General features: G+C 66.0%; 55 protein-coding genes and 1 pseudogene (2 of these 56 running past the window's edge). 27 read left to right on the top strand and 29 right to left on the bottom strand.

The genetic code is table 11. The annotated features are described in order from the left end of the window. Positions 1-141 carry the 3' portion of a MurR/RpiR family transcriptional regulator gene (locus ACV7NQ_RS04515; RefSeq protein WP_463358460.1) on the top strand. 864 nt of this gene lie to the left of the window's left edge, so the window shows 141 of its 1,005 coding nt (coding positions 865-1,005); its start codon lies off the left edge, out of view; its stop codon occupies positions 139-141. Here ACV7NQ_RS04515 and ACV7NQ_RS04510 read toward each other — a convergent pair. After that, entirely contained in the window at positions 59-1,444 is a 1,386-nt protein-coding gene (locus ACV7NQ_RS04510; protein WP_463358459.1) for an amino acid permease, read from the bottom strand. The two genes, ACV7NQ_RS04515 and ACV7NQ_RS04510, sit on opposite strands and share 83 nt — an antisense overlap. Positions 1,445-1,468: 24 nt before the next feature. On the opposite strand from ACV7NQ_RS04510, the gene ACV7NQ_RS04505 reads away from it, so the two are divergent. The 3 genes from ACV7NQ_RS04505 to ACV7NQ_RS04495 are packed head-to-tail and all read left to right on the top strand — an operon-like array spanning position 1,469 to position 3,993. Then, entirely contained in the window at positions 1,469-3,043 is a 1,575-nt protein-coding gene (locus tag ACV7NQ_RS04505) for an acetate--CoA ligase family protein (RefSeq protein WP_463365537.1), read from the top strand. Next, entirely contained in the window at positions 3,036-3,836 is an 801-nt protein-coding gene (locus ACV7NQ_RS04500) for a crotonase/enoyl-CoA hydratase family protein (protein WP_463358458.1), read from the top strand. Before ACV7NQ_RS04505 ends, ACV7NQ_RS04500 begins: the two co-directional genes overlap by 8 nt. A gap of 28 nt (positions 3,837-3,864) precedes the next feature. Then, positions 3,865-3,993, top strand: coding sequence for a hypothetical protein (locus ACV7NQ_RS04495; protein WP_463358457.1), 129 nt, complete (start codon positions 3,865-3,867; stop codon positions 3,991-3,993). Positions 3,994-4,129: 136 nt separating this feature from the next. Here ACV7NQ_RS04495 and ACV7NQ_RS04490 read toward each other — a convergent pair. After that, a pseudogene (locus tag ACV7NQ_RS04490) lies at positions 4,130-4,396 on the bottom strand (integrase core domain-containing protein); the annotation flags it as partial. Positions 4,397-4,475: 79 nt separating this feature from the next. Then, positions 4,476-5,966: an IS66 family transposase gene (gene tnpC / locus ACV7NQ_RS04485; RefSeq protein ID WP_463365536.1), complete on the bottom strand. Its 1,491-nt coding sequence runs from the start codon at positions 5,964-5,966 to the stop codon at positions 4,476-4,478. Positions 5,967-6,365: 399 nt separating this feature from the next. On the opposite strand from tnpC, the gene ACV7NQ_RS04480 reads away from it, so the two are divergent. The 3 genes from ACV7NQ_RS04480 to ACV7NQ_RS04470 all read left to right on the top strand — a co-directional run bounded on the left by ACV7NQ_RS04480 (position 6,366) and on the right by ACV7NQ_RS04470 (position 10,120). Further along, a complete protein-coding gene (locus tag ACV7NQ_RS04480; RefSeq protein WP_463358456.1) occupies positions 6,366-7,292 on the top strand; it encodes a C40 family peptidase in 927 nt (308 codons plus the stop codon). 336 nt (positions 7,293-7,628) lie between these two features. Further along, positions 7,629-8,273: a DedA family protein gene (locus tag ACV7NQ_RS04475; protein WP_463358455.1), complete on the top strand. Its 645-nt coding sequence runs from the start codon at positions 7,629-7,631 to the stop codon at positions 8,271-8,273. A gap of 530 nt (positions 8,274-8,803) precedes the next feature. After that, a complete protein-coding gene (locus tag ACV7NQ_RS04470) occupies positions 8,804-10,120 on the top strand; it encodes an IS256 family transposase (protein WP_463358454.1) in 1,317 nt (438 codons plus the stop codon). Between the two features lie 77 nt (positions 10,121-10,197). On the opposite strand, the gene ACV7NQ_RS04465 is transcribed toward ACV7NQ_RS04470, so the two are convergent. The 8 genes from ACV7NQ_RS04465 to ACV7NQ_RS04430 all read right to left on the bottom strand — a co-directional run bounded on the left by ACV7NQ_RS04465 (position 10,198) and on the right by ACV7NQ_RS04430 (position 17,678). Continuing rightward, a complete protein-coding gene (locus ACV7NQ_RS04465; protein ID WP_463358453.1) occupies positions 10,198-11,157 on the bottom strand; it encodes an endonuclease/exonuclease/phosphatase family protein in 960 nt (319 codons plus the stop codon). Between the two features lie 182 nt (positions 11,158-11,339). Beyond that, complete coding sequence (locus ACV7NQ_RS04460) at positions 11,340-11,696, bottom strand: hypothetical protein (protein WP_463358452.1); 357 nt, start codon at positions 11,694-11,696, stop codon at positions 11,340-11,342. 125 nt (positions 11,697-11,821) lie between these two features. Further along, entirely contained in the window at positions 11,822-12,178 is a 357-nt protein-coding gene (locus ACV7NQ_RS04455; RefSeq protein WP_463358451.1) for a hypothetical protein, read from the bottom strand. A 653-nt stretch (positions 12,179-12,831) separates the two neighbouring features. Beyond that, positions 12,832-14,253 carry a hypothetical protein gene (locus ACV7NQ_RS04450; RefSeq protein WP_463358450.1) on the bottom strand — a complete coding sequence of 474 codons (1,422 nt, stop codon included), beginning with the start codon at positions 14,251-14,253 and terminating at the stop codon, positions 12,832-12,834. A gap of 161 nt (positions 14,254-14,414) precedes the next feature. Beyond that, positions 14,415-14,741 carry a helix-turn-helix domain-containing protein gene (locus ACV7NQ_RS04445; RefSeq protein ID WP_463358449.1) on the bottom strand — a complete coding sequence of 109 codons (327 nt, stop codon included), beginning with the start codon at positions 14,739-14,741 and terminating at the stop codon, positions 14,415-14,417. Then, on the bottom strand, positions 14,738-15,814 hold the full coding sequence (locus tag ACV7NQ_RS04440) for a tyrosine-type recombinase/integrase (protein ID WP_463358448.1): 1,077 nt from the start codon (positions 15,812-15,814) through the stop codon (positions 14,738-14,740). The genes ACV7NQ_RS04445 and ACV7NQ_RS04440 overlap by 4 nt, the downstream gene beginning before the upstream one ends. Before the next feature lie 186 nt (positions 15,815-16,000). After that, positions 16,001-16,567: a cytochrome b gene (locus ACV7NQ_RS04435; protein ID WP_463358447.1), complete on the bottom strand. Its 567-nt coding sequence runs from the start codon at positions 16,565-16,567 to the stop codon at positions 16,001-16,003. Continuing rightward, complete coding sequence (locus tag ACV7NQ_RS04430; RefSeq protein ID WP_463358446.1) at positions 16,557-17,678, bottom strand: catalase family peroxidase; 1,122 nt, start codon at positions 17,676-17,678, stop codon at positions 16,557-16,559. The genes ACV7NQ_RS04435 and ACV7NQ_RS04430 overlap by 11 nt, the downstream gene beginning before the upstream one ends. Positions 17,679-18,933: 1,255 nt before the next feature. Here ACV7NQ_RS04430 and ACV7NQ_RS04425 point away from each other — a divergent pair. The 3 genes from ACV7NQ_RS04425 (at position 18,934) to ACV7NQ_RS04415 (ending at position 21,231) form a co-directional block, all read left to right on the top strand. After that, positions 18,934-19,443: a hypothetical protein gene (locus ACV7NQ_RS04425; protein WP_463358445.1), complete on the top strand. Its 510-nt coding sequence runs from the start codon at positions 18,934-18,936 to the stop codon at positions 19,441-19,443. Between the two features lie 99 nt (positions 19,444-19,542). Continuing rightward, positions 19,543-19,866 (top strand): hypothetical protein, encoded by a 324-nt coding sequence (locus tag ACV7NQ_RS04420; protein ID WP_463358444.1) that lies wholly within the window; start codon positions 19,543-19,545, stop codon positions 19,864-19,866. Between the two features lie 534 nt (positions 19,867-20,400). Beyond that, positions 20,401-21,231 (top strand): IS5 family transposase, encoded by an 831-nt coding sequence (locus ACV7NQ_RS04415; protein WP_463365535.1) that lies wholly within the window; start codon positions 20,401-20,403, stop codon positions 21,229-21,231. A 210-nt stretch (positions 21,232-21,441) separates the two neighbouring features. Here ACV7NQ_RS04415 and ACV7NQ_RS04410 read toward each other — a convergent pair whose 3' ends face one another. Both ACV7NQ_RS04410 and ACV7NQ_RS04405 read right to left on the bottom strand, forming a co-directional pair. Beyond that, positions 21,442-22,422, bottom strand: coding sequence for an NAD(P)/FAD-dependent oxidoreductase (locus ACV7NQ_RS04410; protein ID WP_463358443.1), 981 nt, complete (start codon positions 22,420-22,422; stop codon positions 21,442-21,444). A 225-nt stretch (positions 22,423-22,647) separates the two neighbouring features. Next, on the bottom strand, positions 22,648-23,034 hold the full coding sequence (locus ACV7NQ_RS04405) for a DoxX family protein (RefSeq protein ID WP_463358442.1): 387 nt from the start codon (positions 23,032-23,034) through the stop codon (positions 22,648-22,650). 57 nt (positions 23,035-23,091) lie between these two features. Here ACV7NQ_RS04405 and ACV7NQ_RS04400 point away from each other — a divergent pair, with 57 nt between their 5' ends. Beyond that, the gene (locus ACV7NQ_RS04400) at positions 23,092-23,556 is read left to right on the top strand and encodes a hypothetical protein (protein ID WP_463358441.1); all 465 of its coding nucleotides are present in this window, start codon (positions 23,092-23,094) and stop codon (positions 23,554-23,556) included. Positions 23,557-23,744: 188 nt separating this feature from the next. On the opposite strand, the gene ACV7NQ_RS04395 is transcribed toward ACV7NQ_RS04400, so the two are convergent. Further along, positions 23,745-24,371, bottom strand: a complete 627-nt coding sequence (locus ACV7NQ_RS04395) for a winged helix-turn-helix transcriptional regulator (RefSeq protein ID WP_463358440.1) — start codon at positions 24,369-24,371, stop codon at positions 23,745-23,747. 80 nt (positions 24,372-24,451) lie between these two features. On the opposite strand from ACV7NQ_RS04395, the gene ACV7NQ_RS04390 reads away from it, so the two are divergent. After that, positions 24,452-25,372 carry an alpha/beta fold hydrolase gene (locus tag ACV7NQ_RS04390; protein WP_463358439.1) on the top strand — a complete coding sequence of 307 codons (921 nt, stop codon included), beginning with the start codon at positions 24,452-24,454 and terminating at the stop codon, positions 25,370-25,372. A gap of 375 nt (positions 25,373-25,747) precedes the next feature. Here ACV7NQ_RS04390 and ACV7NQ_RS04385 read toward each other — a convergent pair whose 3' ends face one another. Beyond that, positions 25,748-25,849 (bottom strand): ATP-dependent DNA ligase, encoded by a 102-nt coding sequence (locus tag ACV7NQ_RS04385; protein WP_463365534.1) that lies wholly within the window; start codon positions 25,847-25,849, stop codon positions 25,748-25,750. 804 nt (positions 25,850-26,653) lie between these two features. On the opposite strand from ACV7NQ_RS04385, the gene ACV7NQ_RS04380 reads away from it, so the two are divergent. Next, a complete protein-coding gene (locus ACV7NQ_RS04380; protein ID WP_463358438.1) occupies positions 26,654-26,863 on the top strand; it encodes a hypothetical protein in 210 nt (69 codons plus the stop codon). A 688-nt stretch (positions 26,864-27,551) separates the two neighbouring features. Here the strand turns inward: ACV7NQ_RS04380 and ACV7NQ_RS04375 are convergent. Beyond that, complete coding sequence (locus ACV7NQ_RS04375) at positions 27,552-28,760, bottom strand: ISAs1 family transposase (protein ID WP_463358437.1); 1,209 nt, start codon at positions 28,758-28,760, stop codon at positions 27,552-27,554. A gap of 1,034 nt (positions 28,761-29,794) precedes the next feature. Between ACV7NQ_RS04375 and ACV7NQ_RS04370 the strand changes: the two genes are divergently transcribed. Further along, a complete protein-coding gene (locus tag ACV7NQ_RS04370; RefSeq protein ID WP_463358436.1) occupies positions 29,795-31,159 on the top strand; it encodes a CYTH and CHAD domain-containing protein in 1,365 nt (454 codons plus the stop codon). Between the two features lie 288 nt (positions 31,160-31,447). On the opposite strand, the gene ACV7NQ_RS04365 is transcribed toward ACV7NQ_RS04370, so the two are convergent. The 3 genes from ACV7NQ_RS04365 to ACV7NQ_RS04355 form a co-directional block, all read right to left on the bottom strand. Next, positions 31,448-33,004, bottom strand: a complete 1,557-nt coding sequence (locus ACV7NQ_RS04365) for an amino acid permease (RefSeq protein ID WP_463358435.1) — start codon at positions 33,002-33,004, stop codon at positions 31,448-31,450. A gap of 92 nt (positions 33,005-33,096) precedes the next feature. Beyond that, positions 33,097-33,612, bottom strand: coding sequence for an arginase family protein (locus ACV7NQ_RS04360; RefSeq protein WP_463358434.1), 516 nt, complete (start codon positions 33,610-33,612; stop codon positions 33,097-33,099). Positions 33,613-33,691: 79 nt separating this feature from the next. Next, the gene (locus ACV7NQ_RS04355; RefSeq protein WP_463358433.1) at positions 33,692-35,041 is read right to left on the bottom strand and encodes an aspartate aminotransferase family protein; all 1,350 of its coding nucleotides are present in this window, start codon (positions 35,039-35,041) and stop codon (positions 33,692-33,694) included. An 87-nt stretch (positions 35,042-35,128) separates the two neighbouring features. On the opposite strand from ACV7NQ_RS04355, the gene ACV7NQ_RS04350 reads away from it, so the two are divergent. After that, positions 35,129-36,043: a LysR family transcriptional regulator gene (locus tag ACV7NQ_RS04350; RefSeq protein WP_463358432.1), complete on the top strand. Its 915-nt coding sequence runs from the start codon at positions 35,129-35,131 to the stop codon at positions 36,041-36,043. A 67-nt stretch (positions 36,044-36,110) separates the two neighbouring features. Continuing rightward, positions 36,111-36,677: a GNAT family N-acetyltransferase gene (locus ACV7NQ_RS04345; protein ID WP_463358431.1), complete on the top strand. Its 567-nt coding sequence runs from the start codon at positions 36,111-36,113 to the stop codon at positions 36,675-36,677. A gap of 63 nt (positions 36,678-36,740) precedes the next feature. Here ACV7NQ_RS04345 and ACV7NQ_RS04340 read toward each other — a convergent pair whose 3' ends face one another. Beyond that, positions 36,741-36,944, bottom strand: a complete 204-nt coding sequence (locus ACV7NQ_RS04340; RefSeq protein WP_463365533.1) for a cold-shock protein — start codon at positions 36,942-36,944, stop codon at positions 36,741-36,743. Positions 36,945-37,250: 306 nt separating this feature from the next. On the opposite strand from ACV7NQ_RS04340, the gene ACV7NQ_RS04335 reads away from it, so the two are divergent. Continuing rightward, entirely contained in the window at positions 37,251-37,655 is a 405-nt protein-coding gene (locus ACV7NQ_RS04335) for a hypothetical protein (protein WP_463358430.1), read from the top strand. 145 nt (positions 37,656-37,800) lie between these two features. Here the strand turns inward: ACV7NQ_RS04335 and ACV7NQ_RS04330 are convergent, their stop codons facing one another. The 3 genes from ACV7NQ_RS04330 to ACV7NQ_RS04320 form a co-directional block, all read right to left on the bottom strand. Further along, positions 37,801-37,929 (bottom strand): hypothetical protein, encoded by a 129-nt coding sequence (locus ACV7NQ_RS04330; protein WP_463358429.1) that lies wholly within the window; start codon positions 37,927-37,929, stop codon positions 37,801-37,803. Positions 37,930-38,025: 96 nt separating this feature from the next. Continuing rightward, the gene (locus ACV7NQ_RS04325) at positions 38,026-38,226 is read right to left on the bottom strand and encodes a hypothetical protein (protein WP_463358428.1); all 201 of its coding nucleotides are present in this window, start codon (positions 38,224-38,226) and stop codon (positions 38,026-38,028) included. Between the two features lie 17 nt (positions 38,227-38,243). Next, entirely contained in the window at positions 38,244-39,416 is a 1,173-nt protein-coding gene (locus ACV7NQ_RS04320) for an ROK family protein (protein WP_463358427.1), read from the bottom strand. Positions 39,417-39,512: 96 nt separating this feature from the next. On the opposite strand from ACV7NQ_RS04320, the gene ACV7NQ_RS04315 reads away from it, so the two are divergent. The 4 genes from ACV7NQ_RS04315 to ACV7NQ_RS04300 are packed head-to-tail and all read left to right on the top strand — an operon-like array spanning position 39,513 to position 43,638. After that, positions 39,513-40,808, top strand: coding sequence for an ABC transporter substrate-binding protein (locus tag ACV7NQ_RS04315; protein ID WP_463358426.1), 1,296 nt, complete (start codon positions 39,513-39,515; stop codon positions 40,806-40,808). Between the two features lie 2 nt (positions 40,809-40,810). Next, positions 40,811-41,656, top strand: coding sequence for a carbohydrate ABC transporter permease (locus ACV7NQ_RS04310; protein ID WP_463358425.1), 846 nt, complete (start codon positions 40,811-40,813; stop codon positions 41,654-41,656). Continuing rightward, positions 41,653-42,531, top strand: a complete 879-nt coding sequence (locus ACV7NQ_RS04305; protein WP_463358424.1) for a carbohydrate ABC transporter permease — start codon at positions 41,653-41,655, stop codon at positions 42,529-42,531. The genes ACV7NQ_RS04310 and ACV7NQ_RS04305 overlap by 4 nt, the downstream gene beginning before the upstream one ends. A 12-nt stretch (positions 42,532-42,543) precedes the next feature. Beyond that, entirely contained in the window at positions 42,544-43,638 is a 1,095-nt protein-coding gene (locus ACV7NQ_RS04300; protein ID WP_463358423.1) for an ABC transporter ATP-binding protein, read from the top strand. Between the two features lie 131 nt (positions 43,639-43,769). On the opposite strand, the gene ACV7NQ_RS04295 is transcribed toward ACV7NQ_RS04300, so the two are convergent. Then, on the bottom strand, positions 43,770-44,711 hold the full coding sequence (locus ACV7NQ_RS04295) for an RNA polymerase sigma-70 factor (RefSeq protein ID WP_463358422.1): 942 nt from the start codon (positions 44,709-44,711) through the stop codon (positions 43,770-43,772). 267 nt (positions 44,712-44,978) lie between these two features. On the opposite strand from ACV7NQ_RS04295, the gene ACV7NQ_RS04290 reads away from it, so the two are divergent. Beyond that, on the top strand, positions 44,979-45,464 hold the full coding sequence (locus tag ACV7NQ_RS04290) for a carboxymuconolactone decarboxylase family protein (RefSeq protein WP_463358421.1): 486 nt from the start codon (positions 44,979-44,981) through the stop codon (positions 45,462-45,464). A gap of 335 nt (positions 45,465-45,799) precedes the next feature. Beyond that, complete coding sequence (locus ACV7NQ_RS04285; RefSeq protein ID WP_463358420.1) at positions 45,800-46,078, top strand: hypothetical protein; 279 nt, start codon at positions 45,800-45,802, stop codon at positions 46,076-46,078. A gap of 106 nt (positions 46,079-46,184) precedes the next feature. On the opposite strand, the gene ACV7NQ_RS04280 is transcribed toward ACV7NQ_RS04285, so the two are convergent. From ACV7NQ_RS04280 to ACV7NQ_RS04265, 4 genes are all read right to left on the bottom strand, one after another. After that, positions 46,185-47,783 (bottom strand): serine hydrolase, encoded by a 1,599-nt coding sequence (locus ACV7NQ_RS04280; RefSeq protein WP_463358419.1) that lies wholly within the window; start codon positions 47,781-47,783, stop codon positions 46,185-46,187. A gap of 714 nt (positions 47,784-48,497) precedes the next feature. Further along, entirely contained in the window at positions 48,498-49,574 is a 1,077-nt protein-coding gene (gene eltD / locus ACV7NQ_RS04275; protein WP_463358418.1) for an erythritol/L-threitol dehyrogenase, read from the bottom strand. Positions 49,575-49,630: 56 nt separating this feature from the next. After that, positions 49,631-51,109 (bottom strand): FGGY-family carbohydrate kinase, encoded by a 1,479-nt coding sequence (locus ACV7NQ_RS04270; RefSeq protein WP_463358417.1) that lies wholly within the window; start codon positions 51,107-51,109, stop codon positions 49,631-49,633. 162 nt (positions 51,110-51,271) lie between these two features. Then, entirely contained in the window at positions 51,272-51,805 is a 534-nt protein-coding gene (locus tag ACV7NQ_RS04265; RefSeq protein WP_463358416.1) for a phenolic acid decarboxylase, read from the bottom strand. Positions 51,806-52,493: 688 nt separating this feature from the next. Between ACV7NQ_RS04265 and ACV7NQ_RS04260 the strand changes: the two genes are divergently transcribed. After that, a complete protein-coding gene (locus ACV7NQ_RS04260) occupies positions 52,494-52,781 on the top strand; it encodes a hypothetical protein (RefSeq protein WP_463358415.1) in 288 nt (95 codons plus the stop codon). Between the two features lie 186 nt (positions 52,782-52,967). On the opposite strand, the gene ACV7NQ_RS04255 is transcribed toward ACV7NQ_RS04260, so the two are convergent. Further along, positions 52,968-53,486, bottom strand: coding sequence for a L,D-transpeptidase (locus ACV7NQ_RS04255; protein WP_463358414.1), 519 nt, complete (start codon positions 53,484-53,486; stop codon positions 52,968-52,970). 825 nt (positions 53,487-54,311) lie between these two features. Between ACV7NQ_RS04255 and ACV7NQ_RS04250 the strand changes: the two genes are divergently transcribed. The 3 genes in view from ACV7NQ_RS04250 to ACV7NQ_RS04240 are tightly spaced (each overlapping or abutting the next) and all read left to right on the top strand, a layout consistent with a single transcriptional unit that may run on beyond the window. Beyond that, positions 54,312-54,635: a hypothetical protein gene (locus tag ACV7NQ_RS04250; RefSeq protein ID WP_463358413.1), complete on the top strand. Its 324-nt coding sequence runs from the start codon at positions 54,312-54,314 to the stop codon at positions 54,633-54,635. Then, complete coding sequence (locus ACV7NQ_RS04245) at positions 54,632-55,975, top strand: hypothetical protein (RefSeq protein ID WP_463358412.1); 1,344 nt, start codon at positions 54,632-54,634, stop codon at positions 55,973-55,975. Before ACV7NQ_RS04250 ends, ACV7NQ_RS04245 begins: the two co-directional genes overlap by 4 nt. Beyond that, positions 55,962-56,016, top strand: the 5' end (the start) of a protein-coding gene (locus ACV7NQ_RS04240) for a hypothetical protein (protein ID WP_463358411.1). The gene runs 959 nt beyond the window's last position; the window shows 55 of its 1,014 coding nt (coding positions 1-55); it begins with the start codon at positions 55,962-55,964; its stop codon lies beyond the right edge, outside the window. Before ACV7NQ_RS04245 ends, ACV7NQ_RS04240 begins: the two co-directional genes overlap by 14 nt.

Here is a 56,016-nt window from a genome sequence, read left to right as displayed (position 1 = left end):
GGCGAGTTCGGCGTCTACGCCACCGATACCGCCGGGCCGATAACGCAGGCGCGCCCGCCTACTCCGCCGCGGCCGTCGCCAGCTGGGCCGCGACCGTCCGGTGCTGATGAATCAGGCCTGCGGCGACGGCCGCGGCGGTGACCATCAGGGTCAGCGCGAGCGGAGTCCGGGTGGCCGAGGTCAGCGCCATCCCGCCGACGATTGCCAGCAGGATGACTCCGACCGCATAGGACAGGTATGAGGCGCCCCACATTTTTACCGGCAGGGCGGCAATCTGCACCGTGCTCTTGTTGCGACGTCCGACGATCTGGGTGACGCAGATACACAGGTAGACCATGACCGCGATCGCGCCAGAGGAGCTGAGCAGGAAGGTGAAAACTGCCCCGGTGGGCAGGAAGTAGTTCGCCACCACCGCAAGGAATCCGGCACTCGAGGCGGCGAGAACGCCGGCGTCGGGCACCCCGGAGCGGGCGGTCCTGCCAAGCAGGCGGGGGCCTTCGCCGCGTTGCGACAGTGAGAACAGCATCCGTGAGGACGAGTAGAGACCCGAGTTCAGACACGACAACACCGCGGTGAGCACGACCAGATTCATGATGGTATGCGCACCGGGAACTCCCAGCAGGTTCAGCACCGCGGTGTAGGGGCTCTCGGTGACTTGCGTTGCGTTCCAAGGCAATAGCGTGACGACAACGAGTATGGAGCCGACGTAGAAGATCAGGATGCGTCCGGCGACGCTGCGCATGCTCGCGCGCACCGCGCTGACCGGATCTTTCGCCTCGCCTGCGGCGATCGTCACCAGTTCGGTGCCGAAGTAGGAGAAGAACACCGTCAACGAAGCCACGAGCAATGGCGTGAATCCATTCGGGAGCAGGCCGCCGTGCCGGAGCAGGTTCGCCGTTCCTGGCGCGTGGTAGTGCGGGAACAGGCCGCAGACCGCCGCGATACCGATTCCGATGAAGGCCACGATCGCAATCACTTTGATCATGGCGAACCAGAACTCGAAACGCGCGAAGGAGGTCACTGCTGCCAGGTTCACGCCGGTCAGGGTGCTCATAAAGATCAGGGAGTACAGCCAGGTCGGCACCGACGGGAGGAGTTGGTTGGCGATCGCCGCACCGGCGATGGCTTCGAAAGCGACTGTGACACACCAGTGGTAGGCGTAGACCCAGCCGACCGACAGCCCGGCCCAGGAACCCAGTTCTCGGGAGGCGTAGCTCGAAAACGATCCCGTCTCGGGGCTGGCCGTGGCCAGTTCGGCGAGCATGCGCATCACCAGGATGATTAGGAGGCCGGTGAGTAGGTAGACGAAGACGATGCCCGGCCCGGCCGCGGAGATCGCCTTACCGCTGCCGACGAACAATCCGGCGCCGATGACTCCGCCGATACCGATCATCGTCAGCTGACGAGTGTTGATGCTGTGCTTCAGATTCCCTGAGGTGGGCACGATGCCTTCTTCCATGACCGTGGGCTGCTGGGCAACCAGGCCGATGTCCGCTACGACGAGTGCCTCACCGAATTAGCCCGCCATCCGGGCACCGGCGCCGTGGCGATCCATTCCGAGGGATTCGTCGACGGACGGGCGTTCCTGGTCGCCGCCGCTCGTGCCGTGGCGGACAAGCCGGTTGCCGTGCTGCGGGGCGGGCGATCGGAAGTGGGCCGCCGCGCCGCGCGATCGCACACCGGCTCGATCGCCGGATCGGACGCCGTGTCGTCGGCAGTGCTGCGGCAGGTCGGGGTCGAGTTGGTAGACCGCTCCGACGAGCTCGCCGTCGTCGCCGGCGCCCTTGCCACCTGCGCCCCGATTGCCCAGGGCCGCAAGGTTGCGATCCTCAGCGATGGCGGTGGCCACGCCACGCTGGCCGCCGATGCCCTGGCTGCCAGTGGCATCGAACTGGCCCGGCTCGGCGAGCAGACCCAGCAGCAGCTGCGGCAACTGCTCGGCAGCGCCGCCGCGGTGTCCGATCCGGTCGACGTGGCCGGCGCAACCGACGCCGACCCGATGGTGTTCGCCGAGGCTGCCGATATCCTCATGCGCGATCCCGAGGTCGGCCTCGTGATGATCATCGGCCTCTACGGCGGTTACCACCTCCGATTCGACTCCGGGCTGCGCGCGATCGAGGACGCCGCCGCTGACCGCTTGCTCGCGCTCGTCGCCGAACACGGTGTCCCCCTGCTGGTCCAGAGCTGCTACGCCGGTTCCGAGGTAACCAACCACGACCGCCTTCGGGCCGGTGGTGTACCGGTGCTCAGCTCCATCGATCACGCCGCGCGGGTAGTGGCGGCCCTGGAGCGGCGTGGCCGGAGGCTGGCCGATACCGCGCAACGCTCCTCGCTCGTACTGCCGCCCCAGGCCCCGGCCATTCAAGGCTCGGGACTTCTCGACGAGCCGACTGCACGGCGGGTGGTCGCGGCTGCCGGAGTCGACGTCGGCGCCTGGATCTTCGCTCGTACTGTCGAGGAAGTGGTCGCGGCTGTCGCCGGTTTTCAGCGACCGTGTGCGCTCAAGGTCGTTTCTCCGCAGGTGATCCACAAATCCGAGGTCGGCGGGGTCTGGCTCGGGACCGTGGCCTCCGATGCGGCCCTGCACGCCCAGGCGATCATCGACTCGGTCCACGCCCACGTGCCCGACGCCCGCATCGACGGTGTGATCGTCACCCCCATGGCCGATGCCGGGGTCGAACTGCTCGTCGGCGCCACCCGCGATCCGATCTTCGGACCGGTGGTGGCCTTCGGCAGCGGTGGGGTGATGGTCGAGGCGATGCGGGATGTCGCATTCCGGGCCGCCCCGTTCACCGAGCTCGAGGCCCGCGAAATGATCGACGATACGATCGCCTCCCGCGTGCTCGACGGCTACCGCAATCTCCCGGCGGTCGACCGGCACCAGCTGGCCCGATTCCTGGTCCGCATCGGCGATTTCGTTGCCGCGCACCCGGAGATATCCGAACTCGATCTCAATCCGGTCATCGCCTCAGGTTCCGATACAGTCCCGGTCGATGTCCGAATCATATTGTCAGACACGGCATCCGGAGACGGTAATGAGTGAACCGATCCTGATCGAACGCATTGGCGACGTTGTCGTCTGGACGCTGAACAACCCGGCGGCGCGCAACCCGATATCCGAAGCCGACACCATCACCGCCCTGGAGGACGCGGTGACGGCGGCCAATCGAGACCACAGCCTGCGGGTGGCAATTCTCACCGGCGCGGGGTCGGCGTTCTCTTCCGGCGGCAACGTCAAACACATGCGCGATCGGGCCGGAATGTTCGGCGGCACACCGGCGGAGCTGCGTCAGGGCTACCGGCACGGCATCCAGCGCATCCCGAAAGCGTTGTACCACTGCGAGATCCCCACAATCGCCGCCGTCAACGGTCCCGCCATCGGCGCCGGCTGCGATCTGGCGCTGCTGTGCGATCTGCGGATCGCCGCCGGCACCGCGGTATTCGCCGAGAGCTTCGTCCGGGTCGGCCTCATTCCCGGCGACGGCGGCTCCTGGCTGCTGCCGAGAGCGATCGGCATGGCCCGGGCGTGTGAGATGGCCTTCACCGGCGAACCGATCGATGCGGACACCGCCCTCGATTGGGGCCTGGTCTCCCAGGTCGTCGAACCCGACGCACTCCTCGATGCGGCCCACCGGCTCGCCGCCCGGGTATGCGCCAACCCGCCGCACGTGCTGCGGATGACCAAGCGACTACTGCGCGAGGGCCGGCACCAGAGCCTGGAAAGCCATCTGGAGCTGGCCGCGGCGATGCAGGCTGCCGCCCATCACACCGAAGATCACCAGGAGGCCGTCGCGGCCGTGCTGGACCGCAGACCGCCTGCCTTCACCGGCCGATGAGCAGATGGCGACCGCCGGGGCAGGCACCGTGAGCACGCCGATAGGGCGGCTGCTGGTGCGGGTTGCCCGCGATATCGGAGTGGCGTTCCAGCGCGGTGGCGAGGCGGTAGAGGGCTTGGCAGGCATTCTGCGCAGCGGCAAGCTTCGTCCGTCATGAGACCCGGCGACCGCCGCGGTCAATTCCTGACCACCATCGCACCGGGGACGGTACGCGTTTACGAGATGTTGGACCGGATCGGCATGTACACGCTTCTGACGCATTATGAACCGTCCCGGGTTTGGTACCCACCGGGTTATCTGGCACCGGCCGGTCGTTCGGCGCGGTGTGCATAGTAGTCGGCGTCGTATTCGACCGGCGGTATGCGGCGGAGTCGGTGCATGAGTCGGCTGGTGTTGTACCAGTGGACCCAGTCCGCAGTGAGGGTTTCGACGTCGGCGAGCCGGGTGAGTGGGCCGCGCCGGAACGGTGAGTTGTCTCCGATCGCTTCGGTCTTGCAGAGCCCAATTGTGGTCTCTGCCAATGCATTATCGAAGGCGTCGCCAACCGAGCCGATTGCTGGACCTGACCAACCCGATTCGGAGTAGCTATTCACCTGGGGTGGTGAGGTTTTCGGTGGTCGGTGTGGTATGCGTGCGTGGTTATGGGGCGGCTGCGGGTGTGAGGGCAGGCGGTAGCCACGGACCGGTGGTGAACAGTTGGGTGAGGGCGTCGAGTTTGTCGAGGCCCCATTTATGGGCGGTGTCGAGGTAGGAAGTGACGATCGCGAAGTCGGTGATTCCCTGCAGGGTTCGCCATGCTCCACCACTGGTTCGTTGCTGTATTTTGACTGGTCGGAGCGTTCTTTCGGCTTCGTTGTTCGAAAACGGGACGGTCAGGTCGGTCGCGAACCGCAAGATCATGTCTTCGTAGCGGGTGAACCGGGCCACCAGCTTGCGGGCGTCGGCGGCCAAGGTAGTTTTCCGGTCACGGTTGTCGTCGCGGCCCAGCCCGATCGCACCGGCGTAGGCGCGGCGGATCCCGGTGAGGGTGTCGGCGTCGAGAGCCGATGCCTCAGCGGCGCGGGCCCGGCCAGCGGCGGTGTGGGCGTCGAGCAGGCAGTCGATCATCGCTTTCGCCCATACCTGCCCGGCTGGATCGGCATCGTGGATCGACCGCAAGTCGCGCAGCAGGTGCGCACCGCACCACGCGTGGGCCGCTTTGAGGTGCGCGTACCCGGCGTAGCCGTCGCGGACCAGTACCCCGGTGAACTCGCCGAGCACACCACCGGCATCAATATCGTCGGCGGAGCGGCCACCGACGTGCATCAACGTCAGATAGTCGGTGCAGGCGACGTGCACGTACTTCAACTCCGCGGCGGCGCGGCCGGTGGTTTCGTCGGCATGCAACACCGGCGCGGTGGCCAGCAGAGTTCGCATGTGGACGGAGAACTGTCGTTCCAGCAGCCGCGCGGCGCGGCCACGCACCCCTGCCAGCCAGCCGGTCGAAATATCGAGGCCGCACAGTGCGACGAACAGATCCCGGCTCCGCCCGATCGGTAGGTAATGCCCGCAGGTCAGCAACGCCGCCCGGGCCAGAGCCACCGGCCCGATCCGCACCGGCGACCCCGCCGCCGCGATCACCGCGACATGCTCGGGTGCCGCATCGGCCCAGTCACCGGCAGTCACTGTCCCGCACCCGCATTCGCGGGCGATACGCCGATACTCGGTGATCACCGGCGCCGCCGCCGGTGCCGTGTCCACGACCTGGCGGCGTTCGCAGGCGACCTCGGCGGCACCGTCGAGCGAACACGAACACCCCTGGCAGCGGGGCGGTTCCAACCGGATCGTGTGGTTCGGGTCATCGTGCAGTGGCCGCGACGTGCCTGCCGAGCCTTTCTGCTTACCCGCCGACCGCCCCGACCGGGTCCGCGACGACCGCTTCTTGGCCGGTTTCTTGTCATAGGGCGAGTCCGACCCCGACGACCACCCCGAGTTCGACGAATCCGCAGCCAACCGCCGCTCCAGCACTGCGATCCGATCCGCCTGCGCCGCAGCCTGTTCGGACTGCGACCCCACCAGCGCCTTCAACTCTGTGTTCTCCGAACCCAACTCCACATTCGCGGCCCGCAACTCCGCATTCGCGGCCCGCAACTCCGCGTTCTCGGCCAGCACCACCCTCACCTGCGCCGTCAACTCGGCCACCCGCTCAACGAGCTGCTCAACCGACGACGCTCCAGACACCCCGCCACTATGCCCGACAGGCCATCACAATCCAACCGACACGCCATCAAACCCCAAGGGGGACAGCTGAATAGCTACGATTCGGAAACCGGTGCTGCAGGCGAGTTGCACACCACCCAACGTCTCCGCCAGTGGGAATACCGCAGAGTAATCCTAGTAGGACCGAATGGGAGGCAGGTCTCAGTAGCCATGACTACCACGCGCGTTGACGGAGCCAAATCCGCGGCCAAGAAACTCGAGGCCCAGCAGAATGCGACGGAGGGCCTCAAGCGGCTTGTCGTGGTTGTGCGGAACTACATTATCTTGTGCGTGGATCGGCTCGGTTCCGGTGACCCGGCCGCGGCTCCCGACTTCTCGGACCTGATCACTAAGAAAGACGATGGCAAGGACTACAAGTCGCTGACCGACACGAGCGACAAATCCAAGCTGACCACCGCCTACAACCAGAATGTCGACCATGTCAAAAAGGTCAGCAAGCAGTTGGCCGACCAGGACGGCGAGGTGGGTGGCCGGATCTCCGACGTCGCCGGCATCGCCGAAAGCACGTGCAAGCGGATCGAGGGCGAGATCACCACCCTGCAGAACGCCCTCGACTACCCGAAACTGCCAGCCCCTCCGCCCCATAACTTTGCGTTCGAGGGAACGATGATCAACGCCTGCCTCACCGCGATGGACAACGTCCACACCGACCTGCAGGGCGCCAGCACCAAGATCCAGCAGCACGCCAAGCAGATAGCCAACACGAACCCTCCCGTTGTCCCCACCGGCGGCTCGGTGACCCAAAACAGCCCCGGCCTCGCGCCGGTGAACTACGGCACGCCGTTGTCGAGTTCCCAGGTGCAAAGCATGGTCACCAATGTGACCGACGCAAAGAAGAAGAAGTTCCTCGAAACGGCACTGGCGCAGGTGGGCGACCCGTATGTCTGGGGCGCGGAGGGTCCGAACGCCTTCGACTGCTCAGGCCTGGTGCAGTATTCCGCCAAACAGGCCGGGATCACGAATATGCCGCGCACCGCGGATGCGCAATACCACGCGACAATGTCGCACCCGGTCAACCCGAGCAGCCTGCAGCCGGGGGATTTGATTTTTCCCAACGCGGAGTTCAACGGCGGCAACCCCGGTCACGTGATGATCTACGTGGGCAACGGCCAAGTGGTCGAGGCGCCGCACACCGGCGACCACGTCAAGGTCATCCCGCTCTCCCAGGTGCACGGCTTCCACGCCACCCGCTTCTAGGGGGTCCGCCGCAGCAATGCGGCGGACCTACCCGGCCACACCCTGCGCCGGCCGGGCGTTGAGTTCGTACAGCATCTTGCGGGACTCAACCTTATGCCGAGCGTCTTATCGCCGAGTCTGAAGTGTTGTGGGGCAATGGATGCCACCAGGGTGACCAAGCCGATCACATGCAGGGCGACGATCACCCCGACCATCGCGGCCCAGGCGGGCTCGTTCGGTGCGGGTCGGCGACGAGCGGATCGTCGTTCAGCGCAACCTGATGCGGTTGATCTCGGTGGTTGGGCACTCGGACATTCAGTCTCCGACTTGCCGCACACACTGGGTACCGTGGCGTTCATGAACTCGCTGCTGCACCGGATACTGGATATCGCCCCGGTGTGGGTCTACGTCTTCGTTACCCTCCTGGTGTTCGTCGAGGACGCCTTATTCGTCGGATTCGTGGTGCCCGGCGAGACGGCGGCGGTGCTCGGCGGGGTGGCGGCCAGCCAGGGCCACGTGCAACTGTGGGCGATGATCGTGCTGGTGGTGGCCGCGGCGATCGTGGGCGACAGCGTGGGCTACGAGGTCGGCAAGCACGTGGGGCCGCGCCTGTTGCAAGCCTCCGTGCTGGATCGGCACCGCGGACGTCTGGACCGCGCGCAGGACTACCTAGCCCGCCGCGGCGGGTGGGCGGTGTTACTGGGCCGCTTCACCGCATTCTTCCGCGCGATGATGCCTGCGCTGGCGGGGACCTCGCAGATGCCCTATCGCCGGTTCCTGACCTTCAATGCGGTCGGTGGCGTCGTATGGGGCACGACGTTTGTGGTGCTCGGGTTCGTCGCCGGGCAGTCATATGAGGCGGTGGCGAAGACCGTCGGGCGGGATATGGCGATCGCGGTGGCGGCGATCGTGATTGTGGCGCTGATCGTGTGGAAGGTGCGCGAACGGCGCCGCGAGCGGACGTTCGAGGCCGAATACAAGGCCGCCCACGACGCCGACTGAGCGCTCACCGACCTAAACGAAAGGTCAACGGCTGCAATCGAGTTGCTCGATGGGGGCGATCACGGGCCGACGGGTGGTCGGCCAAGGCATTGATCGGCGCGACGTGGGCCGCGCGGATTCGCTGCATCCGCTCGAGTACGACTTCGGGATACGCATTGCGTCCATGGATTGGCATTACCGCGTCCTTCGTAAGGTTCGCCTGATGCTATGGCTCAGCACTGACATCCCGGAGGCCTTAGGGCCCCGCACCCTTCGATAGCCATCGAAGGGATGCCGGTTAGCCAGGGCATCGTCACTGCGACGCTCGCACGTAGCGCCGCTCGGCCGCGCCCCGGATCGACCCGTTCAGGAGTGCCCTCGGTTACCCATCGTGCAACGGATTCCTGACCGACCGCAAAGCTCGTCTGCCATCGCGACGAGAAATGATCAGGACCTGTGGATGGCCGGGAAGCGTACCTTCCCGGATGATCTACGAAGCCATAGGTATTTGATCAAGTCCAGCGCGCCAACGCTGGCGGGAAGGTACGCCGGTGCTCAAGGTAGTTCACGATGCGGCGGAGTCCAACGATCCCGGTGTGTCCTGCGCCCGGTCGTTGCTCGATGAGATTGTTCGCGACGGTGCCCGCAAGATGCTCGCCGCAGCGTTGCAGGCCGAGGTCGCGGCCTATATCGAGCGGTTCGCCGACCAGGTCGACGACGAAGGCCGGCGGCTGGTGGTCCGCAACGGCTACCACGTCGAGCGGGAGGTCCTGACCGCCGCGGGTGCGGTGACGGTGAAGGCACCGCGTGTCAACGACAAGCGTGTCGACCCCGAATCCGGTGAGCGGCAGCGGTTTTCCTCGGCGATCCTGCCCGCGTGGGCACGAAAATCGCCGCAGATGACGGAGGTTCTGCCGTTGTTGTACCTGCATGGGCTGTCCAGCGGCGATTTCGGGCCGGCGTTGGAGCAGTTCCTCGGCACGGGCGCGGGCCTGTCGGCGGCCTCGATCACCCGGCTCACGACGCAGTGGCAGGACGAAGCCCGCACCTTCGCCGCCCGCGACCTCTCAGGCACCGACTACGTGTACCTGTGGGTCGACGGCATCCACCTCAAAATCCGGCTCGACCAGCAGAAACTATGCCTGCTGGTGATGATCGGGGTTCGCGCCGACGGCCGCAAGGAGCTCGTCGCATTGACCGACGGCTATCGCGAGTCGACCGAGTCGTGGGCCGATCTGCTGCGTGACTGCCGCCGCCGCGGCATGACCGCGCCGGTGCTCGCCGTCGGTGACGGCGCGCTCGGATTCTGGAAGGCGCTGCGTGAGGTATTCCCCCTGACCCGAGAGCAGCGTTGCTGGTTCCACAAATCCGCGAATGTCCTTGCAGCGCTGCCGAAGTCGGCGCATCCTGGCGCGTTGGCGGCGATGAAGGAAATCTACATGGCCGAGGACATTGACAAGGCACAAGTCGCGATCAAGGCCTTCGAGATCGACTACGGCGCGAAATACCCGAAAGCGGTCGCCAAGATCGTCGATGACGCCGACGTGCTGCTCGAGTTCTACAAATACCCGGCCGAACACTGGATCCACCTACGCACCACAAACCCGATCGAAAGTACTTTCGCCACAGTGCGTTTGAGGACGAAGGTCACCAAGGGGCCGGGTTCCCGCGCGGCCGGGCTCGCCATGGCCTTCAAGCTGATCGAGGCCGCTCAAACGCGCTGGCGGGCCGTCAACGCCCCACACCTAGTCGCACTCGTCCGGGCCGGGGCCGTATTCCACAAGGGCAAACTCCTGGAACGGCCCGCCGACATCACCCCGAACACACCGACCAGCCCGTCATCAGCCGAGGCGGAGGAAGTCGCCTGAAACTTGCTGATCCACAGGTCTTGACAATATCTCATCGCGACGCCCGGTAATGGCTACCTGCTTGTGACACCCGGCCCCTACTGCCTTCCACGGTCCAGGCGGATCTGCGCTGCCAGGGCGCGGTGGTCTGCGCCTGGTAGGTCCACTGTCTCCACCGCGACCGTGCGCCCCTCGGCGACGAGGATATGGTCGATACCGACCAGGGGCGGCCATCGTTTGTCGGTGGGATAGGTGACCAGGTGTCCGGCGCCCGCCTGTTCGGCGGCGTCGCCGAAACGTCCTGACAACATCGCGCGGTACTGCCAATGATCGTAGGTCGCGTTGAAGTCGCCACCGACGATCACCGGCCGATCCAATGGCGACTGCTCGAGAATTGCGCGCAGACGGGACAACTCGTCGGCCCACACCTGGGTGCCGAACACCGGGGGCACCGGATGGAAGGCGTACACCGTGACCGGTCCAGCGCCCGGAATGTCTGCGGTCGCCGAGAGCTGGTTCAGCACGAACCCGTCATACTCAACGGTCTCCGACAGCGGGTAGCTGCTCCAGATTCCCGTCCCGGCCGCAGTCCTTCCCGGGGAGAGATGCCGGTACGGCAACACCTGGTCGAGCCCTGCACGGCCGAGACCCTCGACCGCCGCCGGGGTGAGTTCGTTGACGGTGAGCACACCGATGTTCCGCGCGCGTACCTGGTCGACCAGCGCCCCGGGATCCGCTCCGTCGAACAGAAGATTGGCCTGCATCACCATCACGGCAGGTCCTTCGACGCCACCCGAGCGATGGACGTACAGCGGAGCTTGAGTCCACACCGCGGCGGCCACGACAACGACCGCCACACCCGCACTGACCCAGCGTCGCATGGCTACAAACGCCACAATCCCAACGAGCGCGGCACCCATCAGATACGGCGCACCCGAAGCCGCCAAGACCAACACTCGAGACCCCGACCGACTGAAGTGCAACGCGACCCCAGCGGCTCCCGCCAGTGTCGCAGTCCACGCGAGCATGCCGACACCGACCCGAACCAACTTCGACATCACACCCAACAGACAAACACACAAGTCCCACAACGCATGTCGATGGCCAAGTGGAGACAGGAGACGAGGACGGTCGAAAACGTGACTTTCTCGTCACTGGCCCTCGCGGGCCGAAACAACGCACGGTAAACCCGCGGGCGATACCTCTACGATCCAGTGGGCATCGCGGCTGCGCCTTCTTTTCATCGGCGGCGCCGGGCGGCGGGATCGGTTCCGGCCTGCCACCGCCCGAGTGCCTCGGCCGACACTTTGGTGTACTTGGCGAGCGACCGCACTGAGGTGTGCCCTGCGCCGCGCGGTGGGCCACCCGACCACTGGCGTCCGGTTGGCAACAGCGGCTCGATGTGCGCGCTGTCCTTGGCGTCGTCGAGGACGAGCAGAACACGTTTGCCTGCCAAGCGATCTCGCCACATACTGCGGCGGTCTTGCAGACTGTCAGGGATGGCACGGGGATCGACACCGAGATTGGTGAGCAGCCCGGCAAGCACATCGATGGGCTCTGCCAGGGTCTGACCTGGGGTGTGGGCGTGGAGGTCCACGAAGAAACGGCCGTCGGGAAATTGATCGGCCAGCCGATGTGCGGCACGGGTGACCAGTGCGGAGTTGCTCCGGTTGTTAGACCGTTGGTGGACTTGGTGGAACCCGCCAAGTCCACCAACGGAATTCAGTCGGTGCCCGGCTCCAGGATCGTCTGACTACTTCGGAGTTTCTCACCGAGCGCTGTTGTCCGTCGCTCGTACTCCGCAGCCGTCACCTCCTGCACCTCGAACCCCGGCGTCACCTCGCTGCCCAGATGCTGACATGACATCTCAAAGTGCTGGGCGACATACGCCGGATCCTGCATACGCCGATCAACCTCCACCGTCAGCTTCGCTATTGCGTCATGACGGTCTGCGCCGACGACGTACCAGTCTTCGCCCGGGTAGTAGGCGCGCAACGATCCGTCAGCCTGCGGCACGAACTCGGGCCGCTGCGTGACATGCAGTCCCGGCTCAGGGGTTGGCTGCCGGTCCTGGCGCATAGAAGGTCTCCCTCGAACCGTCGTCATGAATTGCATAACATACGTACTGCATGCCAGGATGGCCGACGAACGGCCCCGTGTACACACAGTTGATCGTCGTCGCCAATGCGGGCGCGGCCATCACGCCCGCGGGTATGGCCGCTACCACGGCAGCGGCGGCGAACGACACGAGTCTCCTCGTCATTGAACCCCAATGGTCGTCACGGACTATCTTCATCTCGGTCCCCCGATCGGGCGGGTCTGGGTTTGGTCTATCAGCGAGCGGCCGATCGGATGCTGTTGATGAGCGACCTGGGCGGATGCCATAGCTGGAGGGTGCTGACCCCGCGATTTATCTGCGATAGCTCAAAAGCCGGTACCTGGGCCTGTGGAGCTCGAGGATGACGCTTACCGTGACTCGCCAGCTGACTGGACCTCAGCGCTGGCACTTTGGCTTGGCCGGGACTGGTCGACTCTGGAAACTATGCGCGGTACCGGCCACGCTGGGGGGCGGCCCGACAGCAAACGCCCAGTTCGATTCGCGCTACCGCCGGATTCCGCGCGGCTGCTCCTCGACCCCCTTGGCTCCCGCGGGTTCAAGCGAACTGAGGGTTCTTCACCGGGAACCCAAGGGTTCGTTCAGTCTGCGAGTTGTTTCGACCCGTGGGTTCGTCTCAACTCGGAGCATGTCGCTCGATCTCGGCTTCCAGAAGCTGCCGCGCTGCGGCCGCGTAGCGGATGGCGGTCTTCTCGTCCAAGCCGAAGACGACGGCCAGGTGTAGAGGATCAGGACCTTGGGTGAGGGCTTCCTCGAGTTGGCGGTCGACACGTAAGCGTTCGAGTGTGGCGTGCTGTCCACGGAATCCGTCACCGATCCAGTGCGCGCTGGCCGGCGTGAGCTTGTGGGCGGTCTGATTGTTGATGATCAGGTGCGGGTTGGCGGTGTAGGGCCAGCGGGTTCGACGGTAGTTGAGCCATTCCAGCAGCAGCTGGTAGGTGAGTTCGTCGAGTGGCCGGACATGGGCCGCGATGGTCAGGCGCCGGTTGCCGAGGTCGGCGTCGTCGAGTTGCAGAGCCCGGATCGTTGCTGAGCGGGCGGCGTGGACGGCGGCCAGTGCAACTATCAGCCGATCGGCGGGGCGCGCGGCACCGTTGACGGTTCGCTGTATCTGGTCGGGGTCGAGGGGCTGGATAAGCTTCGCGCCCCGGTCGCCGACCCGGATTCGGCTGGTTGGGTTGATGAAGACGACGCGGGTTTTCTTGCAGTGCTTGAACAGTGACCGCAGCACGACCAGGGTGCCCTGTCGCGCCGAGCCGTGCAACGACTCGAGTGCGGCGATCACATCGTCGCGGGTGACCTCGCGCAGGTGGTCGCGGTGGGCGGACCAGTCGAGCAGGAGGGGACGAATCGTGTTCGCATAGGTCCAGACGGTGCCGATCTTGCGGGGCCGAGCACGTGGGCCGCCGTCCCGCAGGGTCCGTAGCCATGTCTCGGTCTCTTGGGCGATACCCGCCGCGATGCCGTCGAGTTTGCCTTCCAGCCAATCCTCGAACGACGGTTGCCGGTCATCGACCAGGATGCCCATCTCGCCCAGCACGTAGCCGACATGATCGACAGTGAGGTCGAGTGCCCGCAGGGCCGCGAACATCGCCGAGTAATGCACCACATCGCCGTCGATGTGACGCGACAGCAGAATGATCAGCGACCGTTGGACATCGTCTCGGACCCCGCGTGACCAACCGCGCCGCTCGGCGGTCTGGTGGGCGAGGTAGCGAGCCCAGCGCAGCCATCGGTTGTCGGTGTCGGTGTCGGTGTCGGCGTGCTCATCGAAGCGGAGGTAATCCCGCACGGGACTGTCGAACAGAAACATCTGCATGCAGCTGGTATCTGGCCGATGAGCTGGTGACGGTGACGGTTTGAGGGGCCTGCCGCGCCGGGCGTAGCGGCGTGGCGGGTCGGTTGTCGCGCCGCGGGTCGAGCCCATATCGGCGAAGAACAGTTGGTGGTAACGAACCTCGTGCAGGTGGTCGACGGCGGTGGTCGGCACCAGACCGTCGGCTTCTCGGGCGAGTTTGCGGGCCTGATTCCAGCACAATCGACAGTGCTTGTTCTTCAAAGCGACGATGCGTGCGCAGCCGGCGCATTCTGTGACGGCGTGGTCGCGAGTGAACATGTAGCACGCCGCGCACAGACCTCGGCCGAATTTGCCCCAGGCCAAGCAGCCTGCGCAGGTCCGCGCTGCGGGTCCGCGGCCGGTCACTCCGGTGGCAGTGAGCGGCCGTCGCGGCGTTTCGGGGTCACGACAGGGCCATTGTTTCCGGCGGCAACAGCTTTGGAAATCGTTGCAGTGCCAGGTTTTTGGACTTTCTCCGGTTCGGGGACAAGAATTTCCCCGATGGGGCAGCCCAGCACCACGCAGATGATGTCGAGATCGTCGAGCTTGATGCTCGCGGGGTTGCCCGACCACAAGCCCGACATCTTCCCGGCGCTGATCACCAGGCCGTGCGCGGCGAGCAGGTGCTGAAGTTCACTGGCCTTCCAGATGCCGCGGTTGGCGGCGGCCAGGCGCAGGTTCCATTTCATGACAGCAGTCCTTCCAAGCGATGCGCCGCGCGTTGTTGGCCCGCGACCCAGGCGTCCTCGATCCGGGTCCGGTGAACGTGAACATAATTCAGAGTCGAAGAGATCCAGGAATGCCCTAACAGCTCCTGGATCGCGATCAGATCCACACCCGACAAATACAGCTGGCTCGCCGCGAAATGCCGCAACACGTGCGGAGTGAGGGTGTCAGCCCATCCCGGCAGGTGCGTGCCGGCTGCCCCGGCGAGGCCCGCACGAAGGGCGTCGTCACCCACCCTGCGGCAGGTTCCGTCGGTGTTCTTGCGCTCCGAAGGGAACAACGGCGCACCGGGCCGCTGGTGGTCGTCGTCGAAATGGCCCCACACGTCCTCGACGAACCAACGCACTGTCCGGTCGGCGCCGTTGATCAGCGGCACCATCCGCTCCCGTGGGCCGCTTCCGCGAGCGCCCTTGCCGATTCGGACGTGCAGTTTGCCGAACCTGCCCAGCTCCCATTTGATGTCGGCAAGATCAAGGTTCCGGGCCTCGTTCACGCGCAGTCCGACCTGTGACATCAACTGGGCCGCAACATAATTGCGGGCAGTCGGGCCGAACTTGCGGCAACTCGTCAACTCCTCGCGCCACCCAGCGAACAGCACCTTGACCTCGGCCTCGGTCGGCGGTATCCGCAACGCCGCCTGCTTGAGGCCGCGCGGCTTGTTCATCTCATCGATGGGGCACTCGACAACCCGGCCCGTCATCGCGTGGATTTCGACCTTGTGCCGCAGTTCGAGGAACGCGAAGAACGTCGTCAACGCCTGTGCCCGCCCCAAACGGGTGCCCTTCGCCGCTCCGCGCAACACCTGCCCGAAGTAGGCGTCGGCGTCAGCGGGTTCCATGTCCCACAACGGTTTACAGAACCACGCCCGCACCTGCTCCAAGTGGTTCACATCACCGCTGATCGTGCCGTCCGCCAACCCGGCCGACGCACGAGCCAGCACGAACCCCGCCAGCACATCGGTCTCGAAGTCCGCGAGTTCCTCCGGAGTCGCCGGAGACCGCAGATCGCGCAGATCCCGCACCACAGCCAGGCTCAACCCGCGACCCCACCTTCAGCTCAGACAATCATCCTTCGGATCGCCCGAACCTACTTCATTAATTCTGAACTTCAGTCAAGACACGCCAACCCATCCGAACAGAACGAAAATCCCCAGGTCCAGGGGCGGAGCGGTCCACAGGTGCTCAGTAAGCAATCGCTGGACTCACGGGTTATCTCTTAACCCTCACGGCTGTTTCACAGGCTCGGGCATTCGGTTGCGCACCCGTCCGAACGTCATCCGGTAGAGCACGCCGTCCCCGACCACGAGCGTGTGCCACAGCACGCCGGCCAGGTGCGCGGCGAAGGTGAAGTACAGGACGTAGCCGGCGACGATGTGCGCACACAGCAGCGCGGCGAACACGGTGATGTTCGCGGGCGCGATCGCCGGTAGATACCACGATCCGAACAGGACGATCGGCTGCCCCGACGCCGACACGAGTCCCCACCCGAACAACGGCTGCAGCACGAGCAGTACGTAGAGCAATCGCTCGGAGTACTTGGCCACCAAGCGGTCCAGTCGCGTCATGCCGGGCGGCCACGGCGGCGGCGTGTGCCGCAGCCGCCACCCGATCCGGATCAGCGCGAATAGCAGGATCGCGAGGCCCAGCGGTTCGTGAATAGTGACAAGCAGGTGGAAGTCGCTGATCGAGCCGACCATGAACACCCCGATAAAGAGCATGGCGATCACGAGCACGGCCATGAGCCAGTGCAGGCAGCGTGCGACAGCGGTGAACCTGGCATCACTGTTCATCGTCGACCGCCGCCACGTTGACCGCGCTGGGAGTGTGCGGTTCGCGGGTGCGCCGCTGGTAGGACTTCGCGTACACCGATGACCGCGCCGCGAGCAGCGGATCGTCGGACGCGTCGATCCCGGTCGGCAGCACGAGCGGGTCGAAGTTGATGTCGCGGGCGTTGCCCGGCGCCTCGGTCGACACCGAGTCGATGCTGAGCGTGCCGACCTCGACCTGTCGCCGGTTCGCGGGCCAGGCCTGCGTCGCGTCGTTTGTCGGGTCACCCGGCTCCGCGACCGTGACCACCAGCCGCCAGCGCACCGGCTCCCGCGCGACCCGCTCTATCAATGCGTCGAATAGGTAGTCCCGGCCCGCCCCCTGCGTACCCGCGACGAACGGGTCCTCGGCACACAGGCTCCACCGCACCGGCACCGTCGTGCCCGCCGCGTTGGTGAACCGGAACGCGTTGAGCCCGTGGAACGGGCTGTTGAAAAATCCGCTCGACGGCGGCGTCCGGTTGACGACAGCCATCGCGCGCGCCGTCTCCGGGTATTCGGCGAGGAACGCGGCAAGCTTCGCCGGGTCCGGTCGGCCGGTCGCGTCCACCGGTTTCGTGGCGAGCAGCCGGTCGTAGAACCCCTGCGGCACGCGGTCGAGGAAGACCGGGATGTTCACCATGGCGGTGCGCCACTGCTCGCGGTTGGCCAGGTGGAACAGCACCGCGAGCCCGCGCACGGTCGCGTTCGCGTCAGAGACCACTGGCATACCGCCGGACAGCGAGAACCGCGCCGTCACCGGCGTGACCCCCGGCCGGAACACCGAGGCGCTCGACAGCGCGACGCCTGCCCCGTTGCTGGTGAACGTGCCCAAAGCACTCAGGCCCTTGGCATGGTTGCGTCGGAAACCGTCATGGCGGCCGTAGACCCGCTCGAACCGGTTTACGAACCTCGACGGGCTCAGGCTCTCCGGCGTCAACCAGCCGCCCGCCCACAGGAACGCGCCGACGTTGACCGCGGAGATTCCGCCCACCGCGGCCATACCCACCAGCGCGCCGCGCCGGGGCAGCCCACGTCGCCGCAGGTCCTGACGCTCGGCTGATGGTGCGGGGTCGGGCTGTGTGTGGTCGTCCACACTCTTCTCCCTCGCGACGGTGACGCTAGAGGTATGTCCCTTTGGATGCTACGCAGTGCGCACGCCGACGCGGGCCGCGCAGATGGTGACGGGCCGATGTGGCTGCGTGTCGTTCGAGGGGCTCGTCATTCAGCGGCGTTCCAGGCGGGTGCCAGGTCGCAGCGTGATCGCCATGATGGGGCTGGGTTCGGCCAGCTCGATGCGGTGGCTCTTCCCTAGTTTCAGTGGGTAGTTGAGCGTGTTAAACGAGCGTCTCTCTTAACCGCGCGGACAGCATCGACGATGTGGACATGATCCGGGGGTAGCGGTCCAAACGGCCCAAATCTGGCGCTAACGGGATGGAACCGCTTCTGACCAGGCGCCTTGCTGTCGGCAAGCCCAAAACTGCGAAATCCGGCGCTAAGGGAGTTTCCGCAGACAAATGCCGTTTATCTCCGGTAGAAACCCCGGTGCCGACCTGGGCGGATGCCTCGGCCGGAAGGTAGGCCAGCAGGGTGAGGGCGGCGTGCTCGCAGCCTCGCGCATGGTGTCGATCTCACGGCAGATGTCGATGGCGTGCTCGGCCTGCTCCAGGTCGGCGTTCAGCAGGGCGTTCGTGGCTGCGGCGACGGCGCAGCGGTCGTACCAGCCGGTTTACCCGGTCCGCGAACTCCGTCACCCGCCCACCCCCTCTCTCCGTGGTGCCCGCCGGTCACCGGGTGAAGGGTGTCCACCCACTCGAGCGGCATCCGGTACGTGCCAAGACCCGCCGGGCGGGCGGTAGGTGTGAGGCCTGCGAGCACCCGGCGGGTCTTGTCTTCACTGAGCAGCCGTCTGGGGGTGAACGAACAGCACGACCATCGCACGCTATCGCGGTTCCTGCCCACCACGCGGTAGCCGTACGGTAGCTTCGTGGTGTGTCGGGTGGTGGCCACGGCGGGGTGGCGCGGCTGCATGCACACGGGAAGGCCCGTCCGGCCGGGACCGGCGAACGTGAAGTCGGGCGGGCCCGGGTCTACGCCGAACGGCGATGCGGGTCGTCCGGAGTACCGGGGACGGTCCAGGTATCGACCCGACAGGGCCCCTCATATCTGTCCCATCTAGGTGACGTGATCGGAACACGACGATGAGGCACAGGGGTAACGGGCCGGGTTCGGTGTGCCTCGCCGTCATTTCTAGATAGTTGCGGAATAGTTGCCAACCGCTGTTGTTCCGGTAAGAATGAGTCCGGTCCAACGAGTCTGTCCACTCAACCAACTTTTGGAGGGAAGCTCACATGGCACAAGAAACGACGGCCGAGGCGAAGCGTGGCGACGCCCAGGACATCCAGAACATTCGGGACATCGAGACGCTGCGGCTCGGTGTCGATGAGGCGCGGCAGGAAGCCCAAAGCGCTCGTCAGTACGCCCATCAGGCGCAGAACCTTGCCCGGCAGGTGCAACAGCAGGCGCGTCAGGTTCACCACCAGTCGCAGGTGGCGCAGAACGACGCCAGCCAGGCCAACCAGCAGGCCCAGCAGGCCCGCCAACAAGCCATCCAGGCGCAGAACCAGGCCCAGCAAGCCCAGAGCGAGGCCGACCGGGCACAAAACCAGGCCCAGCAGGCACAAAGCGAGGCCAACCAGTCCAACCAACGGGCTCAATCGGCGCAGGACCAGGCCGACCAGGCCAGCCAGCTGGCCCAGCAGTCCGAGGATCAGGCCACCCGTAGCCAGGACCGGTCCGGGCAGTGGGAAATGCAGTTGCATCAGCTTCGCCAGCAGGCACTCGAGAAGCAGTCACGCTAGCCGCCGATGTTCCGTCACTGAACGACGTATCGACGAAAGGGGCTACCGCCCGCATGTGGGTGGTGTCCCCTTTCATCGACCGGTGAAAGGTCGTCGCAGATGAGCGAACCGACTCTGCCCCGATCGGTACGTGAGAGTATCGAAAGCGTGTTCGATCGCGTGGTGTATCGGCTGCGGGATGGCCGGGTGGTCGCGCCGGGTCGCCTCTACCGGGTGCGCGGCGGGCTCTGGGCCGAACCCGCACCTGCGGCGTGCCCTGCGTGCGGACGGCAGTTCGGTCCCAAGGCGATGCTGGTCGGCTCGCTAGGCTGCCAGCAGGCCGGCGGGCACCACCGCCTCCACGTCTGTACCGCGTGTGGTCACGTCGTCTATACGCCACCGATCACCAAAGACTGCGAGCACCCGACGACGCGATCGACCTGATCGGGAACAGTGCGAGGTGCCCCCCGGCGTGAGGGGACCTTAACTCGGGCGGGAATATTATTCGGCCGAAAATTAAGGCGCGGTCAACTGGCGATCTCGAGGAGATAGATGGGCGGGTCGTCGTCTTCAGCACCGCCGCAGTAGCAGGTCTCGGTGCAGGCTGTGCACGTCGAGCAGCCCAGGCGGGGAGGCGAGGAGCATCCACGCGGAATCCAGCGGTAGCGCGAATTGAACTGGGCGTTTGCTGTCAGACGGCCACGGCGTGGCCGGTACCGCGCATAGTTTCCAGAGTCGACCAGCATAGTGCGTTGCTATGCGCGGTAACTCCTTAGCGCCGGATTTCTGGTCGATGCTCCTCGAAGCACTGAGAGCGCATCTGAGAACTTGGTAGCTGTTCGGCGTGTGATGCCAGATATGTAGAGGGACTCCCGGTACGACTGAGGTTTCCATACCAAAACGTCGTCACCGAGAGTCCCTGTGCCAGTGTCGCTTACCTGCTCGTGTTCGTTGTGCCCGGCCCACGGCGAGTCCCCGATCACCTCGCCGGAATGCCCGTTCTACCCATCCTCGTCGCTGACCGACCCCGAGTGGGCGCTGCTCGAGCCGCTGCTGCCACCCCCGGGCAACCGCGGCGGCAAGGGCGGACGCGCGGAGAAGTGGCCGCGGCGGCTGGTCTGCGACGCGATCTTCTACCTGGTCCGCGGCGGCATCGCGTGGGCGCAGCTGCCACACGATTTCCCGCCAGCGAAGACCATCTACGACATCTACCGGAGGTGGACGAAAGCTGGTGTGTGGCAACGCATCCACGACGCACTTCGAGACCGGGCGCGGGTGCACGCCGGGCGTGACCCGCACCCGACGGCGGCGATCATCGACTCCCAGACCGTGCGCTGCGCCGACACCGTGGCCGCCGCCACGGCCGGTTACGACGCGGGTAAAAAGACCAAAGGCCGCAAACGCCACATCGCAACCGACTCGGCCGGGCTGCTGCTGGCGGTGGTGGTCACCGCCGCCAGTATCCAGGACCGTGACGGCGCCCACCGGCTGCTGACCGCAATGCGTGCCCGATTCGCCACGATCACGCTCGTGTGGGCCGACGGCGGCTACGCCGGACGGCTCGTCGAATGGGCGAAATCCGTTCTCGCACTGACAGTTCAGATAGTCAAACGCTGCGACACCGCCACCGGGTTCAAGGTACTGCCCCGCCGCTGGGTGGTAGAGCGCACGTTCGGCTGGCTGGTCAAGCACCGACGCTGCGTCCGCGACTACGAAACCCGCACCGACCACCACGAAGCCATGGTCTACATCGCCGCCATCCATACCCTGACCCGCCGGCTCGCCCGCACCACCGACCCCAACACATGAGTTCTCAGATGCGCTCTGATAGGTGTGGCGCTTGGGTCTACCTCAGCGCCACATCCTGTGGGCATTCGAAGTGCGTCAGAATAGGCCGCCCACGAGGTATTGCCTGACGCCTGTCCAGCGGGCCCTGAGACAGATTGACATCCGATGAGGCCGCGTCATATCCGCCCTAAATTCGGCGAGTTCTACGGGAACCCCTAGAACTGTTGTGTCTCAGCGGATGCCGACACGCCGCTCACCTTCAGCCGGCGAAACAGGCGCCCCGGGTACTGGCAGGCCGACGTCGTCGGCCAGCAGGCTCTGCACCACCGCTGCCCCGGCGAGCGAGCCTGCGGCCACCGCGGCGGCTACCTGCGGCATCTGGGCGCTCACGTCGCCGGCCGCGAACACCCCGGGCGCGGTGGTGCGGCACAGTGGATCGACGCTCAGCGCATCGACCGCGACGGGTCCCGCAGGTGCGGCCGTCGCCCCCAGCCGCTCGGCCAGCCGCGACCGCTGATGCAGTGTCGTCGCGACGAGCATTCCCCCGCGCGCCATGCGCTTCCCGTCGGCGAACACGACCGACGTCAGTTCGCCGTCAACGCTGACGAGCTCGGCCACCGGTCGCTCGTCGACCGACACCCCAGCGGCGGTCAGCCGGGCGCGGCCATCGGCGTCGAGGTCCGCCGGACCGTCGGTGAGCAGGACGACGTCATCGGTCCAGCCGCGCAACAACAGGGCCCCATGCACGCCGCGTTCGCTGCGTGCCAGGACTGCCAACGGCCGATCCCGCATCTCCCAGCCGTGACAGAACGGGCAGTGGAACACCGAACCACCCAACAATCCGGCAAGACCGGGCAGCGCCGGCAACCGGTACTCCATCCCCGTCGCCAGCAGCACCCGCCGGGTCCGCTCGCGAGTGCCGTCGCCGCACTCCAAGGTGAACGTGTCACCGTCACGGCCGCCGTCGATCACCTCACCGCGGCGCACCTGCACCGTCGGATACACCGAAAGCTCCTGCCGTCCAGCCGCATACAGCTCCGCCGGTGGCCTGCCATCATGACCGAGCAGGCCGCCGATGCCATGGGCCGCCAGATTGCTCTGCTCGCCCGCGTCCACCACTAGCGTCCGCCGCCGGGCCCGGCCCAGCACCAGGGCAGCGCTCAATCCGGCGGCACCGCCGCCCACCACGATGCAATCCCATACTGTCTCCATGACCCGAGCTTTGCGGTCGTGCGGCGATCCTGCCAAGCTGACTTGCCATTCTGGCAAAGACCGACGACGATTCGGTGACCTCCGGGTTCGCAGGTGGCTGCGCGAGCTGCGCATGCGCCAGGGCTTGACGCTCGAGGACGTGGCAGGCCGCGCCAGAATCGACCTGTCCACGCTGAGCCGCCTCGACCCCCTACTCAGGCATATCCGCCCGATAATTCCCGAGTACTAGGTGAGGTTGGTCGCCAGATTTCGCGCTTCGTGTGCGCCGCGCCCCGCTGCCAGATCCGCGCGTAACAGGCTTGCGTGGCTTGCCATGGCGCCGAGCATCACCACGACCAGCCCGGCGGCGGCCAGTGGTGTGAGCACTGGAGCGATACCGGTGGCCTGAGGTCCGATGAGTCCGACGGCAGCCAGCAACTCGGCTGCTGCCGTCAAACGGATGAGGGCGGGCGGGAACGGCGAGACGCCCGTCTGTCCCTTGGCGATGAGCTTGTCCTTCGGCCAGATGGCCTTGCGATGGCCTGCTCGGCCAGGTCGAGATCCGCGGTCAACAGGGGCAGCCGACTCTGGCGCGCCGGACCCTGCAGGTTTCGGTCCTACCCGAAAGCCCACGGAGCCGTTACCGGAGCCGGTCGAACGGGACCCCGCGCGCTGGCCACGATCGAGCAGATGGTGATACAGGGCGACACGATTACCTTCGCTGCGGTTGCCGACGCAGCGAAAGTGTCGACCTGGCTCGTCTACGTGCCAGGAGTCCGCGAGCACGTCGATGCTGCCCGCCGCCTCCAATCTCAACGACCGACCCGCTCAGCTGCCAGTCGCGACAGCGTCACCACCGCAGGGCTGCGCACAGACCTAGAGCTGGCACGAAACGAAATCTCGCGGCTACGCACCGAACTGGACACTGCCAAGAAAACAATCCGCCGCCAGCTCGGCCAGCATCTCGAAGCCCCCGACCCTGCCGAACTGCTGCGAAGGACCAAAGAACTCGGCGCCGAAAACCACTCCCTGCGCGCCGAGCTCGAACAACTGCGAAGCGAACATCGCGCCATGGCCGGCAAACTCGACGACACAGAAGACGATCTCCTTGCCGCGCGCGAGAGCCTGCGCCGGATGATGCGCAACCGGAATTGACCAGCGTGTTGGCAGGTTAGCCCACCAACACGCCCTAATGGACGCACCGATCAGCCACAACGATCAGACCGCTCGGAAAGTGCGCGATGCCTTCGTATTGCCGCCAGACACGATCACCGCCGCTCGCAGTGCCAACCGCCAGCGGTATCTCCACAGGATGCCGCCGCGTGCCTACGGAGCGGGCCCCGTCAGGCGGCGAAGACGGCGCGGACGACGGACTCGTCGCCATCGATCTCGACCAGTCCGAGGGCGCGGGCGTCGCTGAGGGTGAGGGCGCCGGCGGCGAGGCCGAGGACGTAGGCAGGGTCGGCGCGGACAGTGGCGTCGAGGTCGCGGCCGTCATGCGGACCGACCTCGAAGCCGGAGCGCGTTGCGCGGAGCTGAAAGGGCGGGTCGCCGATATCGAGGCCGACCGTCGCCGAGGGGCGAACCTTCACCCGGGTGTCGAGCAGGGCGGGGACGGCGAGGGCGAGCCACTCGGGGCGGAAGGAATCGCCGTCGGGGCCGCGGACCATCAGCGGGGTGGACCAGCGGATCAGGCTCTCGATCGGCTGGCGCAGCGCGGCACCCCACGGCGTGAGGGCGTATTCGACGATGCTGCCCTGACCGGCCAGTCGCCGCTCGACCACGCCCGAGCCCTCGAGGTCGCGCAGCCGATCGGCGAGCAGGTTGGTCGCGATGCCGGGGAGGCCGTCGATCAGGTCACGGTAGCGGGCGGGGGCGATGAGGAGCTGTCGGACGATGAGGAGGTTCCACCGGTCGCCGACGACTTCGAGGGACCGGGCGAGCCCGCAGTACTGGCCGTAGCTACGCATAGTTTCCCTCTGCTTGACCTTTTCAAGTGCACGTGACAATCTCAAGTCTACCGCAGGACCGAGCCGAGAGGGTGCCAGCCATGGCCGATACCACCGAGAGCGCGCGGCCCGCCTGGGTCGACGACGACCTGTTCCCGTTCGAGAGCCGCTTCGTCGATATCGACGGGCACACCGTGCATTACGTCGACGAGGGGTCGGGTCCCACGCTGCTACTGCTGCACGGCAACCCGACCTGGTCGTTCCTCTGGCGCGACGTGATCCGCGCGCTGCGCGACGACTTCCGCTGCATCGCCCTCGACTACCCGGGCTTCGGGCTGTCGGCGCCGAGGACCGGCTACCGTTACCTGCCCGAGGAGCACGCAGACGTGGTCACCGGGTTTGTCGACGCGTTCGGCCTCAATGGGATCACTCTGGTCGGGCAGGACTGGGGCGGCCTGATCGGCCTGGCGGCAGCGCAGCGGCGGCCGGGCGTCTTCGATCGGCTGGTGCTCGCCAACACCTGGGCCTGGCCGGTCAACGGCGTCCTGCACTTCGAGGCCTTCTCCCGCATCATCGGCGGACTCCCGATCCGCTTCCTGGTTCGGCGGCTCAACCTCCTCGTCAACGCGTTCATCCCCACAGGCCATCGAAGGCGGAAGCCGACCGCAGCCGAGATGACCCACTACCGCCGGGCGCTGGACACCCCCGAGCGGCGCCAGGCCTCCGCCGTACTCCCCGGCCGGGTCCTCGCCAGCCGGGCCTTTTTCGCCGAGGTCGAGGCCGGGCTTGCGGACCTCGCCCACCTGCCGACGCTGATCGTGTGGGGTGACGCCGACATCGCCTTCCGTCCCCAGGAGCGCGAGCGCCTGGAAGCGACGTTCACTGACCACAAGACCGTGATCGTCGAGGGAGCCGGAACCTACGTGGAGTCCGACGCGCCCGAGGAGTTCGTCGCCGCGATCCGTGACTGGGCAGCGACGCAACGCGGAGACGCGGGTCGTGCGGGTGAGAGAGACCTATAGGCCACTCTCACCCGCATGGGTCGTGACGGCGGCGCGCGGCAAGACGCGCCTTGGCTCGGACGAGCCGAGGTCCTCCGGTCCGGTGAGCTTGGTCGCCACCGATTTTGGAGGCCTCGATGACTCACACACGGTCACCTCGCCTCACTGTCGCGACGCCCACCCACCGCAGCTCGGAAGGGCTCCACGAGAACAGAAACCAGATCGCTTCAACGAATCAGGGCGCGAACACACCTCACATGCCTCGCACGGGCCATTGGCACCTACCAGGCACGACGCTTGACAACTCCAGATAAGTGTGATATAAGCGCTCTGCGCGATCAGTTCGCCGTCGAGAATCAGCTCACAGCCACCCGACAGTCTCGTCAGCTCGGCCGCCTACTCGGGGTAGGAGCCGGTCATCTGACGGCGATTCCTGCTGTACAGGCGGCATTCCCCGGCGTCGCACAGCACAGTGGCACGCACACCGTCCCACTTCATCTCGATGTCCCGGCCAGCATGATCCGGTGGCCGCCCTGCGACGGCCAGCATCGGCGCCGGTGCTGGCACCACGTGAGCCGCGGGCGCCAAGGTCACCCGTCCGGTGACGTCGGTGTGCTGGCATCTCGGCGAACTGGGCGAGGGTATCGATGGCCTGGCGGAGACGATGCTGACCAGAGTCGCTGAGCCGCCCGAAATCGGTAGGGCCGCACAACCAATGGGGTGTGCGGCTACGAGAAAGGGGTGTGCAGACCGGGTGATTGGGTCGGGGTTGGTCGGGGTTGCGGGGTCGGGTTTGTTCGGGTCGAGGGTGACCAGGTCGCAGAGTGCGGTGATCGTGGCTTTCTCGGTTAGGAGATGGGCTGACGGTGGGGATGATGACCGCGGCTGTAGCCCTCGACCACAACGAGGCAGTACCTCCGCATGTCTATCGCCCCACAAGCGAGAAATACCGCAGTGGGCACATCATCAGACACGATCTAACTAACGCCGTGAAAACGCCGATCGGGTGACGTCAATTCTCACCGCCCCGGCTGGCCTAACCCTCCGCCTCCGACGCTGGATTTCACCGATCAATAAGGACAAAATTCACTGACAACCAAACCAAGGTGATCCGGTTGTACCAATACCTCCGGACGCAATTTTACATGCATCCTTGCAAATTTGCAGGGGATGCGTTCTTTGGAGGTCCGGATGGTGCTCGCACACGCGTACAAATCGCGGTAGCAATGCCGAAGCCGGTGGGGCCGGTCGGTGAAGGTGACCAGCACGCAAACCGGCCGGCTGGATCGAAGCCGGACGGGCATGAGCCCGATCAACGGGCCCTTGACCGGCCTTCCCGCCATGGATATCTACGATCCCGATGTCCGCCGACTACGAGAACTGGCCCAGCTCACGGTGGTCCCCACACATCTCACCGAGGTCGAGGGGGCATTCCACGTCTATGCGCTGGCATCGGTCCACGAAGCACGCGATGCAACCGCAGCCATACTCGCCACCGTCGGTGAGTCCTGACTATCCGGCCGCATCCCGGCAACGGTGACCTGCGCGGACGTCACGGTTGGCTGCTACCGGTTTGTGGGGACATAAAAGGCGAGCGGTATTCTTTTTGAGCACTGCCAACCCAAAGCATATCATTAGTGACCCCCCATTACGCATTCCCCGGAACTTAACGGTTCCGTGTCTGCCATTCGTCGTCATGTAGGTGGACACTGAGAGTTGCGTGTCATTCAGATCAGTGGTTCATTCAACAGAAGGATTCAAAATGTCTATCAAAATCGCCAAGATCGTAGCCGCGACCGCCATGGCTTTGTCCTTGGGTGCCATCGCAGCTCCCGTAGCTTCGGCCGACACGACTCCGTCCCCGTCGAACTCAGCCACTCCTGTCGGGGGTTCAGTCGCGTTGTGCGTGCCCCTCGGCAGTGTTGTCTTCTGTATCTGAGACCACCAGCTGAGAAGCCCGCAAGAAGCGGGCTGTCCTGAATTCACTGATTAGTTCGGAGTCGTTTCAGGCTCTCAACAGCGTTGTCCGTGGCGGGTAATGGCTACCCGCCTTCGGCGGAGTCTTCCTCGGCGCCTCGAGCGCACCTGGACAGCTCCTGGACAGCACAGCCTTCGCGCTCGAGGCGGCGGCTCACGGCCGACTCACGGTGCGGCAGTGCCAGCAGACTGCCGTGTCCCTCCAGGGCTCCGGCGTTGTCGCCTAACTAGCCTGCGACCAAGGGTTTTGGGTGTTCGTCAGCAGGTGGAGGCCTCTGTTCGGTGAGAAGGCTGTCGTCCGGCAGGCCTCGGCGATGTTGGCGGCACCATCGATGCGGTGAAGGCTTATCGCCGTGTTTCGGAGCGTCGCGGCGACTTGCGGAGCGGTGCCGGTCCGCAGGGTGCTGCGGTCTTCGTCGTAGGTCACATCACGGACCCAGTGGATCGCATTCTCAATTCCCCAATGGTTTCGCAACCATTCGGCTAACTGTCGGGGTTTGGCTTGCTCGAAGGTGACACTGCAGATGGCGTATACGGTCTCGACCGTCAGTTTCCCGGTGGTGACCTGGACGCGTTCGCGGGTGATCTGCATGATCTGGCGGGCGTAGGGAAACCCGATCCCGCGCGGCACGCTCAGCACCTTCATGGTGCGGGTCTCGATCCTGCCGTGCGATGGCTTGGCGTCGGCGTCACGGTGGGCGATGGGGACCTCGGCCCACGGCTGGGCGATAATGCGAGCCAACAGCTTGGGCTGATTCGCCTTCACCGTCATCAAATAGTGCGACTTGAGCTGCCCGCAGATCAGTTTCGCCGTGGCGACCTGCGTGTGCATCGCATCGATCGTGGCGATGAGCCCGGTCCGGTTCATTGCCTTCAGAAGCTTTCGCACCGTGGGGATTTCGTTGGACTTCGCGGCGACTGCCAGCTGGCCGAGGACCAATCGCGCGTGGTGGGCGAAGATCGACACCAGGTGCGGTGCGCGGCCCCCGCCCAGGCGCGCCCCGCGCACGGTTTTGCCATCCAGGGCCACCGCCATCAGTCCGCCGGAGTCCGCGGCAGCGGCCACGGCGGCGAAATAGTCACCCAACCGGCGATCCAGATCCGCGGCGTCGAGTCTGGCGATGAGGGTTCGCAACGTCTTCTCGCTCGGGCGACGCACTCGGATGCCCAGTTCTGCCAACACTTCCGGTGGCGCGGTACGCACCCAGGTGGCGAACCCGGCCACCGACTGCATCCCCGCCGCCGTGGCCAGGATCATGATCGCCAGCAACCCCACCAACGGGTACCGGATTCCACGGGGATCACGCGGGTCGGGAACCGTCTTCAGCACCTCCAGCAAACACGGTGCGACCGTGTGGGTTTCCGGTTCGACGCGCCGTCGATCCAACACCTCCACAACGGGCTCGACAAGGGATACTGAACAGACGGACACGGGCGACTCCGGGGAAGATTCTGGCCTAAGGAACCTTCATCCTCCTCGAGCCACCCGTGTCCGCCTCGCATCCGAAACGGCGTGTCGCACAGCTAATTACCGCAGCTCACCGGCTTGCAGACCGACAACGCCGGAGCCCTGCGTGTCCCTCCCGGACGATAACGAGAACCGGGATCACCGCGGCTTGTCGCCGAGGCCGGTGGCCGTGCCGGATCCCGTGGTCTCGCAGAACAAGCGAACCCACGCGTGGCAGACCGGCACACGCAGATCGTCCGGGTCGACGCCTTCATCTATCAGGGCCTGCCCCCCTCGTAGTCCATGCGAAGTTCGACGTCGGCGCACAGGACAAGTACGACACCGGGTTTTCCGATGCTTGTCCGGGTTACCGCCGATGGCGGTGCCCTCGGAGCGTGATCTTCGAGGGCATCGGCGTGACATTCAAACCTTCGGCGGCAGTGGGGATTTCGACGAAACGACATCGAAGGATCCACTAGACCGTGAATTTTCGCCGCTGGGATGCGATACGCCTTGCGGCAGGAAGTGACACAGGACGGGATGGACCCGCAGATCGATGGGTTCGACGCAAACATTGAGCTAGGCTCGAGGCCGAGAGACGGATCATCTCGAACCTTGTCGGAACCCGATCTGTGCGCTTCTTGGGGCGCGGCGCGCTTGTCGCGCCGCTCTTGATCCTGCAGATGTAATTCGGCAAAGAGTTTCCTTCCCCTTTTTCTTTCTTTTTTCTGAAAGGCTTTCTTTGCCTCTGGAATTATCAAGTGTTGCTCACTACAAGATTCACCGATGACGTGGACGACATTGATCGGGACAGGCGTCGGCTCACCGGAGGCGACGCAATGAGCGCTGACGCGCCAAGAGCGGTGGGCGGATCGGACAGAATGCGGGCAGGCAGGGCACTAGCACACGCGGCCCGTTATCTTGGATGCAGACACGTCCGGAGTGGTCGTGGACGCTGGTCTACGTCGCCGAGCCGCTGGCCAAGGATTAGCCGACGGCATTCGTGGTAGCCGACCGGTATGGCCACGCGAGCGATCGAGACGGAACGCAAGTACGAGCTGCCGACCAAGGGCCGCGTGCGGCTCGACGACGTCCCGGGCATCACGGTCGACCCGCGGCCGGAGAAGCAGATGCTGGACGCCGTTTACCACGACACGGCCGACCTGAGGTTGGCGAACAAGGGAGTCACGCTCCGCCGCAGAACGGGTGGCGACGACGCGGGCTGGCACCTGAAGCTGCCGCTGGGTGGCGACAGCCGGCAGGAGATCCGGGTGCCGCTGGGCCGCGCGACCACACCGGTGCCGCAGGAGCTGACCGAACTCGTCATGGGGATCACCAGAGGCGAACCACTGGCGCCAGTCGCGCACATCCGGACGAAGCGCCGGCAGTGGCGGCTGCTGGACGAACAGGGCGAGGTGGCGGCCGAGGTCGTCGCGGACGACGTGTCGGCGCAGACGCTCGGCGAGTCTTCGACGATCGATTCCTGGCAGGAGATCGAGGTCGAACTGGTCGGCGGTGACCAGGCCGTGTTCGACGCCGTCGAGACCAGGCTGGGTAAGCCGTCGGACGCCCCGCCGAAGCTGCTGCGCCTGCTCGGCGACCGGATCACGCCCAGGCGGCCGGCGAAGCGGGCGGTGTCTGCCTATTTGCGTACGCAGGTGGACGAGATCACCAGGCAGGACGCGCGGATCCGCCAGGACGGCGCCGACTCGGTGCACCAGATGCGGGTGGCCAGCCGGCGACTGCGCAGCGTGCTGCAGGCGTTCAACGGTTCCCGACCCCTACGGGACGAGTTGAAGTGGCTGGCCGGCGTGCTTGGCGAGGCGCGCGACCTCGAAGTCCTGCACGGCCACCTCGTCGAGCAGGTCAAGGCGTTGCCGGACGAGCTGGTGCTCGGCGACGTGCACCGACGGCTGACCGAGGCCTTCGCCCCCCGTGAGCTGGTGGCCCGCGCCAACGTGCTCGAAGCCTTGAACAGCAAGCGGTATTTCGCGCTACTGAACCAGCTGGAGGCACTTCGCGCGCCGCCAATGAAGCGTCAGCAGGAGGCGAAGGCGCTGCGCAAGACGCGCCGCCGCGTCAAGCGTGCGTTCGAGAACATCGACAGTCGCGGCACGGACGGCGGGCTGCACGAGGTGCGCAAGGCGGCGAAACGGAGTCGGTACGCGGCGGAGGCGACCGGTGACAGGAAGCTGGCCCGCCGGATGAAGAAACTGCAGAAGTCGCTCGGCGTCCACCAAGATGCCGTCGTCGCACGGGGCGAGCTGCGAGCGCTCGGCATCCAGGCGCACCTGGCCGGCGACAACGGCTTCACCTACGGCCTGCTGTACGGCAAGGAGCTGCAGCGCGCCGAGAAGGTCGAGCAATCACTGCACGGCAAGTAGATCGAGTCGCACCTGAAACGGCCTACGTAGTGTTCTGCTGGCTGTTCGCCATCCAGCTCGTCGCCGGGATCGTGTGGTTGTTCATTCGGGCATGGCGGATGCGAAGCGGCGTTCCGCTAGGGGTGTTTTCGGGTGCATTCGATCGTCTTCGCGGCGGCGGGCCAGCGCTCGCACGGCAGCGCCGGCCCGTTTGAGTCGCGACGTGCCGTACGTAGCCAGCGTGGTGGAGGTGCTGCAGTGCCGTGCAGCCGGTCGCGGCGTTGTGCTGGATGCGAGTTCGTGGTCAGCCTAGGAGCTCCCCATGCGTGGGAATCGGTCTTCGGGCTCGTCGACGATCACGACCGGATCGGCCGAGCGCCCCGGCCGCGGCCGCTCGGCCACAACGGGGAACTGTCCGGTGTGATCTCGGCGAATCTCCGCTATTCGTAATACTTTTCGGCGGGCAAGAAACCATCCACCGACCAAGGCCGGGGCCAGGACCACAACCATGACGATCACCGCGGCGCGCTGCACGGCGTCGTCGCTGCAGGCCATCAGGACAACCACACCCGCGAGGAAAAGCAGCGTCGCCACACTCGTATAGGGCGCGCCGGGCAACCGGAAATCCGGACGCCGCGCCCGCCCACTGCGGCACTGGCGCCAGAGCTGCAGCTGGCAGAGCAGAACCGTGGTCCACGACACGATGGTGCCGAGTGCCGACACGTTCAACACGATCTCGAATGCCTTGTCCGGCACCACTGCGTCGAGACCGACCCCGACCAAGGCGATCGCACCGGTAGCGAGGATACCGACGTAGGGCACCCCGGTGCTCGACATCCGCGAGGCTGCGGCGGGCGCGCTGCCGTTCATAGACATCGAGCGCAGAATCCGGCCGGTCGAGTACAGGCCGGCGTTGAGGCTGGAGAAGGCCGCAGTGAGCACGACTAGATTCATGACCGATCCGGCGGCCGGCACACCGATTTTCGCGAAGAACGTGACGAATGGACTCTCACCGGCTCGGAAGGCCGTGTAGGGCAGCAGCAGCCCGAGCAGCACCAGCGAGCCTACATAGAACAGCGCGATGCGGGCGATCACGGAGTTGATTGCCCGCGGCAGGATCTTCTCCGGGTTCTCTGTCTCGCCGGCCGCGATGCCGACCAGTTCGACTGCGGCATAGGCGAATACGACGCCGGTGGTGACTGTGACCAGCGGCAGCAGACCGGTCGGCAACAATCCGCCGTGATGTGTGATCACACCGACGCCGGTGGGTTCACCCCGAATCGTGAAGCGGGAGGCGAGGAACGCCGTGCCGACAACTAGGAAGCCGGCCAGCGCGACGACCTTGATCAGTGCGACCCAGAACTCCAGTTCCCCGAACCAGCGCACCGAGATCAGGTTGGTACTCACGACCACGATCAGGGCGATGAGCGCGATCACCCACTGCGGGACAATCGCGAACGCTCCCCAGTAGTGGACATAGGCGGCGATGGCGGTGACATCGACGATGCCGGTCATGCACCAGTGGAAGAAGTACGTCCACCCGACGGCGAAGGCGAGTTTTTCCCCGTAGAACTCGCGGGCGTGGGAGACGAACGATCCGGAGGAGGGGCGATGCAGCACCAACTCGCCGAGCGCGCGCAGGATGAAGAACACGAACAATCCGCACACCGCGTACACCAGGAACAATCCGGGACCGGCGCCGGCCAGGCGCCCGCCTGCGCCGAGAAACAGACCGGTACCGATGACTCCGCCGATCGCGATCATCTGCAGCTGGCGCGTGCGCAGCGATTTGCGATAACCGACGTCCTCGGCGTGCAGTGCGCCCGGGAGCGCCGATTGCCCCACAGGTCGCCGGATTGCGATCATGACCAGGCCTTCCGATGATCGAAATCATGTCGCGAAGCAATGTACCGTTATTTAACGTCCCATTCAATAGCGGTTTTCTTCGGATTCGGCGGTTACAGCTCCGCCATCAGTGGAATCGCCTCCTCGATCGCGGCGGCCTCGTGTGCGAGCAGAACGTCGCCGCCCTGCGTCGTGACGATCGGCGTGTAGGGGTCGTCGACGAATTCTTCGCCGAGCAGTTCGCGCAGTACCGCCACCCCGCAGAAGGGGACATAGTGCGGGCTGTATCCGCCTTCTTGGACGAACGCGATCCGGCCCTCGCGCACGTCGGCGGCCGTCTCCAGCATGCGACGGGTGAGCTTCTGGAAGCCTCCGCTGGTGACCATCTGTCGTGCCAACGGGTCAAGGATGCTCGCGTCGAAGCCGGACGCGACGATGACGAACTGGGGCTCGAAGGCGCGCAGCGCCAGATGCTGGTGGATCGAAATCGTCAGGACAGTGGGGTCGGTGTACCAGATGTCCTGGGTTCCGTTGCCATGGTGGACATCCCAATCCACGATGGCGATCTGGTCGATGCCGAAATCACCTCTCGCGGAAGGAAACGCGCGATACGGCGAAGTCGTTTCCACCAGTGTGGAAATCGGATTGGACGAGGTGATCGGCGTCGTGCGATTGCCATGCGAAGAGGGTCTGGCTGGCTGCGTGAGGTCATATCGAGGTGACGGCGTCGCCGATGGCCTTGTCGAGGATGGACAGGCCGAGGGAGAGTTCGTCTTCGGTGGCGGTGAGGGGTGGGGCGATGCGGAAGATGCCGCCCATGCCGGGGAGTTGCACGATGTTCATGTGCAGTCCCAGTTCCAGGCAGCGCTGGGTGACCAGCGCACCGAGTTCGTCGGAGCCCTGCTTGGTTTCGCGGTCGACGACCAGTTCGAGGCCGGCGAGTAGGCCGCGGCCGCGGATGTCTCCGACGACGTTGTGCCGCTCGCCGATTCGCTCGAGGCCACGGCGCAGGAACGTGCCGAGTTCGGTGGCTCGCTCGTCGAGGTGGTCGCGGGTGAGGACGTCCAGGACGGTGTTACCGACCGCGGCTACCAGTGGGTCGGCGACGTGGGTGGTGAAGAACAGGAAGCCGCGGTCGTGTGCCTGTTGTTCGATATCGGCGCTGGTGAGGACGGCGGCTAGTGGCAGTCCGGCGCCGAGGGTCTTGGACAGGACGAGGATGTCCGGCACGACGGCGTCGCGTTCGAAGGCGTACCAGGATCCGGTGCGGCACAGGCCGGTTTGGGCCTCGTCGAGGATCAGGAGCATGCCGCGTTCGTGGCACTTGTGCTGAAGTGCGGCGAAGTATCCGGGCGGGGGTTCGATGACTCCGCCGGAGCTGAGGATCGGCTCGACGATGCAGGCTGCGAGGCTGCCGGTCGATTGGGCGTCGATCAGGTCGAAGCCGAAGTCGAGCTGGCGGCGCCAGTCGAGTTCGCCTGCCGCGGTGGTGAAGTCGGGTCGGTAGGCATGGGGTACGGGGATGGCGAAATTCCCGGGTGCGGCGGGGCCGTAGCCTTTGCGGCCCGCGCTGTAGGTGGCGCTCGCGGCGGCCTGGGTCATGCCGTGCCAGGAGCGGGCGAACGAGACGATCTCGTGTCCGCCGGTGACGAGCTTGGCCATCCGGATCGCGGCCTCGTTCGCCTCGGCGCCGGTGGTCAGCAAGAGCGCCTTCTCCAGTGGCGCGGGGAGCGTGTCGGCCAAGCGGCGGGCGAGGTCGACGACCGGGCGGCTGAGCATGCCGCTGAACAGGTGGTCGAGCTCGCCGACCTGGCGTCGGACGGTGGCGACGATCTCCGGGTGTGAGTGTCCGAGGATCGCGCTCATCTGTCCGGAGGTGAAGTCCAGGATCTCCCGGCCGTCTTCGGTGTAGAGGAAGCTGCCCGCGGCTCGGGTGATGATCTCGCGGGTGAAGTCGCCGGTACCGGCGTAGCGCACGAGGTGCCGGTCGGCGTCGGCCCAAAAGGTTTTGGTCGAAAAGGGCTGAGGCGATGGCGTTTCGGAGGTTGAGGAAGCCATATCCGCGACGGTAAAGGCGGCCCGAGCGATACGTCCATCTCACAATTCCGGCTGTACTGTTCGGCTGAGCCGTACAACACTGGGCGGATGCTGAACCCGTGGCGACTGCGTCTGCTCAGCCAGCTCGACTCCCTCGGCACCGTCCGCGCGGTCGCCCAGGCGGCCAATCTGAGTGCGTCCAGCGTGTCCCAGCAGCTCACGGTGCTCGAGGCCGAAACCCGCACCCAGTTGCTGGAACGCACCGGCCGCCGGGTCCGGCTCACCCCGGCCGGGCTGATCCTGGCCCGTCGCGCCCGGGCGATCCTCGACCACATGGATACCGTCGAGGCGGAGTTGCGCAGCCTCGGCGACGAACCGGTCGGGCTGGTCCGCCTCGGCGCGTTCCAGAGCGCCATCCACGCGCTTGCGGTTCCCGCGGTGACCTGGCTCGCTCGCACGCACCCGCACCTGGATGTCGAGCTACTGGAACTGGAACCGCACGAGAGCATGCCCGCGCTGCGGGTCGGCGACGCGGACATCATCATCACGACCACCGACTTCGTCGAACACCCGCTGGGCCCGGACGTCGATATCGTGCCGCTGGCGACCGACCCGGTCGTGCTGGTGCTGCCACCCGATCGAGCGGCCCGCGGGCCCGCCGACCTCGGCGCGTACGCCGACGAGCCGTGGGCCTTCGACATGCCGCAGTCCTATATGGCCAACCTGGCGACCCGGCTCTGCCGCGAGTCGGGTTTCGAGCCGCGGGTCGTCTGCCGGTTCAGCAACTACCTGATGACGCTGCAGCACGTCGAAGCCGGGCTCTCGATCGCATTGCTGCCCGGCCTGGCCGTCGATCCGCGCTACCGCGTCGAGACCAGGGAGCTCGCCGGACCGGTCACGCGCACGATCACCGCGGTCGTCCGGCACGGCGCCCGCCCGCGTGCCGCTGTCAACGTCGTGCTCGAGGCTCTGCGCCGACATACCGACCTGCCCGGCGTCGCCCGGTTCGGCCATCCGAAATAGCTTGCCTCGCTGCGGCTGGTGCGGGGATTCTTATCGTGTTCGCGCTGTCTTCGACCACGGAGGTCAGATGTTCTCGATTTCCCTGGGTGACGACGGCGCGGAACTGCGGCCGCTCGAACCGTGGCAGGCCGGGGAGTTCCTCGCCCACATGGACCGAGGGCGGGAGTCCATCGGGCGATATATCGCGTTGCCGGATGCCGTCACGGATCTGGAGTCGAGCCGCTCGTTCCTCCAGCAGTACGCCGAGAAGGCCGCGGCCGACACCGGGCGGATCTATGGGACCTGGGTGAACGGCAAGCTGGTCGGCGGCGTGCTGTTCCGAACGATGGACGTCGAGCACGGCAACGCCGAGGCGGGCTGCTGGCTGGAGCCGGCGGCCGCGGGCCGCGGCCTGGCGACCAGGGCCGCGCGCGTGATCATCGACTGGGCAATCGAGGAGCGTCGCATCCACCGTGTGGAGTGGCTGGTCTCGGCGGGTAATCGGGCCAGCATAGCGGTGGCCCGGCGGTTGGGGATGACCAAGGACGGCGTACTGCGGGAGTACTACCCGCACCGGGGCGAACGGCACGACATAGAAGTCTGGTCGGTGCTGGCGCCGCAGTGGTGGGCGGGCAAGCAAGCCTCCGCACGGTAGCTGCCCCGAAAACGCGGAAGGCCCCGCGCCCAGAGAGCGCGGGGCCTTACCAAGCTGCGTCGATCAGATAGCGCGGACGTCCTGAGCCTGCGGGCCCTTCTGTCCCTGGCCGACCTCGAACTCCACGCGCTGCCCCTCTTCGAGGGACTTGAATCCCGAGCCGGACACGGAGGAGTAATGAACGAAGACGTCAGGGCCGCCACCGTCTTGCGCGATAAAGCCGAAGCCTTTTTCGCTGTTGAACCACTTCACACTGCCTTGAGTCATTGCGTACTTCATTCTTTTCTGTAGATGAGCCAAGCAGATCACATCGATAAGCTTGATTTCACTGGTCAACCATGTCATGGACTGGCGGTTTCCCCTATCGAATATCGCAGATTGTGAGCTAACCGACCTCAACCTCGGCCGCGTCCTGCGCTTTTCGACCGCCGCGACGTGCCAAACTGGGCGGTTCTCCCACGCGGGCGGCTCGCGAGATGGACCATGGATACGTGCGGTGAGATGAGGGCCGCGTTCTCTTCCGGTTGTGTTCAGCGATCCATTTCCGCCACACAGGAGGAACGAAGATCCATGGTGACTACTCGGAATTGTCAGCGCTGTGCCCGCACCGCGACTGTCTTCGTAGCGATGGGCGCGGCCTTGGTGCTGGCCGCTGGTCCCGCTCTCGCCGCCAACGCTGTCGACATCGCCGGCGCGGCCCCTGGCGGCGTCGGAGTCAACTACAACTGCGATGCCTCCGCCGGGGTGACAGGCATTCAGGCGATGGCGGGGGACCCCAACGCGGACCATCCCGCCGCCCTCGGCGCCCAGAACACCGTCACCTGTGACGGCGCCCAACACCTCGCCACCGTCCCCTTGACGGGAGCCACCGGCGAGGCGCCGTTGCAGTCGGGTGCGAATGTGCAGGTGCGGGTCGCACTGGTCGATCAGAACGACAACGTCGTATCCGGCCAGGCGAAGGTGCTCACCCTGCAGTGAGCAGGGTCGGTCTGCGGATATCCCACAATCGCACCGTCGTATCTTTGCTGCGCGCACTTGCGGGATGTGGGAGCAGGAGTTCATCCACCGGGATGCCGGCGAGCCGCCGTCGTTCGAGTTTCGGTCGCGACTCGGCTGAATCGAGTCAGATGCTTACCGGCTCGCCGCGACCGTCCGCAGGATGTTCGGCGCGTCCGATCGCCGAATCCTGTTGGGCGGCAAGCTGTTTACCGATGGTGATGAACAGCAGCACCAGACCCGCGGTCAGCAGCATGTGTCCGGCCCCGTCCCTTCGTTGACCCGTTCGGCGGGCTGCGTCGTGACGAAATGGACGTGCTCGTCACGCCGCTGCCGGTCGAGGAGCCCGACCTCACCGCCGGACCGGCACGGTCGCCGTGGTGAACACTTCGTAGGGTGTGTGCGGCGCCTGGGATTCGGTATCGACGTCGAGGCTTCCCATCAGATCGGCCCCGAAAACGAGGTGCTCGACTTCTCGGTCGGTATGGCCGATGAACGGGGCGCGGCTCGGGCGATGGCGGGACAGTCCGACGTTGGCGTTGCGTACCGACACCGGTATCCTCCGCGGGGCTACCTCGCGGCGGCCATCGCGTCCACCATGGCCGGGGCCAGCATCTCGTCGGCAACCAGCCCGGCCAACCCAACGAATGCACTGTTCTCGCCCAACTGTGACGGTCCGATGTCGAGGTTGCGCAGTGCGCTCGGGTGCGCGTTCGCCTCGACGGTGCGCCGCAGTCCCTCGAGGAACGGCGGCAGCACCCCCACCGCTCCGCCCACACGCACGTACCTCGGATTCACGATCGTCACCATCGCCGCCAGCACGGTCCCGACGAGCCGCCCGGCCCGCTCCGTCGCCCGCACCACGTCCGCGCTGCCCTCGTCGACCAGTCGGACAACGTCTTCCATCGTGTGCACGCCGACGGTGCGCAGGTCGCGTATCAGCGCCTGCCCGCTCGCGCTCGCCGCGACACACCCGCGTCGGCCACAGCTGCAGCGCTGCTGGCTGCCCTCGATCCGCATATGCCCGATCTCGCCCGCGGAACCGCTCTCGCCGCGGTGGACGCGTCCCGAAATCACCACGCCCGCACCGATACCGGTCCCCACCTTGACCCCGACCAGCGCCGCGTCCGGACGGCCGAGCGCATAGAAGTCGCCCAGCGCCAACGCGTTCGCGTCGTTCTCCAGCAGCACGGGCACGCCGAACTCGTCCGCGAGCGGCGCGCGCAGCGGCGTGCGGTTCCAGTCCGGCATGGTCGGCGGCGCCACCGTGAACCCGTGCTCGTCGTCGATCTGCCCCGGCACCGAAAGCGCCATCGCGCACAGCGTGCCCGCACGTCCGGTGCCGCACAGCAGTTTCCGTCCCGCGTCGCGCAGCACCGGCACGATCTCCTGCGGGCGGTGCCCTACGGGCAGCCTGCGGTCCTCGCGCGCGAAGACCGACCCCCGCAGGTCGACCACAGCCAGCGTCGCGTGGCTCTGCCCGAGATCGGCAACCAGCGCCGTCCGACCGGTGTCGTCGACCTCGAGCACCTCGGCCCGCCTGCCGCCACTCGACTCCCGGTACCCGGCCTGCCGTACGAGGCCGAGGCTGCGCAGCACCTCCAGCCGCTCCATCAGGGTGACTCTGGACAGCCCGACCCGTTCCTGCAACTCGAACCGCGTCATGGGGCCCGCCGCGCGCAGCATGGCGAGCACATGCCCCGGCGAGGTGGGACTCGACTGCGTCGATTCGGTCGCGGACACGTTGACAACCCTCCTTCGGGCCACTTACGTTAACCAATCTCGCAAAAGTTACGTCAGTGTTCTTTCGACTAGGGGCAATGGATGCCGCCGTCCGGTATGACGCGTAGAGCGGTCCTGCGTGCGGCGGGCATCGGCGCGGCCGCGCTCTCCGCCGCGGCCTGCACCGGCTTCGCCACCAGCGGAAACGGCGGCATGATTTTCTTGTCCACGCAGTTCCGGCCCGCCGACGAGGCCGAGCGCTTCCGTGGACTGCTCGCCAAGACGGCCTCCGGCGTCAGCTATGTGACCATCGAGGACAGCCCGTTCTCGAGCCAGGTGCGCAGCCAGGTCGGGGCGGGCTCGACGCAGATCGGCCTGCTCGGCGGTTTGCACGGTGATATCGCACCGCTCGCCGACGGCTACCTCCAAGACCTCACCGGGCTCCTCGGCGACCTCGGCAACCGCGGCTGGCCCGCCGCATACCTCCAACTCGCGAAGGTCGGCACCGGCCGGACGTGGTACATCCCGTGGGCGACCGCGAGCTACGTTCTCGCCGCGCATGCCGATGCGCTCGAGCACCTGCCCTCCGGCGTCGATGCCACGTCGCTCACCTACGACCAGTTCCTCGACTGGGCCATCGCTGCGCGCCGCGCCAACGGCAACCGCCCCATGCTCGGCCTGCCGGCGGGCCCGAAAGGCCTGCTGCATCGCTTCACACAGGGCTATCTGCTGCCGTCGTTCACCGGCGGCCAGATCACCAGGTTTCGTTCGGACGAGGCCGTGACGGCGTGGCAATACTTCCGCGAGCTGTGGGCCAATTGCGTGTCGTCGAGTACGAACTACGACTTCATGCAGGAGCCGCTCGCGAGCGGCGAGGTGCGCATGGCGTGGGATCACGTCGCACGCCTGGTCCACGCGCCCGAGCGTGACCCGCAGAACTGGCGCATGCTGCCCGCGCCGCGCGGCAAGCACGGCCTCGGCTACATGGCCGTGGTCGCGGGCCTCGCGGTCCCCAAGGGCAGCACCGATCCCGAACTCGCACAGCGGACGATCAACGCGCTCACCAAACCGGAAACCCAGATCGAACTGCTGCGCTCCAACGGCTTTTTCCCCTCCGTCGACACACCCATCCGGAATAACCTGCCGCCAGCCGTCAAACTCGAGTCCGACGCCGTGCACCGACAGCAGCAAGCACCGGGCGCCATCCTTTCGTTGCCGCCGGTTGGGCTCGGCCAGCGCGAGGGCGAGGTGAGCAAGGTGTTCAAGGACAGCTTCCGCTCGATCGTGCTCGACGGAGCCGATATTCGATCCACATTGGACCAGCAGGCGGGCGTGCTGCAGGCCATCCTCGAGGACCTGAAGGTGCCGTGCTGGGCGCCCGATTCCGCCGCCGCCGTCTGCAAAGTGGGGTAGTCATGCGTTCGCGAACGAATTCCCCGTGGATCCTTTTGCTCCCCTCGATCGTACTGATGGCGGCGCTGTTCGGCTGGCCGCTCATGCGGGCCGTGCTCGATGCCTTCGGTGGCGGCAATGGCTTCACGCTCGCCAACTGGCAGCGACTGTTCGACGATCCCTATTTCTTTACCGCGCTGCGCAATACTCTCGTGCTGATCGTCATCGTGGTGCCGATCCAGTTGGTGCTCGCCGTCGGCATGGCGCTACTGATGCAGGCGCGGCCCCGGTTCGCCAGCGGCCACTTCTATCTGTGGTGCCTGCCGCTCGCGATCTCCGAGTTGGCCGCGGGTCTGGTGTGGCTGTCGATTTTCAACAACCGCGGCTATTTGAACTCGCTGCTGGTCTGGCTGGGCCTTTCGGAAGACGGCGTGCAGTGGCTCGACTACCGGAACCCCGGCACGATGCTGCTCGTCGTGGTGATCGCCGAGATCTGGCGCGCGACATCGCTGGTGTTCGTGATCGTGGTCGCGGGCGTGCAGATGATCCCGCGTGACTTCGACGAGGCCGCGCAGGTTTTCGGCGCGAATTTCTGGCAGCGGCTGCGGCACGTGACGCTGCCGCTGCTCGGGCCGAGCCTGCAGGTGGCGCTGATCCTGCGCACGATCCTCGCGCTGCAGGCGTTCGCCGTCGCGCAGGCGCTCACCGGGCGTGATTTCCCGCTGCTCGTCGGCGAGACCTACGAGTGGTACTCGAACCTGCAGAACCCCGCGGTCGCCAGCGCGGTCTCGCTGGTCGTGCTGTTGATCTCACTCGGCACCGCGATGTTCTACCTGCGGACGGTCCGGCAGCCGGAGGGGTCGCGATGACAGAGGCGAGCGCCGGCGCGGCGCCATCGAAGACCGCGCTGCCACCCGTGGACCGCGCCCCGCTGCGCAGGCGCCGCCGGCGGGCCGTGTGGGTCCAGGTGGCGTGCATCGCGGTGACGCTGTTCATGGCGCTGCCGATCGTCCTCATCGGACTCGCCGCGGTGTCGTCGCGCGACGCGCTGAACGAGTTCCCGAAGTCGTTGATTCCCAGCGAGTTCTCCGCCGAGACGCTGCTCTCGTTCTTCCGGGCCACCGGCACCATCCCTGCGCTCGGCAACTCGGTGCTCGTCGGCATCTATACGGTGTTCTGGTCCCTCGTCGTCGGCGCGCCCGCTGGATATGCCTTGGCGCGCACCGCGTTTCGCGGTAAGGACACCTACCAGGTGTTCATTCTTCTCGTGCGCGCCTTGCCGATCGTGGTGCTCTCGGTCCCGCTGGCGACGATGTTCCTGCGGTTCGGCGTCTACGACACGGTGTTCGCCGTCACCCTCGTGCACACCACCCTCGCGTTGCCGACGACGGTGCTCATCACGGCGAGCATCTTCGTCGCGGTGCCGACCGACCTTGAGGAGGCCGCGCAGGTCTTCGGCTGCACGCGCTGGCAGGCCGCCCGCAGAATCGTTGTGCCGCTTGCGCTTCCGGGACTGGCTGCGTCGTCGATCTTCACCTTCGTCCTGTCGTGGAACGAGATCCTCGGCGCGACGATCGTGACACTCGGGCACCGCACCCTTCCGGCGCAGGTGCTCACCACCCTCGGCGAGGCGTCGACCGCGTACCGCTTCGCGGGCGGCTTCGCACTGATCATCCCGGCGCTGGTGTTCATCTTCGTGATGCGGCGCTACCTCGTGAATATGTGGGGGACGACGCTCAGATGACAGGGGCTAATGATGGCTGAGGTGGTTCTCCGGGACCTGGCGAAGACGTACCCGGGCGGCACGACGCGCGCGACGGACGAGGTCTCGCTCGAGATCGCGGACGGCGAGTTCATGGTGCTGCTCGGACCGTCCGGCTGCGGCAAGACAACCCTGCTGCGCATGATCGCCGGGCTGGAGCTGCCGGACTCCGGACAGATCGTGATCGGCGGCAAGGACGTCACCTACCTCGAGCCACGGCGGCGCAACCTTTCGATGGTGTTCCAGTCCTATGCCGTGTTCCCCAACAAGAAGGTCGCCGACAACATCGGCTTCGGCCTTCGCGTGCACGGCGTGCCCACCGACGAGATCCGCCGCAAGGTCGAGTGGGCCGCGCAGCTGCTACAGCTGACGCCGTACCTCGACCGATACCCGGCGAAGCTGTCCGGCGGGCAACGACAGCGGGTCGCCGTCGCGCGCGCGATCGTGATGGACGCCGACGTGCTGCTCATGGACGAGCCACTGTCCAACCTGGACGCGCTGCTGCGGCTGTCGTTCCGCGCCGAGCTGAAGAAGCTCGTCGGCGAACTCGGCACCACCACGATCTACGTCACCCACGACCAGGTCGAGGCGCTCTCGCTGGGGGACCGTGTCGCCGTGATGCGCGACGGAGAGATCGTCCAATGTGGCCCGCCGACAGAGGTATACGACGGCCCCGCAACGGAATTCGTCGGCGGCTTCCTCGGCAGCCCGCCGATGAACTTCCTCACCGGCACGGTCGAAGTGGGCGACGCGGGGCCGCGCATCGACCTCGGTGGGCAGTCGCTCGCCGTGCCCCAGGCACTGTCGTCGTTCGACGGCAGGAAGCTCAAGCTCGGCATCCGCCCCGAGGCCATCGAGGCAGGCGAAGGACACGGTCCAGGAGACGACTCGATACGCGGCGAGCTGCAGGTGCTGGAACCGCTCGGCTCGTCGACCCTGCTGACCACCGACGTCAGCGGGCAGACGGTGAAAGTTCAAGCGCCGCCGGCCTTCCGGGCCGCGCCGGGCGGCGCGCTGAGCCTGCGCGTGCCACCGGAAGCCTGCCGCTGGTACGACCCGGAAACCAGTTTGCTGCTGCAGGTTCGGTAATCCCTGGCTATCCACTCCGGATTGTCTGACTGAGTCGGATCAGCACTGTGAGATGAACCTGCTACGCCGTCGCGAGCAGCGACGTGCAGATGGAGATGCCGGTTGTGTTGTTCGTTTCCGAGGCCCTGGGCTTAGTGGCGCAGAGCGGTCTCGCGCTGCATGTGCGACAGCTTCTCGGGATTGCGTACGGCGTAGAGCCCGGTGATGAGACCGTCGTCGATGCGCACCGCCACGACGCTGTCGACCTCGCCGTCGAGTCGGAGGAGCAGAGCCGGGGACCCATTGACCTGCACCGGCTCGACCGACATCTCGGCGCGGATCCTGTCCAAGCCGACGGCCAGCAAGCGAGCCACCCTGTCGGCCCCCATGACGGGCCGCGGCACCGCCTGCTTGATTCCGCCACCGTCGCCCAAGAAGACGACGTCCGGCGCGAGGATGTCGAGCAGGTTTTGCATATCGCCCGTTTCGACCGCCCGTTGGAAGGCATTGAGCGCGTCTCGGGTCTCGGCCGGGGAAACGACCCCGCGCGGTCGGCGGGCGGCGACGTGTGCCCGTGCCCGGTGGATGATCTGGCGGACCGCGGCCGGGCTCTTGTCGACGGCTTCGGCGATCTCGTCGTAGGCCAGGTCGAACACCTCGCGCAGCACGAACACCGCCCGCTCGGTCGGTGCGAGCGTCTCCAGCACCAGCAGCATCGCCATCGACACGCTGTCGGCCATCTCGAGGTCCTCGGCAACGTCGGGCGCGGTCAGCAGCGGCTCGGGCAGCCAGGGCCCGACGTAGGACTCCTTGCGCCGACCGAGGGTGCGCAGCCGGATGAGCGCCTGGCGGGTGGTGATCCGGACCAGGTAGGCACGCTGATCCCGCACCATGCCGAGATCAACGCCCGCCCACCGCAACCAGGTCTCCTGCAGGACGTCTTCGGCGTCGGCGGCCGAGCCGAGCATCTCGTAGGCGACGGTGAACAGCAGGTTGCGGTGTGCGACGAACGCGGCGGTGGCGGGGTCCGGGCGGTCGTCCTGGCTCCTGTTCGGGCCGCGATCGTCGGGCGCGGTCTTCGACGTGCGGGCCATGGGGGGCTCCTGTCTCTTCGCTCTCGGCTGTGTCACCCACCAGACACCGCGCCCCGCGGTTTTGTGACACCGAGACGGTAGCCAATCCTTGTTGTCCGCTGCCAAACCACGTGACGCCGAGGCAGCGTCGTGAGCAGCGGTCCGTCAGATAGCACCGATCTTAGCCACCTGCTTGTGGCGCACGTCACGTAACCGCGCCTGTCACACGGATCGGGTCTTCGGCATCTCATGTTCGTTCACTGCAACACCACGAGTGAGGACGAAGTCATGGAACCCCGTATCAACCTGTTGACCAACGAGATCGGCACCAAGATCAGCAAGCGGTTTGCCAACCTCAGCCTGGTGATCGCACAGTCGACGCTGCCGAAGTCCACCCAAGAACTGGTGAATCTGCGCGCCAGCCAAATCAACGGCTGCGGGTGGTGCATCGATATGCACACCAAGGAGGCCGCGGCCGCCGGCGAAACCCCTGTCCGGCTCCATCTGGTCGCCGCCTGGCGCGAGGCCACCGTGTTCACCGAGGCCGAGCGGGCCGCGCTGGCGCTCACCGAGGAGGGGACCCGGCTCGCCGACGCCCACCACGGCGTCTCCGACGAGACCTGGGCCGAGGTGCGCAAACACTACGACGACAACCAGATCGCCGCGCTGGTCTCCCTGGTCGCCATGATCAACGCCGCCAACCGGCTCGGCGTGATCCTGCACCAACAGGGAGGTTCCTACGAGCCCGGCATGTTCGCCAGCATGTCGAGCTGATCGGCAGACGAATCCCGGCTCGGCCCAGGATCATCCGATCCGGGCCGGGCCCGCACATGCCCAGGCGGCTACGGCGGCCCCGGACGCGGGGTTGGAACTGGCGGCCTGGCTGGACAAGCAATAACCACCATCCGGGTGGCCGATTATGGACCGCATCTGATGCACGAAAATCGGCAGGTCAGTGCGGTCGGCCAGCCGCTTCCGTGGCCGGTGCGGAATCGGGCTGATGCTAGCCATTTTGTGGCGTACGTCATGTAGGTGGGGGTGTCACAAGGATCGCGACGGCAGCATCTTCAAGACCGCAGTCGCCTACAAACCCTGCAAGGAGCAACCTCATGAACCTCGCCCTGTGGATCGTTGCCGGACTACTTGCCGTCGCTTACCTGTTCGGCGGCGGTGGCAAGCTGATCATGCCGAAGGAGAAGATAGCCGCCTTTGGGCCTAGTGCGCGATGGGTCGAAGACTTCAGTGCCGGCAGCGTCAAGACCATCAATGCGTCAGAGGTGTCGAAGCGGGTCGGTAAAGGGAACTCCGGTTGCTCAACACCACCTCGTCAACAGGGTCGAACATCGGTCGGATCACGGCTGGGCGCTGAACGAGCACACATCCTGTAACGGCATGAGCGGATGCTGACGGATCGGCTGTTGTGATGCGTGGCGGGGCGCACTGTCGGAACTGATTCGGGCGATAGGGATCGGATGGGCTGCGGCCGTTGATGTTTCACGATCGGCCGAATGTGCCAAGGTGTTCCTTGTCGTAGTACTCGAGGGTGAGGTTGTTTCCGTCGAAGATGGCCTGGGAGATCGTGCCGGGGTTCGAGTTCTCGCCGGGTGGGGTGAAGACGAAAGTGTTGGCGTTCCAGTGTTTCAGCGGGAAGGTCGTGTTGTTCGGGCCCAGAGTCAAGGTCAGGCCGTCGAGTGCGGCGGCGACGGTCGCTGGGCCGTAATAGGGATTGTCGTAGGTGCCGGAATAGGTCGGTAACGGTTGTGCGGGAACGGGATCGGCGGGCGGCTGCTTGCCGACGAGGGTGCCCTGTGGGGCGTCGAGGGGCTCGAATGCCTTGCGGTACAACCCGGCCCAGTCCTGGCGGACCGATCCGAACTGCACCAGATCGGCGAACTCGGCGTTCAGCGTTTCCGGGACGCCGATGGGGGCCGCGTTGGTCAGCGTCACGATGCCGACGTCTGCGGATGGGATGAGAGTGAACGCGGTGCCCGCGCCGAGGCTGAAGGCGCCGGAGTGGCTGAGGACGACCGTGCCCGCCGCGGATTCGCTCACGTTGAAGCCGAACCCGTAGAACCCGGCCCGGGCGTCGGGGCCCTGTGGCGGCGAGGACACCGCCTGCGGGGAGATCGCGGGCAGCAGACTGTCGGGCGGCACGATCACCGAACCGCGGGCGGCCCCGTCGCCGAGCACCATGATCATCCACTTGGCCATGTCGTCGACCGACGAGCTGACGCCGCCGGCCGGTGACTGTGCGTCGGGTTGGCGAGGCGGGTCGCTGACCCGGTACTTGCCGTCGGCAGGCACGTGACCGTCGGCCCGGTCGGTGCGGGCGCGGAAGTCGGCGAAACGTGAACTCGTCGCAGTCATGTCGAGCGGACCGTAGATCGTCTGTTGGGACAGTGCCGCCCAGTCGGTGCCGCTGGCATCGGCCACGGCGGTCGCCGCCGAGGTCAATCCGAAGTTGGTGTATTCGTAGGAATCCCGAAACGGGCCGAGCGGGAGCATTCGCAGCCGCTCGAGTACCTGCTGACGGTCGTATCCGAGGTCCTCGAGCAGGTCGCCCGCGTGATCGGGCAGCCCCGAACGGTGCGAATAGAGGTCGCCGACCGTCACATGATCGGTGACATAGGGATCGCTGAGCGCGAAGGACGGCGACAGCTGCCGCACCGGAGTGTCCCAGGCGACCACGCCCGCGCCGACCTGGTGGGCGACCACCGTCGCGCCGACGGATTTCGACACCGACGCAAGCTGGAAGACCGTATCAGGCCCCACCGGCGCCTGTGTGTCGACATTGCGGACCCCGAATCCCTTGCTGTACAGCACCTTTCCGCCATGGACGACCGCAACCGCCATGCCAGGAACACCCGAGGACGACAACAGTCGCCGCGCGCGATCGTCGAGTTCGGCCACGGCCCGATCGATCTGTCCGTCCGGGATCGAGACCCCGGCCACCTGATTCGGCATCGGCGCAGCACTGCCCGCCAGGGACTCGGTCGATCGCGGCGTCGACGACGGTCCGGAGCCGCACCCGGCGACGAGCCCCGCGGTGATCACCACCGCGAGGCCGGGAACTACCCGCCAACGTCTCCGCATCGGCCGCCTCCAGTTTTGTCATCGTCGACAAAAGCCCAGTTCGAGCGTAGTGGACCGTATAGTTCAGCGGAAGGTCAAGATCGCCTCGGAAACCCGTAGCCCGTTCGGTCGAACAGCCGATGCCGCATCAGATGCCCGCGTCGAGCGTCGCCGATCTTGTACGTTCTTAGGTGGGGCGTGAGGTGTCGGCGCCGGTACGGGTTCTGGGTTCGTTGCCGATGGCGGGCCGGGAGCCGGTCCGCGGATTTTCCTTGCGATAACACATCCGTCACCGCGCCAGCGAAATCCAGCATTAGCAGCAGCCGGGCTTCTGCCAGCGACTCATACCCATGGTGACGGCCCGTGCTCACCAGATACTGCAACCCCGACCGATGCCGCTGTCCGTGCCGCCAAGCCGTTGCGGCTGCGATACGTCTCTCGGATGAGGGTCGGGCGGAGCATGTTCCGGATTTCCTGGTCTGCACGGTGTCTGGGTGGTGGTTGATCGACGTGCGCCCGGCTGCGCGGATTCGTTCACGGGACGAGGTGGCGTTTGCCGTGACCGCGGAGGTCGTGTCGGCTGCCAGGGGAAGGGACTACTTCGGAGCCGGTTTTGCCATCACCGGCAGCGCGGCTGCCGCGGCGCCGCCAATACCCATGGCGCGCAACATCTCCCGGCGCAAAAACTGGTGTCCGCTCATACGTCTGTTCCTCATTGACCTTCTTCTCGGCCGGTCAGGACGGGATCAGCGAAACCTTGACCGATTCGGTTCCGCTGGCCACCAAATCCAGGCCCTTCTGAAAGTCGCTGAGCGGCAACTGGTGTGTGCAGATCTTGTCCATCGGCAGCACGCCCGATTCGAGCATCCGGATCGCCGCGGGCCAGCAGTGCGGACCGAGGTGCGCGCCGCGCACGTCGAGTTCCTTGTCGTCGCTGATGATGCTCCAGTCCACGGTCACATCACTGCCGAAGACGCCGTACTCGACGTAGGTTCCCAACTTGCGCAACAGATTCAGGCCCTGCGGCACCGCGGAGGGATGCCCGGTGCCCTCCAGGTAGACATCGGCGCCGTAGCCGTCGGTGAGTTCCATGACAATCGCGTTGGCATCCTGGTTGCGGATGTCGATCGTGATGTCGGCGCCGCACTCGCTGGCCAACGCCAACTTCTCCGGCGCCATGTCGAGCGCGATCACGTGCGCGGGGTTCTTCGCCCGCGCGCCGGCGACCATGCCGAGACCGATCGGACCGCAGCCTGCGACAACCACGACATCGTCGAAGGTGATGCCGGCGCGCTCGACAGCGTGCAGTGAGCATGACAGTGGTTCGGTGAACGCGGCGTGCGCGGGCGGGAGGTCCTTGGACACCTTGTAGACCAGTGCCTCGACCGGATAGACCATGTACTTCGCCATCGCACCCGGCGTGCGGCGCTTGAAGCCGTAGATGTCGTGCGGCTTACACATGTGGTACTGCCCGCGCAGGCAGTAGCGGCATTTCCAGCACGGCACGATCTGCTCGGAGACCACGCGGTCGCCGACCTCGACACCCCAGCGGGCGGTGCCTTCGGCGTCGATCTGCACGATCTCGCCGACGAATTCGTGGCCCGGAATCACGCCCGTCTCCGCCCAGGCCGGGCGGTTCTCGTCGCCCCAGAACTTGGCCGCACCGTGATAGCACTTCAGGTCGCTCGCGCAGATCCCCACTGCCTCGACGCGAACCAGCGCCTCGCCCGGCCCGGGGACCGGAACGAGAACCTCTTCCAGCCGGTAGTCCTCGGGACCGTGGCAGATCACCGCCAGCATCTTCTCCGTCATCACTACTGCCCTCCATTATGTGTCGCCGATCACAGTAGCCGACGGAGGTTACACGGTCAGCTGAGCCGGGCCAGCCGATGCACCTGATCGCGGGTCGCAGGATACAGCTGTCGCCATGTCTGGTACAGCTCGTCGTATCGCTCGCGGTGCACCGGATTCGGCGGGACCTCCCGCGTGATGCGCGCCCAATCTGTTTCGGGCGCAACCATTCCCACGCCGATCGCGGCCAGCAGACCGTCGCCGTAGCTCGCGCCGATGGCCTGCTCCGGCAGCAGCTGGGTCAACCCGGTGATATCGCTGAGCGTCTGCGCCCACACGGGGCTGCGCAGTCCGCCGCCGACCCCGACCGCCCGCATGACGGGCGAATCGGCATCGTCGAACATCTCGAGAATCTGGCGGATGCCGAACGAAATCCCCTCGTATGCCGCGCGGAACAGATGACCGCGCCCATGCCGCAGGGTCAGCCCGGCCACGACGCCGCGCGCATCCGGATCGAACACCGGGGTGCGTTCGCCGGCCAGGTACGGCAGCACCAACAACCCTTCCGAGCCCGGTGGCACCGCCGACGCCTCGGCCATCAGTTCGTCGAAAGGCGCTCCGCCGGTGACCTTTTGCAGCCAATTGGTCAGGCTGCCCGCGGTCGAGGTGCCCGCGGCGAGCGCGAAGGTGCCCTCCTGGACGCCGGTCGTCGTCCACAGTGCCTGGTTCGTGTGAAACTTCTCCAGCACCTGCACCAGGAACATCGTCGAGCCGTACATCAGCATGAGATCACCGGGATGCCGCACACCGACGCTGAATGCCTCGGCATAAGCGTCCACGGTGCCCGCCACCACCGGCGTACCGGCCGGGATCCCGGTCTGCGCGGCCGCCGCGGCGGTCACCGCACCAACCACCTCCGAGGGCCACACCAACCGGGGCAGCGGCAGCGAGCCCAGAATTCGCCCGGCCCACTCGGCATTCCAGTCGAAGTCGCGAATCGAGTACAGCGGGTCGCATTGACTCGCCGTGTGGTGGTCCTGGATGTATTCGCCGGTCAGCTTCGCCACGACGAAGGAATTCGAGCCGTACCAGCGGCGCGCACGGGCGAACACCTCCGGTTCGTTCTTGCGCACCCATTCGATCTTCGGGCCGACCGCCTGGCTCGACAGCGATTTACCCGCTCGCGTGAGGATCTTCTCCGCGCCGAACAATTCGGTGAATTCGGCGATCTCGACCGATGCCCGAGTATCAATGCCGTACAGGATGGCCGGACGCACCGGCTCGAGATGCTCGTCGCACAACACCAGGCACGGGCCGACGCCGCTCACGCACATCCCGGCGATCCGGGACCCAGGCGGTACGGCGTCCATCAGTGCGCGGCTGATCGTGCACACCTCGGCCCACCACATGCCGACCGCGTCGACCTCGGCCCAACCTGGCCGCGGCAACGACATCTCATGGCCGACCTGATGCTCGGCGACCACCGTCCCATCGGGCCGCACCAGTACGCCCTTACTGCTCCCTGTCCCCATATCAATACCAACAAGCAGATCCACGGACCTTAGCGTATGCGCTTCGGGTCGATCCGCAGGCCGGTCCGGAGCAATCGACATCACGGCGAAGTACTCGGCCGCAGGTCTGCAATGGCGACATGGACCTGGATGGTCCGTCGAGCCCGCATCACTTGCGGCGACCACGAAGATGGCTGCTCGGTGGACTCAGTTGGTGCGTTCGGCGTACCTCAGCGGGAGTTTGCTCGGCGGACGGTCGATGACGGTGTCATCGTCGGGACTCCTGGACTCCAGGTAGGTGATCCGCCCCGTGGATGCGATGAGGGTCAGCGGGTACACCGGGCCGTTGTCGCGATCGGTGAGTATTTCGTCGATGTTGTCCTCATAACGGCCGACAGCGCTGATCGGGTAGTCGAGCAACCATTGCGGATAGCTGATCGTGGTGTGCACGCGTCGCTCGCCGAGCCACACGATAGCGACCGTGGTGGTGCCCGTCGGCTCTACCCACGCAATTTTGTAGAGATCGCCACTCAGCTGGACTATTTTCGCCGTTTGATCGGTGGTCCACTGCCCGAACAGGGGCCCCATCAGGCACCGGAACTCGACCGTTTGCGAATTGCGCACGTAGAGGTCGTATTTCCAGCCGTTTTCGTAGGCGCAGATCAGGTGCTTGCCGACGATGCCGGACAGATCGCCTGCAAGGGCTGAGCTCGTTGTGGTGACAGCACGCTCTGCACTCATCGGTAACTCCTGTCGATCGACCTTTTCTTCGGGACCTGCGGGTGTCGTCGTCAGCGCCAATGTGTATCCAACGCAAGCCTATCGACTTGAAGCAGCAGTGCGGTCGGTTTGCTGCTCCCAGCTGGCGTGTCACTGACGACCTGGCGCTATTTGTTGGGATTCGTGTGGAGGTCTTCGCTCCTGAATTTGATGAGTAGGAAGAGGTAGCCGACCACGGCAGTGCCTACGATTCCGACGAACGTGCCGATGATCCCGCAGACATAGCCCGCTTCGACGTTGTGGCTGCCGCCGATGGCGCCGCTGGATCCAGCGATCTCCCGAAGCGCGTTCCGACCCAGCCGCCATGCGATCAGGCCGAGAACGATCTGACACAGCACCAGGCTGAAGATGCCCGAGAACTAACACGAGGTTGGCGTTTCTATTTCTACCGTCATCATGTCAGCTCGAGTTGCGCACCGGTAGCGATGGTGATGTCGCACCGCCCCGGAAGGCTTCATCATGCAATTGCTTTACAGCCCATACGATTTCGATGTCCACAGCGATCCGTACCCGCACTATGTCAGTCTGCGGGACGAGGCTCCGGTCTTCCGGAACCACACCGACGATTTATGGGCGCTCTCGCGGCACGCGGACATTTCCTCGCCGCACTGCGGGACTCGGACGGTTCTTCAGCGCCAACGGTCTGCGGATGGAGCCGGCGTTCTGGGGACCCCAGGCCGAACGGTTCTTCTCGTGCGTCGCCATGGATCTCCCAAGCACACCCGGCTGCGCGGGCACCTCCACGGCGCTTGTCTTCGGCAGCGGCCGCCACCGTTACCTCGGCGCGAACCTGGCCCAGCTGGAACTGCGTGTCGCGCTCGAGGAGATCGTCGCGGCGATCGCCGACTACGACATCGACACCGAGCACATGCGCCGAGTCCACTCGTCCAACGCCCGAGGCTTTGCCGCGCTGCCCACCACGGTCACCGTCCGCTGACCGGACCAGGGCCGCCGACCGCGCCGTCCACGTGGACGGCGTGGTGTTCTCGCTGAATGTCGCCGCGCCGCAGGATATTCGCGATCGACGCCTCGAATTCCTGCCGCGTTCCAAGGCTTTGGTTGATCTCGATCAATGGTCGCAGCAACACCATTAGGGTGAATTACTCCGAGGACGGCATCGACGTCAGGGCACTACTTCGAATACGTCGCCGGGTGACAGATAGTTGTAGAACGTCTCGGCGCCTTCGGGAGTCATCCGAATGCAGCCGTGTGACTGTTCTTCGATCGGTCCGATATGGGTGGCAATGTCGCCGTTGAAGAACACGGCCCATTTCATCGGGGCGTTATGCATCGTGCTCCAGAAGTCTGCACGCTTGAACGCCACGTGGAAGACGCCGGGCGGTGTCTCGTAACCCGGCCGCCCGTGTGAAATCGGAGTCGGGCCATAGGTCACTTTGCCGTTATCCATCAGCCAGCCTTCGTTTGTCGAAAGCCGCAGGCAGGCTCGTGCCTCGGTGGAACACGGCGCTACGACCGGAGCCGGTGGAATCGGTGGAATCAGTGCGGGCATACCCGGAATGTCCGGTCCGCCCGGCCATAGTGGTTCGGCCTGCGCGGGCGCTGTCATGATCAGTCCGGCCGCAGCGATACCGGCGAAGACTCCTAATCGGGCGGTCCAGCTGGATAAACGCTTGGTGCTCATTGACTCCCTGACCTCTCTACCCGTGCCCGCCACCCTGCGTCTCGCCCGCCGGGTGAGGAGACAATCTTGTCGACACAAGCATTGGGAAAACTTGGAGGTGCTTTGTGATCATTGTGGACCGTGCTACGGCTCGGTGCGGGTGTTTTCATTAGCATTCCACGAATTGCCGAGTTGCGACATCGGAGAATGGCGACAGAAAAGTTCAATTCGGGCGAATTCCAGTACCTGGTGCAGCGAGCACGCCGAGACCATGGCCCGCGCCATGCTCGCAGCGGGCGAAGAGTTAGGGGCAGGGCCGTCGGGGGGTGCATCGCAACGCCTTCGGCCGTCGCAGTGAACCACAGCCGCTGCATGACGCGACCGCCCGCGCACGGCCGCCGCCGATCTGGGCGAGCACTCCGCGATGCGTCACTCGCTCATGAGGCGTAGTGCCGCGCGGCTCGCCGCGGCGGTCTCCGCAACGGCGATATCGAGCCATGTGGTTGGCGCACCTCCTCGAGTATCCATCGGTAGCCGTACCTGGAGTCCTGGTGCGTCGTCCGGTTCATCAGTCCGGTGTCATCACCGGATGAATAACCGCTGATGGCACCGTCGTTCGCCGAACGCCGTCCGGTGGCGCGGATCCGCGTGGTTGGGTCCGAACTCTCTTGTCGGTTAAGCTGCGCCAGTTCTATAGAACGCAGGTCAGACGCTCGCGTTCGCGCAAAACCGCACCTGAACACACCTCGTGTCGCGGATCGGGCGCGCTTTGTCCGGCCGCGAAGTAGGCTCGGAGTGTCGAATTGTGACGCGACAGCGAAAGATTGGTTTCCGTGAGGGGGAACAGTGGACGCGCTGAAGCTCGATCCAGCGGCGATGGCCGCCTACACCACGATCGCAGACACGGTGTCGCAGCAGCTTGCCTCGGCGTCAGCGGTCGCGGCCGGTGCGATGAATCCTGACCAGCTCACCACCGATCTCGGACTGATCGGCGCCGGGTTCGCGGCGCGGTTCACCGCTGCGGTCGCGGAGCACACGCAGGCACTCTCGACCGCGGGTCAGTTGGTCGCCGCCTACGGGCAGGTGCTACGCGAATACAGCGAAGCGGCCCGCGGCGTCGACACCGATGCCGCGGGTGCCATCACCCGAGCAGGGGAGGCACTGACATGAGGTCCTTGCGGACGCTGACGGGCCTACGCAGGCGAGCGGCGACCACTCCGGCCACCACCGACAACGTCGCACCCACGACCATCGACCCGAACGTCGATCCGCCGATCGTGACTGCGCTGATTCAGCCGATGTTGGCGCTGCGGTCTTCGCTCGGCACCGGGGTCGCCACCCCGGACAAGGCCATCACCAACGCGTTGTCCGCCGCATCTACGCAGGTGGCCGACGCCGAGGGCCCGCACCGGGATGGCCTGCACGCGCTGGAGTCGTCGTGGACCTCCACCGGCGCCGATGCCGCGGTGCCCGCGGTGCGCACCACCCAAACCCAGATCGGCGACATCTCCGATCGCGGACCGGCGTATCTGTCGGTGCTGGGTGACGCACACGCCACCAGTTCGCGTGCCGCACAACGAGTCGACCAGATCATCGAGGACTTCCGCCGCGACGCCAAGCAGATCATGGGCACCGCGAGCTCGGCCCCGGACACCGACGCCGTGATCGCGCGGGCGACGCAGGCGCTGCGGGATGCCGTCACCACGGTCACGGCCGCGCAGACGGAAATGGACGGCCACACCCGGACGCTGGACACGATGGGACCGCTCACGGTCACCACACCGGCGGGCGTCACCGCGTACAACCAGTCATGGACAGGCATTCCCGGCCAGTACCCGCCCGGCGTCGCCACCGCGGGTGTGCCCGCGCAGCCGATGGATCCGGCGCAGGCGGCCCAGCTCCAGTTGCAGCAGCAGCTGATCTCCGCGGGGGTTAACCTGGGCACCGCCGCCATCAACGCCGGCGTCGACATCGGCGCCCACCTCATCGACAAGATCGCCGAGGTCGGCACCCACGCCATGGACACCGTTGCCGCGTCCACGGACAAGGCGCTCGACAAGGCGATCCCCGAGCTCATCCACCCGGGTTCCACCACAGGCGGCGGTAATTCGACCGGCGGCGGCACTAACCCGAGCACGCCAGGGGGCATGTTCGACTTCGGCGGCGGAACGGGAAAGCCAACGACTCCGGCGCCGGGGACCGGGCCGGGCGTGGTGATCCCACCCGCACAGAACGGAGCCGCCACCGCGGGCAAACCCGATGCCAAACCGGCTCCGGTGATACCAACTCCGGCAGCGCCACCGGCCAACTCGGACTCTCCGGCGCCGAAACCAGCCGCGCCGGAGCCGACCGGCCAGCCGGGCGTCACCGGCGGCATGGCGTTGCCGCCGCCTGCCTCGGGCGATCAGGAGCACAAACCTCGTGAAGGCCAGCTCGGCGTGACGGTCCCGACCTCGACGGAGAACGTCCCGGCCGCCGTTATCGGCGACTTCGGCGATGACACGCTCTGATCCCGACCACCCGAACCAGGACCAGGGCAACCCGTTCGACA

The organism is Nocardia sp. Tas62D01, from assembly GCF_055232035.1.
This window is presented reverse-complemented; position numbering and strand designations above follow the sequence as displayed.

What these genes read in the sequence shown, in the direction of transcription:
- ACV7NQ_RS04500 (WP_463358458.1), top strand. Translation starts at nt 3,036, where the DNA reads ATGAGTGAACCGATCCTGATCGAACGCATTGGCGACGTTGTCGTCTGG.
- ACV7NQ_RS04475 (WP_463358455.1), top strand. Translation starts at nt 7,629, where the DNA reads ATGAACTCGCTGCTGCACCGGATACTGGATATCGCCCCGGTGTGGGTC.
- ACV7NQ_RS04465 (WP_463358453.1), bottom strand. Translation starts at nt 11,157, where the DNA reads ATGTCGAAGTTGGTTCGGGTCGGTGTCGGCATGCTCGCGTGGACTGCG.
- ACV7NQ_RS04455 (WP_463358451.1), bottom strand. Translation starts at nt 12,178, where the DNA reads ATGCGCCAGGACCGGCAGCCAACCCCTGAGCCGGGACTGCATGTCACG.
- ACV7NQ_RS04445 (WP_463358449.1), bottom strand. Translation starts at nt 14,741, where the DNA reads ATGAAATGGAACCTGCGCCTGGCCGCCGCCAACCGCGGCATCTGGAAG.
- ACV7NQ_RS04435 (WP_463358447.1), bottom strand. Translation starts at nt 16,567, where the DNA reads ATGAACAGTGATGCCAGGTTCACCGCTGTCGCACGCTGCCTGCACTGG.
- ACV7NQ_RS04425 (WP_463358445.1), top strand. Translation starts at nt 18,934, where the DNA reads ATGGCACAAGAAACGACGGCCGAGGCGAAGCGTGGCGACGCCCAGGAC.
- ACV7NQ_RS04420 (WP_463358444.1), top strand. Translation starts at nt 19,543, where the DNA reads ATGAGCGAACCGACTCTGCCCCGATCGGTACGTGAGAGTATCGAAAGC.
- ACV7NQ_RS04410 (WP_463358443.1), bottom strand. Translation starts at nt 22,422, where the DNA reads ATGGAGACAGTATGGGATTGCATCGTGGTGGGCGGCGGTGCCGCCGGA.
- ACV7NQ_RS04400 (WP_463358441.1), top strand. Translation starts at nt 23,092, where the DNA reads ATGGTGATACAGGGCGACACGATTACCTTCGCTGCGGTTGCCGACGCA.
- ACV7NQ_RS04395 (WP_463358440.1), bottom strand. Translation starts at nt 24,371, where the DNA reads ATGCGTAGCTACGGCCAGTACTGCGGGCTCGCCCGGTCCCTCGAAGTC.
- ACV7NQ_RS04390 (WP_463358439.1), top strand. Translation starts at nt 24,452, where the DNA reads ATGGCCGATACCACCGAGAGCGCGCGGCCCGCCTGGGTCGACGACGAC.
- ACV7NQ_RS04385 (WP_463365534.1), bottom strand. Translation starts at nt 25,849, where the DNA reads ATGAAGTGGGACGGTGTGCGTGCCACTGTGCTGTGCGACGCCGGGGAA.
- ACV7NQ_RS04380 (WP_463358438.1), top strand. Translation starts at nt 26,654, where the DNA reads ATGAGCCCGATCAACGGGCCCTTGACCGGCCTTCCCGCCATGGATATC.
- ACV7NQ_RS04370 (WP_463358436.1), top strand. Translation starts at nt 29,795, where the DNA reads ATGGCCACGCGAGCGATCGAGACGGAACGCAAGTACGAGCTGCCGACC.
- ACV7NQ_RS04365 (WP_463358435.1), bottom strand. Translation starts at nt 33,004, where the DNA reads ATGATCGCAATCCGGCGACCTGTGGGGCAATCGGCGCTCCCGGGCGCA.
- ACV7NQ_RS04355 (WP_463358433.1), bottom strand. Translation starts at nt 35,041, where the DNA reads ATGGCTTCCTCAACCTCCGAAACGCCATCGCCTCAGCCCTTTTCGACC.
- ACV7NQ_RS04350 (WP_463358432.1), top strand. Translation starts at nt 35,129, where the DNA reads ATGCTGAACCCGTGGCGACTGCGTCTGCTCAGCCAGCTCGACTCCCTC.
- ACV7NQ_RS04345 (WP_463358431.1), top strand. Translation starts at nt 36,111, where the DNA reads ATGTTCTCGATTTCCCTGGGTGACGACGGCGCGGAACTGCGGCCGCTC.
- ACV7NQ_RS04340 (WP_463365533.1), bottom strand. Translation starts at nt 36,944, where the DNA reads ATGACTCAAGGCAGTGTGAAGTGGTTCAACAGCGAAAAAGGCTTCGGC.
- ACV7NQ_RS04330 (WP_463358429.1), bottom strand. Translation starts at nt 37,929, where the DNA reads ATGCTGCTGACCGCGGGTCTGGTGCTGCTGTTCATCACCATCGGTAAA.
- ACV7NQ_RS04315 (WP_463358426.1), top strand. Translation starts at nt 39,513, where the DNA reads ATGACGCGTAGAGCGGTCCTGCGTGCGGCGGGCATCGGCGCGGCCGCG.
- ACV7NQ_RS04310 (WP_463358425.1), top strand. Translation starts at nt 40,811, where the DNA reads ATGCGTTCGCGAACGAATTCCCCGTGGATCCTTTTGCTCCCCTCGATC.
- ACV7NQ_RS04305 (WP_463358424.1), top strand. Translation starts at nt 41,653, where the DNA reads ATGACAGAGGCGAGCGCCGGCGCGGCGCCATCGAAGACCGCGCTGCCA.
- ACV7NQ_RS04300 (WP_463358423.1), top strand. Translation starts at nt 42,544, where the DNA reads ATGGCTGAGGTGGTTCTCCGGGACCTGGCGAAGACGTACCCGGGCGGC.
- ACV7NQ_RS04295 (WP_463358422.1), bottom strand. Translation starts at nt 44,711, where the DNA reads ATGGCCCGCACGTCGAAGACCGCGCCCGACGATCGCGGCCCGAACAGG.
- ACV7NQ_RS04290 (WP_463358421.1), top strand. Translation starts at nt 44,979, where the DNA reads ATGGAACCCCGTATCAACCTGTTGACCAACGAGATCGGCACCAAGATC.
- ACV7NQ_RS04285 (WP_463358420.1), top strand. Translation starts at nt 45,800, where the DNA reads ATGAACCTCGCCCTGTGGATCGTTGCCGGACTACTTGCCGTCGCTTAC.
- ACV7NQ_RS04280 (WP_463358419.1), bottom strand. Translation starts at nt 47,783, where the DNA reads ATGCGGAGACGTTGGCGGGTAGTTCCCGGCCTCGCGGTGGTGATCACC.
- eltD (WP_463358418.1), bottom strand. Translation starts at nt 49,574, where the DNA reads ATGACGGAGAAGATGCTGGCGGTGATCTGCCACGGTCCCGAGGACTAC.
- ACV7NQ_RS04265 (WP_463358416.1), bottom strand. Translation starts at nt 51,805, where the DNA reads ATGAGTGCAGAGCGTGCTGTCACCACAACGAGCTCAGCCCTTGCAGGC.
- ACV7NQ_RS04260 (WP_463358415.1), top strand. Translation starts at nt 52,494, where the DNA reads ATGGAGCCGGCGTTCTGGGGACCCCAGGCCGAACGGTTCTTCTCGTGC.
- ACV7NQ_RS04255 (WP_463358414.1), bottom strand. Translation starts at nt 53,486, where the DNA reads ATGAGCACCAAGCGTTTATCCAGCTGGACCGCCCGATTAGGAGTCTTC.
- ACV7NQ_RS04245 (WP_463358412.1), top strand. Translation starts at nt 54,632, where the DNA reads ATGAGGTCCTTGCGGACGCTGACGGGCCTACGCAGGCGAGCGGCGACC.